We start from the raw sequence: 56894 nt of genomic DNA, 5'->3' as shown, positions 1-56894 counted from the left end.
GCGTGCTCTTGCCGTCGTCGACGGAGCCGGCGGTGATGAAACGGAGTAATTGTGTGGTATTGCTCATGATTGCCCCCTAAATCTTTTCCGTCTCGTCATTCCGGCGCAGGCCGGAATCCAGCGGGTGTATTTAACATGCATTTGGCTTTTGTCCCGCGTTGCGGGCGTTTGCCTTCCAACTGGATTCCGGCTTGCGCCGGAATGACGGCTTAGAAGTACCCTTCCTTCTTGCGCAGTTCCATCGAAGCGTCCGAAGTCTGGTCGTCCATGCGTGTCGCACCGCGTTCGGTGATGCGCGTGACCGCCGTCTCTTCGATGATCTCCTCTACCGAGCGTGCGTTCGACTCCACCGGTGCGGTACAGGTCATGTCGCCCACGGTGCGGAAGCGCACCGAGAGCACTTCCACCTTCTCGCCCGGCTTCGGCTGCACCAGGTGCGACACCGGGATTACATTTCCGCCGCGGCGGATCACTTCGCGTTCGTGCGCATAGTAGATGCTGGGAATATGCAGCTTCTCGCGCCCGATGTATTGCCAGATGTCCATCTCGGTCCAGTTGCTGATCGGGAACACGCGGATGTTCTCGCCCGCATGCACGCGGGCGTTGTAGGTGTCCCACAACTCGGGGCGCTGGTTCTTCGGGTCCCACTGGCCGAACTCGTCGCGGAACGAGAAGATGCGTTCCTTGGCGCGCGCCTTTTCCTCGTCGCGGCGCGCGCCGCCCATGCAGGCGTCGAAGCCGAACTCGGCGATGGTCTCCAGCAGTGTCACCGACTGGAACGGGTTGCGCGGCTTGTCGGGATCCGTGATGACGATGGAGCCGCGCCTGATCGAGTCCTCCAGCGAACGCACGATGAGCCGCTCGCCCAGGTCGGCCGCGAGCTTGTCGCGGCACGCGATCACCTCGGGAAAATTGTGCTCGGTATCGATGTGCACCAGCGGGAAGGGGAATTTCGCCGGCCGGAACGCCTTTTCCGCCAACCTCAGCATGACGATGGAATCCTTGCCGCCGGAGAACAGCAGTGCCGGATTCCGGCATTCGGCCGCAACCTCGCGCATGATGTGGATGGACTCGCTCTCCAGCGCATCCAGATGAGTGAAGGTGTGTTTGTCCACGATGTTTTCAACCAGTTTCATGATCTTTCCCGTTCTGCCGATTCACGCAGAGGCTTCCAGCTTCGCGCCGACTTGCGACGCGATCTCGATGATGCGTTCGCGGCTCGCCTGCAACGAGGCGCTGCTCGCCCCATGTCCGGACTTGCGCGCATGGCCCACGTGCAGGCCGCACTCCTTGTTTGCCGGATCCTCCCACCACCACCGTCCGGCCCGGATATCCTCGCCCGGCGTGACCGAGCGCGTGCAGGGTGCACAGCCCAGGCTGGGGTAGAACTGGTCGTGCAGCTTGTTGTACGGCACGTCGTACAGCCGGATATACGCCCATACGTCCTTGTGCGACCAATCCAGCAACGGGTTGAATTTCTGCAAACCGTTGTCCGCGTCGAAAGCGGAGACCTCCAGCGTACCGCGCGTCACCGCCTGATCGCGGCGCATGCCGGTGATCCATGCTTTCTTGCCTGCCAGCGCACGACGCAACGGCTCCACCTTGCGTACGAAGCAGCAACCCTTGCGTTTTTCCACGCTGTCGTAGAAACCGTTGATGCCGTGATGAGCCACATAGCCTTCGACCAGCTTGCCATCCGGGAAATAGACGGTCAGCGGCAAGCTGTAGCGCGACCTCACCTCCTGCATCAGCGCGTAGGTCTCTTGCGGCAGGCGTCCGGTGTCCAGGCTGAATACCTGGATATCCGGCCGATGCCTGGCGATCAGGTCGGTCAGCACCATATCCTCCGCCCCCAGACTGCTGGCGAACGCTACCGGCGCGAATTCGCCCGCAGCCTGATGCAGTATTGCGACGCTTGCCTCGATTTTCCGTACCAGGTCGTGACTCATTTCGGCAATGCCTCCTTCAGGTCCAGTTGCCCATCCTTCTCGGTGGCGAATGCCGCCACCTTGACCGTCCATGCATCCACTTTCGCACTGGCCGCTGCGAGAGCCTCGTTGTCGATCTCCTCGCTGTTGGCCAGCTCAAGTGCGGCATGGGCGAACTCGGCAGCGATCTCATCCGGCGCCAGCAGGTTGAGCTGCGCCGAGAGTTGCGCCAGATCGTCCTGCCGTGCACCGCCCAGCAGCTGCGCCACGCCCGATCCCAGCAAACGCAGGATGGATTCGTTGCACTGTGCCGCCTCGACATACTTGCGCTGGAATACCAGCGCATTGCGGTACTCGCGTTCGTGCGCGGCTTCGAAAAAGTTCGCCCCGATCAGCACCTGCGATGCGCCAGCGCATTCGCCGCCGCCCAGTTGCAGCACGCGGAAATCGGCCTTGTCGCCGTAATCGCGCATCACGCTGTCCAGCTCTTCCGCCTTCACTTCCGCCAGATCGGCCAGCAGTTGCTTGAAGTAATCCGGCTGCTGCGCGCGCGCCCACACGAAGAAACTGCTTTCCCCGCTGGCCAGATGTGCCGACTGTACGCGCTCGATGGCCTGCTTGATGCGCGCCACCGGCAGCGACGGCCCCTTCAGCGCCAGCGCACCGCCCGCAGTACCCTTGCCGGCGAAATACATCTGGTAATGCGGCACCAGTTTGCCGTGCATGCGCTTGCCTTCGCCGTAGATGCCGATGTCGCCCGTCTCGGGCTGCGCGCAACCGTTATGGCAGCCGGACACGCGGATGTTCAGGTCGGCCGTGCCACCGGACAGCAGCGGGCCCAGCACGGTGCTGGAAGTGATGCCCAGGCGGCAGGTCGAGGTGCCGGGGCAGGCCACCACGTTGTCGCCGACCTTCGGCTCGGACAGGCCAAGCGCCGCAATGCCGCTGCGCAGCGCCGCCACCTTCTCCTGCGGCACGTTGAACACCGCGAAGTTCTGGTCCTGCGAAGTGTGTATCTCGCTCAGCCCCTGCGCCTGCAGCAAGGCAGCCAGGCCGCGCAGCTGGTCCGCCTTCACGTCACCGATGGGCAACGCGATGGGGAACACGAACAACCCGGCCTGGCGCTGCGCAAAAAGCTTGCGCGGCGCGCCTTGTCCCGGCGTCTCATGGCCGCTCGGCGTGCGCCATTCTCCTTGCGGATAGGGCTGGTCGGCCAAAGCCTGCCTGGTGCGTCCGAACTCCTCGCGGTACTTCTCCAGGAAGCCCTCGGTGCCGAAACGCTCGACCAGGAACTTGATGCGCGATTTTGCCCGCTTGGTGCGGTCGGAATACCTGTTGTGCAGCGACACCAAGGCTTCCATGGCGAACAGCAACTCGCTTTCGGGAATGAACTCCTCGACCACGATGGCTTCGCGCGGCTTGTGCCCGAGTCCGCCGCCGGCCCTGATCCTGAAACCGGGCTGGCCGTCCTTGCGCACCGCGATCACGCCGCAATCGTGCAGCAGCGATTGCGCGCAATCGGCTTCGCAGCCGGAAAACGATATCTTGAACTTGCGCGGCAGCTGCTGGTTGAGCGGATTGCGCAGGAAATGCACGGTCGCGCCATCGAGATGCTTGCTCACATCCACATGCTCTTTCGGGCACACGCCGGCCAGCGGGCAGGCCGTCATGTTGCGGATGGTGTTGCCGCATGCCTCGCGCGAGGTCATGCCGGCACTGGCCAGGCGACGCATCGCCGACGGCATCTTGATCAGGGGGACATAATGGATCTGGATGCTCTGGCGCGTGGTCACATGCGCGATCTGGTGCTGCGAGAACTCCTCGGCGATATCGGCCAGCACTTCCAGTTGCTCCGCGTTCAGCCGTCCGCCCGGCACCTTGATACGCAGCATGTTCACCCCCTGCTGGCGCTGCCCGTATACACCCTGCTGCAGACGTATCGCCGTGAAGCGGTCGGGGTCGATGCCGCCGGCATTGAAGATGGTGATTGCCTCTTCGAAGCGGTCGATCTCTTCCAGGTCGGACAGATTGCGTGTATTCAAGCTCATTCTCGTTCCTTTCAATTCAAAACCAGCCGGGTACCGATGAGCAACAGCATCGTCGCCAGGATCGGTCGCAATAACTTCTCCGGCACTTTTGCGCTCAAGTGGCTGCCGATGTAGATGCCCGGCAGGGAACCCAGCAACAGACTGCCCAGCAGTACGAAATCCACCGTCCCCAGCGCCATGTGTCCAAGACCCGCTATTGCGGTGAGCGGTACGGCATGGGCGATATCCGTCCCCACCACTTTGGCCGCCGCCATGCGCGGATACAGGAACAGCAGCGCCACCGTACCCAGCACGCCCGCACCGATGGAGGAGACCGTCACCAAGCCCCCGACGACGAAGCCGGTGGCCACGGTTGCTGCAGGCAGATGCCGGTGGTGCAGTTCGTATACCGCGCCGTCGTTGCGCCGGGCGATCCGCCTGATCCTGTCTTTCAACAGCAGCGCGGCGGCGGTCAGCAGCAGCGCAACGCTCAGCACACCGGTCACCAGACCGCGCAGCGCCCCCTCATCCAGCGCCAGCAGTTTCAGCCCGATGATGGTGAGCAATGCGGCCGGCAGGCTGCCCAGACTCAACAGCCCCACCACTTTCCAGTCGACCGTGCCGTTGCGGCCATGCACCCAGCCTCCCAGCGCCTTGGTCAGCGAGGCATACAGCAGGTCAGTACCGACCGCCGTCGCAGGCGCGATGCCGAAGAACAGCACCAGCAGCGGGGTCATCAACGACCCGCCGCCGACGCCGGTCACTCCGACGACCAACCCGACCAGAAAGCCGGAGACTGTGTATAGACCATCCATTTGCGCACCTCGATCACTGCCACGGGACGCATTCTAGGTCCGGCTCTTTATATACCTAAATACTTTTATGTTAATATCTTATAACCCATCGATATATAAGGAACGACACCATGAACCTGCAACAGTTGCGCTACCTGAACGAAATCGTGCGTTGCGGTCTGAACATCTCGGACGCAGCCAATGCGCTCTACACCTCGCAACCGGGAGTGAGCAAGCAGATCAGGCTGCTGGAAGAGGAATTGGGCATCGATATCTTCGTGCGCAACGGCAAGCGTATCGTCGCCATCACCGAACCCGGCAAGGCGGTACTGGAGATCGCCCGGCGCATGCTGCACGAAACGGAGAACCTGAAACAGGTCGGACAGGAATTCCACACCCAGGACAGCGGCTCACTCACCGTCGCCACCACCCACACGCAGGCGCGTTATGCGCTGCCGCGCGTGGTCAAGGAATTCACCCGGCACTATCCGGGGGTAAAGCTCGGCCTGCACCAGGGCAGCCCGACGCAGATCGCCGAGCAGGTGTTGAGCGGCGAGGTGGATATCGGCATCGCCACCGAAAGCCTTGCGCTGTACGACGAACTGGTGACGCTGCCCTGCTACGAATGGCATCACTGCGTGGTCGTACCACCCAAACATCCGCTGCTGCTGGAAAAGAAACTGACGCTAAAAAAGCTGGCGCAACACCCCATCATCACTTACGACTTCGCGTTCACTGGGCGCAACAAGATCAACCAGGCGTTCCGCGAAGCCGGCATCGAGCCCAACATCGCGCTGACCGCCATCGATGCGGATGTGATAAAGACCTACGTGGAACTGGGACTGGGCATCGGCATCGTGGCACAGATGGCCTTTATCCCGGAACGCGACCGCCAGCTGCGCATGATCGATGCCGGCCACCTGTTCCAGCCCAGCACCACGCGCATCGCCGTCCGCAAGAACCAGTACCTGCGCGGCTTCGGCTATCATTTCATCGAGCTGTTCGCCCCCCACCTGACGCGCGATGTGGTGTCGCAAGCGCTGCACCTGACCGCCTAGGCAAGATGCCCGGATGCCCCCATCCAGGGGATGTATGGCGCGTCATCCCGCATGGGATGCCGCAAGCCGGGCAGGCATGCGGACGGGATATCCCGGTCGGCCTGCGCCAGCCAACGGGGTCCCGCCCACGGATATTCAAGCGCCCTGGCGTTGCCTCGCCACGTCGCGGTAGAACCGGCAAGTGCACTTGCCGCTCTGCTTGGCCAAGTACATGGCCTCATCCGCCTGCTTGATGAGCCTCAAGGTCTCCCTTGAGTCGTCCGGATACATGGAGATGCCGATACTGCCGCCAATGCGGCATGCCTCTCCGGCCAGTTCGAACGGCTCCGCCAGGGCTCCGATGATCTTTCCCGCCACCTGCGCCGCATTCTCATTCGTTCCGATGTTATCCAGCACAAGAAGGAATTCGTCGCCGCCGACCCGGGCCACCGTATCCGAACCCCTGATGGTTTCCTTGAGCCTTCTGGCGACCCCCTTCAACAACTGGTCGCCTGCATCGTGCCCCAGGGTGTCGTTGACCTGCTTGAAACCGTCCAGATCGAGGAACAGGACGGCCGCCTTGTTCTTGTTGCGCTTCGCCAGCGCCACCGAATGATCGAGGATGTCCAGGAACAATGCGCGGTTTGGCAGATCGGTCAGATAGTCGTAGTGCGCCAGATGGGCGATCTTCTCCTCCGCCCGCTTGCGCTCGGTGATATCCCGCACGATACCAATGAAATAGCGATGTCCGCCAAGCACCATTTCCGATATGGAAATCTCCATGGGGAACTCCTCGCCATTCTTGCGCACAGCGACCAGTTCGCGTCCGCGCACGCCGAGTATGCGTGACTCGCCGCTCTGCAGATAACGGCCGATATACGCATCATGCGCACTGCGTTGCGGCTCGGGCACCAATATCCGTACATTCCTGCCCAAGGCTTCCTGCTGCGCATAGCCGAAGATATCCTCGGCTGCCGGGTTGAACCCCTGTATCTCGCCCGACTCGTTGATCGTGATGATGCCGTCCATCACGTTGCTGATGATGGACTGCAGCTGGTTCTGGCTCTTTTCAAGGTCTCCCTTGGTTTGCTTCAGGTTCGTCACCATCTGCCAGAACAGTTTGACTTCGAGACCGCTTGCCACCCGCCGGTCGCCGAAAACCCGGAATGCCTCCTCGGCGATCGTATCGTCGTGCGACAGGTTGTACACAATGCAATCAGGATAGCCCTTGCAGGCTTGCAGCGCCCGGATTGCATCGGTGTAGGTCGGGATCCCGTGCGCCCTCGCCAACTGGAGGCCGGGTGCATCCGAATTCATGTCCGCCATGGCCACGACACTGACCAGGCCATCCTCCATGAACATCTCGAGCAGTGCGCTACCTCCACGCCCGGCCCCGATGATCAGGACCGGATAACCCTTGATACCTTGTGCGTCCATCCTCCCCCCTCACCAGCTGGACCATGACTGACTGCGATTCTTGCATACATGGCCGACACCTGCTCCCCTCAGCCCCGGCACGCTTGCTTGATGACGACTTCGGCGGCTGCGCTACCGGCTCCAGGCCGATCAACTGGCTCCGCGTTTGGCAAAATCCTTGAGACGGAAGCCGAGCGCGAACAGTACGGCGAAGTACACCGCCATCCCCAGCGCCACCAGCCAGGTCAGGTGGATGATGCGCGTCCAGCCGTGCGTGGCAAGCCAGTGCTGCTCGCTGCCCATGCCGAACCACAGCGTCAGCGCCAGTGCCAGCAGGGCGACGCACAGCTTGAGGAAGAACTTGCCCCAGCCCGGCTCGGGCCGGTAAATGCCGCGCTTGCGCAGGAAATAGAACAGGATGGCCGAATTGAAACAGGCACCGAGGCCGATGGCCAGCGCCAGCCCGGCATGGTGCAAGTGCATGCCGAACACGAACAGCAGGTTCATCAGTTGCGTGGCCAGCAAGGTGGCGATGCCGATCTTGACCGGCGTCCTGATGTCCTGCCGTGCATAGAAGCCGGGCGCCAGCACCTTCACCGCGATCAGGCCGATGAGGCCGACGCTATAGCCGGCCAGCGCATTGCGCGTCATCAGCACGTCGGCGGCGGCGAAGGCGCCATGCTGGAAGAAAGTCGCCAGCAAGGGAACGGCGATCATGCCCAGCGCCAGCGCCGCCGGTAGCGTGAGCATGCAGACCAGGCGCAGGCCCCAGTCCAGCAACCTGGAGTATTCCTCCGTGCTGTTATCGGCATGGTGCTTGGAAAGCGAGGGCAACAGGATGGTGCCGAGCGCGGCACCCAGCAGGCCGGACGGGAATTCCATCAGGCGGTCGGCGTAATACAGCCAGGAGACGCTGCCCGCCACCAGGAACGAGGCGAAGATGGTGTTGATGATGAGGCTGATCTGGGAGATGGAGACGCCGAACAGTGCCGGCCCCATCTGCCTGATGATGCGCCAGACGCCGGAGTCTTTCAGGTTCAGACTCCATGTCGGCAGCATGCCGATCTTTTTCAGGAACGGGATCTGGAAAGCGAGCTGTACCACGCCACCGATGAACACCGCCCAGCCCATCGCCAGGATGGGCGGATCGCAGTACGGGGCCAGCCACAACGCCGCACCGATGAAACACAGGTTGAGCAGGATGGGCGCGAAAGCCGGCACCCAGAACTTGTTGTAGGTATTGAGAATGCCCGCCGCCACCGCCACCAGCGAAATGAAGAAGATATATGGCGAGGTGATGCGCAGCAGTTGCACGGTGAGCGCGAACTTGTCCGGCTCCTTCACAAAGCCCGGCGCGCTGATATAGACAAGGATGGGCGCGGCAACGATGCCGATCAGGGTGACGAGGAAAAGGATGATCGCCAGCAGCGTCACCACATGATCCACCAGCAGCTTGGTTTCGTCGTGCCCCTTGCGGTTCTTGTATTCGCCGAAGATCGGCACGAAAGCCTGCGAGAACGCGCCTTCGGCGAACATGCGGCGCAGCAGGTTGGGCAGCTTGAAGGCGACGAAGAATGCGTCGGTCGCCATGCCTGCCCCGAAGATGCGGGCGATCAGCACATCGCGCACGAACGCCAGAATACGCGACACCAGGGTCAGGCTGCTGACCGCAGCAAGGGCCTTAAGCAGGTTCATGGATATTCAGGGGCGGACGAAACCGGGCAGGGACGAAGTTACCAGCCATTGTTTTTCGGCGAACGGCGTTCCATGCTGAGTGTCGGGAACATGCCTGTCGCACCGGCATCCGCCCGGCGGCGTCCGGCGCGGACGGTCAGTTGGTTGGTCACCACAAACTGCCTGACCAGTTCGAACGCATGGGGGTCGGCCGTTTCCAGGGAAAAACGTACGACCACCGAAGGTATGCCCTGGATCACCATCGGCCGCAGATAAGAAGAATACAGTATCCGCCCGTCATGCCCGGTGGTCGACAGCATGTCGCTGAGGCGCTCGCCCCAGTTGGATGGGCGAAAGCTCGTCCCGTCTTTTGTGATGCCCTGGATGACGAATTCGGCGAGGTCAGGAGATCGGTCTTTTTTGTCTAGCAATTTGGATTCCCGCAAATCTTTGGTCACTGGAACCGATTGTAACATCGCCCCGGTGCCCGGATAGCAGCCCCGGGCGTCGGGTTACCAGCCGTTATCCGGCGAGCGGCGCTCCTGCCCGGCCGCCAGGTATGCCTCCATGGCCTCGGCATCGCGGCTTCCGCGTCCGGCGCGGACTTGCAGCCGGTGCTCGGCGACGAAGCGCTTGATCATCTCGAACGCCGGCTCGTCGACCAGTTGCAAGGAGAGGCGCACCACCAATGCAGGCACCCCGTCGATCTGCACCGGCCGCAGATGGGAAGAATACCGGGATTGCCCGTTCGCATCGGCAGCCCCAAGCTTGCCGCACAACTGTTCGGCCCATTGCGGCTGCTGGAATACCTGGCCATCAACAGTTTTCCCGTAAACCACGAATTCGGCGGCACCTGGCAGCATTCCCGTCTCCCGACATCATCCCGTTCAAACGAACAACGACATCCATCACTTGCGCCGCCATCATACCATCCCGGCCCCAGCCGGGCCGCGCATACGAGCCAAGCTGTGCCGCATGCGCATGGCAATCCCGGCGGACCGGAAGCCGCCCGCCGCCCGCGACCTGTCCGTATACATATTTTAAAGTTATCCCCGGCGGCCGGAACCTCCCCGGAAAAAAGCGTTTGCCAAACTGCGATTCAGCCTCTAGAATGCGCCCCTTTCTGAAAAGCCGAATTCTCAAGGAGCAGTGTCATGGCAAATAGCGCACAAGCCAGAAAACGTGCAAGACAAGCAGTCAAGCAGAGCCAGCATAACGCCAGCCTGCGTTCCGAACTGCGTACCGCGATCAAGAAGGTCACCAAGGCGATCGAAGCTGGCGACAAGGCCGCTGCACAGGCCGTATTCCAGGCATCGACCAGCGTGGTGGACTCCATCGCTGACAAGAAGATCGTGCACAAGAACAAGGCTGCCCGCCACAAGAGCCGATTGTCCGCCGCAATCAAGGCGATGGCCTGATTTATTGCAGACGGTAAGTCTGCGACAGAAGGCCGACGAAACTGTCGGCCTTTTTTGTTTATAGTTGCACCCATCAGAGAAACAACAAGACCGGAAAGCTTGCCATGTCACATTTGATGAACACCTATGCTCGGCAACCCGTCACCTTCACCCACGGGGAAGGCGTATGGCTATGGGACGTTAACGGCAAGCGCTATCTGGACGCCCTCTCGGGCATCGCAGTCAACACCCTGGGACACGCCCATCCGCGCCTCACTGCCGCGCTCAGCGCGCAGATCGGCAGGCTGATCCATACCTCCAACCTCTATCAGGTCCGCGAACAGGAACTGGTCGCCGACAAACTGTGCGAACTCTCCGGCATGCAGGAGGTGTTCCTGTGCAACTCCGGCTGCGAGGCGAACGAGGCTGCCATCAAGCTGGCCCGGCTGTACGGCAACCAGCGCGGCATCGACACCCCCACCATCATCGTGATGGAGAAAGCCTTCCACGGCCGTACCCTGGCCACCCTTTCCGCCACCGGCAACCGCAAGGTGCAGGCCGGCTTCGAGCCGCTGGTCAAAGGCTTCGTGCGCGTCCCCTACGACGACCTTGATGCCATCCGGCAGGTCGCGGCACACACACCCAATATCGTCGCCGTGCTGGTCGAGCCGATCCAGGGCGAAGGCGGCATCCGCACCCCCGACATCAGCTATCTGCAGGGTTTGCGCAAGATCTGCGACGAGCACGAATGGCTGCTGATGCTGGACGAAGTGCAGTGCGGCCTGGGCCGGACCGGCAAGTGGTTCGCCTTCCAGCACACCAGCATCATGCCGGACGTGATGACCCTGGCCAAAGGCCTGGGTTCAGGCGTCCCCGTGGGCGCCTGTCTGGCAGCCGGCAGGGCAACCGGCACATTCAAGCCGGGCAATCACGGTTCGACTTTCGGCGGCAATCCGCTGGCCTCGACCGCCGCGCTGGTCACACTGGACATCATGGAACAGGACCAGTTGCTGGCCCACGCCGCCAAGCTGGGTACCTGGCTCAAGCAGCAATTCCAGACCAAGTTGGGCGGCGTGAAAGGCGTCGTCGCCGTGCGCGGCCAGGGACTGATGTTGGGCATAGAGCTCGACAAGCCGTGCGGCGAGATCGTCGGCAAGGCGCGGGAGAATGGCCTGCTGGTCAACGTCACCGCGGACAACGTGATCCGCTTGCTGCCGTCGCTCATCTTCTCTGAAACCGAAGCGCAACAGTTGCTGGATATATTGTGCCCGCTGGTAGTGGACTTCTTGGCGCAGGAGTGAACATGAGCGGCAAACCGATCAAGCATTTCCTGCAATTCAAGGACCTGAGCCGCGACGAACTGGAATACCTGTTCGAGCGCACCCGCATCATCAAGGAGCGTTTCAAGCGCTACGAGAAATACTGGCCGCTGACCGACCGCACGCTGGTGATGATCTTCGAAAAAGCCAGTACGCGCACCCGCCTCTCGTTCGAGGCAGGCATGCAACAGCTCGGCGGTTCGGCTATCTACCTGAACACCCGCGATTCGCAACTGGGCCGCGGCGAACCGGTGGAAGACGCCGGACAGGTCATTTCGCGCATGAGCGACATCGTGATGATCCGCACGTTCGAACAAAGCATCATCGAGCGCTTTGCCGCTCACTCGCGCGTGCCGGTCATCAACGGCCTGACCAACGAATACCACCCCTGCCAGGTGCTGGCGGACATCTACACTTACGTCGAACATCGCGGCAGCATCAAGGGCAAGACCGTGGCGTGGATCGGCGACTCCAACAACATGTGCAACACCTGGCTGCAGGCGGCCGAGATACTGGATTTCAACGTGCATGTGTCCACGCCACCGGGGTACGAGGTGGAGCCGGAGCGCGCCGGCCTGTTCGGCGAGGACCATTACGAGGAGTTCACCGATCCGATGGAAGCGGCTCGCGGCGCAGACCTGGTCACCACCGACGTATGGACCTCGATGGGTTTCGAAGCCGAAAACGAAGAGCGCATGAAGGACTTCGCCGACTGGCAGGTGGATGGCGACATGATGCGTGTCGCAGCCAGGGACGCGATTTTCATGCACTGCCTGCCCGCGCACCGCGGCGAGGAAGTCTCGGCAGAGGTCATCGACGGCACGCAGTCCGTCGTGTGGGACGAGGCCGAGAACCGCCTGCATGTGCAGAAGGCCTTGATGGAGTACCTGCTGCTGGGAAAAATATCGGCATGAGCGATCGCTCAACAAAACAATCTTCTCCTATCCACAACCAGAAAAGCCGGCTGGCCGACCACATCTTGCCGTCGTCGGCCACCATGATCGGGGTCTGCATGACGGTCATCAGCGTGTCCCAGCTCATCCCGAAACACAGCATCAGCAAGCATGTCGATGAACTGCTGGCCTTCGACAGCCTGCTCTTCCTGGCCAGCGCCATGCTGTCCTATTTTTCCATCCGTCATCCGGACGGTGCGGAGAAACTGGAGCAAAGCGCCGATATCATTTTCCTTGTGGCCATCGCGCTCATGGTCATCATTGGATTTGTCGTTTCTTTTGAACTCATGATTGATTAACCCGGTTGATAAATATGTCAGACATCAAAAAAGCCGTCCTCGCCTACTCCGGCGGACTCGACACCTCGGTCATCCTGAAGTGGCTGCAAGACACCTACCAATGCGAAGTCGTGACCTTCACCGCCGATCTCGGCCAGGGCGAAGAACTGGAACCGGCGCGCCAGAAAGCGCTGAAGTTCGGCATCAAGCCGGAGAACATCTTCATCGACGACCTGCGCGAGGAGTTCGTGCGCGATTTCGTGTTCCCGATGTTCCGCGCCAACACGGTTTACGAAGGCGAGTACCTGCTCGGCACCTCGATCGCACGTCCGCTGATCGCCAAGCGCCTGATCGACATCGTCAACCAGACCGGTGCGCAGGCCATCTCGCACGGGGCGACCGGCAAGGGTAACGACCAGGTGCGCTTCGAACTCGGTGCCTATGCGCTCAAGCCGGGCATCAGGATCATCGCCCCCTGGCGCGAATGGGACCTGCTTTCCCGCGAGAAACTGCTGGCCTACGCCGAAAAGCACGGCATCCCGATCGAGATGAAGCACCGGCAAGGCGGCTCCCCCTACTCCATGGACGCCAACCTGCTGCACATCTCGTATGAAGGCCGTCACCTTGAGGATCCCTCTGCCGAAGCCGAAGAGAGCATGTGGCGCTGGACCGTATCGCCGGAAAAGGCACCCGATGCCGCCGAATACCTCGACCTCGAATTCAGGAACGGCGATATCGTGGCATTGAACGGAACCGCCATGTCCCCCGCCCAGATACTGACCAAACTGAACGAACTGGGCGGCAAGCACGGCATCGGCCGCCTCGATCTGGTGGAGAACCGCTACGTCGGCATGAAGTCGCGCGGCTGCTACGAGACCCCCGGCGGCACCATCATGCTGAAGGCGCACCGCGCCATCGAATCCATCACGCTGGATCGCGAAGTGGCGCACCTGAAGGACGACCTGATGCCGCGCTACGCCAGCATGATCTACAACGGCTACTGGTGGAGCCCGGAGCGCAAGGCGCTGCAGGTGCTGATCGACCATACCCAAACCTGCGTCAACGGCTGGGTGCGCGTCAAACTGTACAAGGGCAACGTGATCGTCGTCGGCCGCGACTCCAAGACCGATTCGCTGTTCGATCCGACCATCGCCACCTTCGAGGACGACAAGGGCGCATACGACCAGAAGGATGCGGGCGGTTTCATCAAGCTGAACGCGCTGCGCATGCGCATCGCGGCAAACCTGAAGAACCGGAAGTAAGGCCACGCGACTGGGAGGCATCATGCTTCACGATCTGAGCGGTGACATCCTGTTGAGCGGCGCCAAGGCCATCGTGCAAGGCGTCGCACCCAACGACGATTTCATGCACGGCCTCGCGCTGCAGCTGCGCGAGCGCATGCCGGCGATGTACAAGGACTTCCGTCATCACTGCCAGACCAGCCACCCGAAATCCGGCGAACTGTGGGCCTGGATGAGTGCCGACGGGCGTTATCTGATCAACCTGTTTACCCAGGATGCCGCTTACGAACACGGCAGCAAGCCAGGGCATGCCTCGTTGCATCACATCAACCGCAGCCTGCACGCATTGCGCAGCTTTGTGCAGAAGGAGAAAGTGGCCAGCATCGCCATGCCGCGCCTCTCCTGCGGCATCAACGGACTGGACTGGGGCGATGTGCTGCCCCTGATCGAGAAACACCTCGGCGATCTGGATCTCCCGGTCTACGTTTATACGACTTACCAAAAAGGCGTCAAAGCCAGCGAACCCAAGTAACGTTCTATAGGAAACCCCAGCATGTCAGACAAAATCGATAACGTTTCAGTGATCACCAAGGCCAATGTCTACTTCGACGGCAAGTGCGTGTCGCACACCGTGCAATTCGCCGATGGCGTCAAAAAGTCGGTCGGCGTCGTGCTGCCGGCGACACTCACCTTCAACACCGGCGTGCCGGAGATCATGGAAACCGTGGCCGGCTCCTGCCGCTACAAGATCAAGGGGGAAGACTGGAAGACCAGCCAGCCCGGCCAATCTTTTTCCGTTCCCGGCAATTCCAGCTTCGACATCGAAGTAACAGGCGAGCCATACCACTACATTTGCCACTTTGGCTGACCAGCTGGCCCTAAGCTGCCGCGCAACCCGATTGCAGCGTGGCAAGCTGGCTTCGAGCAACCTAAAGGTAAGTCTTCGCCGCAACTGCGTTGTCACTCACCGTTATTCTTGGTTTGCTCGCAACGCTTCTGACCAGTTTGTAGAATAGAATCAACTCAAATAGGGAGAGACCATGCCATCCTTCGACATCGTTTCCGAAGTAGAAAAGACCGAAGTCAAGAACGCGGTCGAACAGACCAACAAGGAAGTCAGCACGCGCTTCGACTTCAAAGGTTCAGACGCCCGCATCGAGCAGGCCGAACTGGTGCTCACCGTGTTCGCCGACAACGAATTCCAGCTGAACCAGGTGCAGGACATCCTCAACGGCAAGCTGACCAAGCGCGGTGTCGACATCAAGTGCCTCGACATCAGCGACAAGATCGAAAAGATCAGCGGCAACAAGGTCAAGCGCAATTGCACGGTGAAGGTCGGCGTGGAGATCGAGCTGGCGAAGAAGATCGTCAAGCTGATCAAGGACAGCAAGATGAAGGTCCAAGCCAGCATCCAGGGCGATACCGTGCGCGTCACCGGCAAGAACCGCGACGACCTGCAAGCCGCCATCGCCTTCATCAAGAAATCGATCACCGATTTCCCTTTGCAGTACCAGAATTTCCGCGATTGAAGCGAGTCTTCCGCTTATTGCTTGCCGCGCTGCCGGCCTTGTGCGCGATGCACAAAGCCGGTGCCGATGAGCTTTCCTATCCCGAAATCGTCCTGGACGACGTCAAGCATGTCGTCACCGCTCCGGCGCGCTGGGACGAAACGGATTGGCGTACAGCCGGCTGGGCATCGCTGGCCGTGGCCGGCACCGCCTTGATCGTCGACCGCCCGCTGCGCGACGAGATGAGACGCCATTCGGGCAACGACAGCTTCATCACGCAAGTGGAACGTTTCGGCTCGCAATATGCGGCCGGCGTCGTCGGCGGTTTCTATGTCGCAGGGGCGCTGGCCGACAACCAGACCTCCCTGCAGGTGGCCCAGGACGGGCTTGCCGCCAGCCTCATCGCCAGCGGCATCGTCACCCCCACCATCAAGCTGGTCGCCGGCCGCAGCCGCCCCCGCGCCGGCGAGGCGATTTACAACTTCAGGCCGTTCAGCGATGCCAACTCCTCCTTCCCTTCCGGCCATACCACCGAGGCCTTCGCGCTGGCCGCAGTCATCGCCAACCATTACGACGAAACCTGGGTGACCTGCGCCTCCTATTCCTTTGCCGGCCTGGTCGGCCTCGCCCGCAGCTATCATCAGGCGCATTTCGCTTCCGATATCGTGGCTGGCGCGATGATCGGCACGCTGGTCGGCAAGAGCGTCGTCGCGCACAATGCCGCGTTACGTTCCAAAAAGGTAGTCTTGCTTCCCGAGCTTGCACCGGGTCTAATTGGCGTACGCATAGCAGGGAGTTTCTGACATGAAATCCGTACTCGTCCCCTTGGCCAGCGGCAGCGAAGAACTCGAAGCCGTGACCGTTCTCAACATCCTGCGCCGCGCCGGCATCGAGGCCGTCAGCGCCAGTCTCGATGGCCATCCGATACGCGGCAGCCGCGGCACCAAGCTGATCCCCGATACCTCGCTGGATGAGGCGCTGAAGCGCCGTTTCGACATGGTGGTGCTGCCCGGCGGCCAGCCCGGCACCAACAACCTCAAGGCCGATGCGCGCATCATCCGGCTGGTACAACGCATGGCGGCAGATGATCTCTTTGTCTGCGCCGTCTGCGCTGCGCCTTCCGTGCTGGCAGCGGCAGGATTGCTCGACGGCAAGCATGCCACCAGCTTTCCCGGCTCGCTCGATGCATTCCCCAAAGTCCTGCGCCAGCCGCAAGCAGTGGTCGAAGACGGCAAACTCATCACTTCGCGCGGCCCCGGCACGGCAATGGATTTTGCGCTGACGCTGGTGGAACGCCTGGCAGGCAAGGCCAAGCGGGACGAGGTCGAAGCCGGCCTGGTGCGCACGTGATTTCGCCCCTGCAGAAGCTTCCCCCCTCGCTCATCGCACTGTTGCTGCAATTCGCAGCGTTCATGCTGGTCGTATCGGCCATGCGTCAACTCGGCTTGCACCCGGCACCGCTGGTCACCGCCCTGCTCTGCGGCACGCTGTCAGCCGCCCTCAGCCGTATTGCAGGCATGGCACGCTGGTGGCTGTTCATCCAGTTCATCTTTGCCCCTGCGCTGGTACTGATGCTGGCACTCGACATCCCGCCCGGCTTCTTCCTCGCCGCTTTCTTCGTCATGCTGGTGGTGTACTGGAGCACCTTCCGCACCCAGGTTCCGCTGTATCTGTCCAGCGACAAGGTATGGCAGGCATTGGCTTGCAGGCTGCCGACGGGGCCATTCACCTTCATCGATCTCGGTTGCGGCATCGGCGGCGTGCTTGCGCATCTTTCCCGCATCCACCCGCAAGGGAGCTACCACGGCGTGGAAGCCGCACCGCTGCCTTTCCTGTGGAGCTGGCTGCGTACCCGGTTCGGCGGTTACCGCGATTGCACGGTACGTTGGGGCAGCCTGTGGAACAGCGACCTGTCCCGCTACGATGTGGTGTTCGCCTATCTCTCGCCGGTACCGATGGCGCAGCTGTGGCACAAGGCACAGCAGGAGATGCGCCCCGGCAGCCTGTTCATCAGCAACACTTTCGCCGTGCCCGACCACCCGCCGCATGAAACCATCAATGTCGAAGACCTGCATCGCTCGACGCTTTATATCTGGCGCATGTAAACCCGCCAAATCCCGGACTGCCACCTGCGGCACTGCCTGAACGTTCCGGACGGGACGCGCCGGTACACATGCCTGCACTTAAGCGCCCCTTAAGCTTGGCCTCCTAATCTGCGCTCCGTGCAATACGTCACATAAGGAGATGAAGATGATTCGTACATTCCATGTGCTGCTCTTGGTGTTTGTTGCCGTCGCCGGTTTGATGTCGCTGTCTGCCGCGGCACAGACGCCCGATGAGGCACTGGCCTCGATCAGGAATGAAGCGCAGCATTCCATTCCGGCTTTCCGGGGATTCTCGGCCGATACCGGCGAGCGTTTCTTCAAGCAGACTCACGGCAACGAGCTGAGTTGCGCCTCCTGCCATACCGAAAATCCTGCCGCAGCGGGAAAACACGCCAGGACCGGCAAGTCCATCCAGGCACTGGCGCCCGCCGCGAATCCGGAACGTTTTGCCGATGCCGCCAAGATGGAAAAATGGTTCAGACGCAATTGCAACGATGTGCTGGGACGGATTTGCACGCCGCAGGAAAAAGGCGATGTACTCGCCTATCTGCTCACCATCAGGAATTAAGGAGATCGACATGATGCCCGGAACCTCAAGATATTTACACGCCATCGCTGTCGCCATGCTGCTGATGGGAACCATGATGTCCTTTGCCCATGCCGACGACGATGACGATGACGGCGAACGCATGCCCGCCGCCAGGAATGCCCTGTGGCAGGCAGAATGCGGCGCCTGCCACGTCGCTTACCCGCCGCGCCTGCTGCCTGCGGAGTCATGGCATGCACTGATGTCCGGGCTGGACCGGCACTTCGGCAGCGATGCCAGCCTGGCTCCTGCAGCCGAACGGGAGATCGGCGCTTTTCTGGAAAAGAATGCAGGCAGCAACCGCCATGCGGCCGGCAAGCCGATCCTGCGTATCACCGAGACGCGCTGGTTCCAGCGCGAACACGATGAAGTGCCGGAGCGCACCTGGAAGAATCCCAAGGTAAAAAGCCCGGCCAATTGCGCCGCCTGCCATACCCAGGCAGAAAGCGGCAATTACGGCGAGCACGGTATTAGAATACCCAGATGAACCCGCCTGATGGGGAGCCTGGCCGTGAACAGGCTGCCAACGCCGGATCAGGCCCCCTGCAGCACCACGCAACCAGGGGAAGGAAACCTGCAGTGACTTTTCGGATAGGAAAATGCGCATACTGGTGATCGAAGACGATGCCCTGCTGGGCGATGCGATCCAGGCCGGCCTCAGGCAAGCTGGCTATGCCGTGGACTGGATGAAAGACGGCGTCTCGGCCGACCAGGCACTCGCCACCGAAGCCTACGCTGCAGCGGTGCTGGATCTGGGCCTGCCGCGGATGTCCGGACTGGAGGTATTGCGGCGACTGCGCAGCCGTCGGCTCAGCATCCCCGTGCTGGTCCTCACCGCGATGGACACGGTAGAAGACAGGATCAGGGGCCTCGATGCCGGTGCCGACGATTATCTGGCCAAACCGTTCGACATGGGTGAACTGTCCGCACGCGTACGGGCACTCATCCGCCGCGCCAGCGGCAAACCCGCGCCGTCCCTGCAGATCGCCGGCGTGGAGCTGGAACCCGCTGCGCATCAGGTACGCTATCTCGACCGGAGCATCGACCTGCCCGCCAAGGAATTCGCCGTGCTGCATGCCCTGATGCTGAATGCCGGCCGGGTGCTGTCGCGCACCCAGCTCGAAGAACAGCTGTATGCCTGGGGGGAGGAAGTCGAGAGCAACGCAGTCGAAGTGTATATCCACCATCTGCGCCGCAAACTGTTTCCCGAACTGATAGAAACCATCCGTGGCGTGGGTTACCTGATCCCCGATGAAAAGAAGGTCTGAAATGCGCAGGCTGAGCTCCTTGAAACAGCGGCTGCTGTTACTGTCGATAACCACCGTTGTCGCGGTCTGGACCGCTGCGGCCGTCTTTACCTATTTCGATGCACGCGAGGAATTCGACGAGATCCTCGATGCGCATCTCGCACAGTCCGCCGCACTGCTGGTGACCCAGGCTTCGCATGAACTGGAAGAGGTCGAAACGGAGCATGTCCCGTTGCTGCACAAATACTCCCGTCGCGTCGCATTCCAGATATGGGAACAAGGGCGCGTACTGCGCCTGCACTCTGCCAACGCTCCCCGGCAACCGCTGGCGAACCGCGAACAGGGCTTCAGCGACAGCATCATCGACGGCCAGCGCTGGCGGGTCTTCAGCACCTGGGATGATTCGGGCAGGAACCTGATCCACGTGGCGGAACGTGCCGAGGCACGCGACGACCTGGCGCAGGACATCGCGGGCAACCTGCTCAAGCCGCTGTGGTTCTCCTTGCCTTTGCTGACCCTGTTGCTATGGCTGGCGGTGGCGCGCGGCCTGCGTCCGCTGGTGAGACTGACCGCCGACGTGGCGCAGCGCGAACCGGACAATCTGGCCCCGCTGGATGCGGGCAGCGCACCGAGCGAAGCGTTGCCGCTGATCGGGCGGCTCAACGAACTGTTCGTCCGCATCGATGCCTCTTTGCAAAAAGAGCGGCGTTTCACCGCGGACGCCGCGCACGAATTGCGCACTCCGGTGGCGGCAATCAAGGCGCAAGCGCAGGTTGCCCGGGCTGCCGTTTCGGAAGATGAACGCAGCCACGCACTGGACAGCGTGATCCTCGGCTGCGATCGTGCCGCACATCTGATCGATCAACTGCTGACCCTTGCCCGCATCGATTCCCTGAGCGCCGAGACGAGCGCGCCGTGCCATCTCGAAGCCATCGCCGCCGAGGCGATTGCCTCCATCGCGCCGACCGCCCTGGGACAGGATGTGCGGCTCGAGCTGACTGCCGTCGACCAGGCAGTGGTGCGCGGCAATCCGGTATTGCTGCAGATCCTGATACGCAACCTGATCGACAATGCCGTCCGTCATACCCGGCCCGGAACAACCGTGCGTATCGACATCGCCCATGAACCTGGAAAGACATTATTGTCGGTCAGCGACAACGGCCCCGGCATTCCCGCAGCGGAACTGGACAGGGTGGCGGAACGTTTCTATCGCCCCGCGGGGACCAGCGGCAGCGGCAGCGGACTGGGGCTGTCGATCGTCAAACGCATCGCCGAGATCCATGCCGCATCCCTGCAACTTGCGCCAAACATGAAGGGCAGCGGATTGAACGTCGTCGTGGCGTTCCAACCATGACAATCCGGCCGATTGCCCTGAGATCGCGCGATTCGGAGCGTGCGGACTGATGCAAAACCAACTCGCCAGGCATACGCAACGCACGCCAAAACAATTAAAACACGCCTCATCTCAATGAGTTATAAAACGCCTTCGGAAACTCTTCCCAACCCTGATTTTTTTAGATAGGATGCCTCCCCAATCCAGTTGTACATCCAAGCGGCATAGACTGCATCCCAAAAAATCTAACCCACAGCGAGAAACAAACATGAGCGAACATATCCGTTATGTCACCGATGCCACTTTCACTGCCGAGGTGCTGCAATCGCCGCTGCCCGTGCTGGTCGACTACTGGGCCGAATGGTGCGGCCCCTGCCGCATGATCGCCCCGATCCTGGACGAGGTCTCCAAGGAATACTCCGGACGGCTGAACATCGCAAAGCTGAACGTGGACGAGAACCAGCAGACCCCGCAGAAGTATGGTGTGCGCGGCATTCCGACGCTGATGTTGTTCAAGAACGGCAACATCGAAGCAACCAAGGTCGGCGCATTGTCCAAATCGCAACTCACCGCTTTCATTGACAGCCACATCTGAACCCTTTAATCTCCCGCCCGCGACTGCCCTGTTTCGTCCTGAAACTCAGCCTTACAAAACAAACCAACGACACTCAAGGCAGTACGGCGCGGGAACACCCGCAAACCCAGTAACACTTCCCATGTAACTCATCACAACCCAGCGCAATCGCGCCTCATCCATATATGCATTTATCCGACCTCAAGACCAAACACATCACCGAGCTGGTGGAAATCGCCACCACCAATCAAATCGATAACGCCAACCGCATGCGCAAGCAGGATTTGATCTTCGCGCTGCTGAAGAACCAGGCGAAAAAAGGCGAAAGCATTTTTGGCGAAGGTACCCTGGAGGTGCTGCCAGACGGCTTCGGTTTCCTGAGGTCGCCTGACACCTCCTATCTGGCCGGTCCCGATGACATCTACGTCAGCCCCAGCCAGGTGCGCCGCTTCAACCTGCATACCGGCGATTCGATCGAGGGCGAAATCCGCACCCCCAAGGAAGGCGAGCGTTATGTTGCACTGGTCAAGGTGGACAAGGTCAACGGCGAACCGCCGGAGAACGCCAAGAACAAGATCCTGTTCGAGAACCTGACACCGCTGTTTCCAACCCAGCAGATCTGCCTGGAACGCGACATCCGCGCGGACGAGAACCTCACCGGACGCGTCATCGACATCATCGCCCCCATCGGCAAGGGCCAGCGCGGCCTGCTGGTCGCCTCGCCCAAGTCCGGCAAGACGGTGATGCTGCAGCATATCGCCCACTCCATCGCCTCCAACAACCCGGAAGCGATATTGATCGTACTGCTGATCGACGAGCGCCCCGAAGAAGTCACCGAGATGAGCCGCACCGTGCGTGGCGAAGTGGTCGCCTCCACCTTCGACGAACCGGCCACCCGACACGTGCAGGTCGCCGAGATGGTGCTGGAAAAGGCCAAACGCCTGGTCGAACACAAGAAGGACGTGGTCATCCTGCTCGACTCGATCACCCGTCTGGCACGTGCCTACAACACCGTAATCCCCTCCTCCGGCAAGGTACTGACCGGCGGTGTCGACGCCAATGCCCTGCAACGCCCCAAGCGCTTCTTCGGCGCGGCGCGCAACGTCGAGGAAGGCGGCTCGCTGACCATCATCGCCACCGCGCTGGTGGATACCGGCAGCCGCATGGACGACGTCATCTACGAAGAATTCAAGGGTACCGGCAACATGGAGATTCACCTGGATCGCCGCATGGCCGAGAAACGCATCTACCCGGCCATCAACGTCAACCGCTCCGGCACCCGCAAGGAAGAACTGCTGATCAAGCAGGATCTGCTGCAGCGCATCTGGGTGCTGCGCAAGCTGCTCTACCCCATGGACGAGCTGGAAGCGATGGAATTCCTGCTGGACAAGGTCAAGGCAACCAAAAACAACGCGGAATTCTTCGATTCAATGAAGCGTTGATCCCTGAAAAAAGGGTTTTGACGGTCGGTCATGTTTATGTATAATGCGCGGCTCTGAAAATCCACAATTTCAGTGGAGGCTAACCTTAAGGTTATGCCGTAACTAAAAAACAACCGCATCAAGCGAGGTCGTTATGTACGCAGTAATCAAAACCGGTGGCAAGCAATATCGCGTTGTCCAAGGTGAAACCCTGAAGATCGAATCCATCGACGGCGACGTCGGCGGCGCGATCGTATTGGACAAAGTGCTGATGGTCGGCAACGGCGACAAGGTCTCCGTCGGCAAGCCCCTGCTGAGTGGTGCAACCGTCAAGGCGACCATCATCGCCAACGGCCGCCACGACAAAGTGACTATCTTCAAGATGCGTCGTCGCAAGCACTATCAAAAGCATCAAGGTCATCGTCAAAACTACACCGAGATCCGCATCGACGGCATCTCGGCTTAATTCTGAAGGAGCTGCAACATGGCATCGAAAAAAGGCGGGGGTAGTACCAGTAACGGCCGCGACTCGCACTCGAAACGACTGGGTGTAAAGAGCTACGGCGGCGAACTGATTAGCGCAGGCAGCATCATCGTGCGTCAGCGTGGCACCCAGGTGCACGCAGGCGACAACGTCGGCATGGGCAAAGATCACACCTTGTTCGCCAAGATCACCGGCAAGGTGGTATTTGCGGTCAAGGGCGCTATGAAGCGCAAGACGGTCAGCATCGTCGCTGCTTAAGCATTCAAGCAGTTAGAATGAGCCCTATCGCGAGGTAGGGCTTTTTTATTTTCCGGTCACTCCATCATGAAATTCATCGACGAATCAAAAATTGAAGTCATTGCAGGCAACGGCGGAAACGGCGCAGCCAGCTTTCGTCATGAAAAATATATCGAAAAGGGCGGGCCGGACGGCGGCGACGGCGGGCGTGGCGGCAGCGTGATCGCCGTCGCCGACCGCAACATCAATACCCTGGTGGATTATCGCTTCGCCCGCATGCACCGGGCCAAGAACGGCGAATCCGGTCGCGGGGCAGATTGTTATGGCAAAGGCGCGGACGATGTCATCCTGCGCATGCCGGTAGGCACGGTCATCACCGACATCAATACCGGCCAGGTCATCGCCGACCTGACTCACGACGGGGAACGGGTCCAGCTCGCCAAAGGCGGCGCCGGCGGCCTGGGCAACCTGCACTTCAAGTCCAGCACCAACCGCGCGCCGCGCCAGTGCACCCCCGGCGAAGAAGGGGAACGCCGCGAGCTGCGACTGGAGCTGAAGGTATTGGCCGATGTCGGCCTGCTCGGCATGCCCAATGCAGGCAAGTCCACCTTCATCCGCGCGGTCTCGGCAGCACGCCCCAAAGTGGCCGATTACCCGTTCACCACCCTGCATCCCAATCTGGGCGTGGTGCGCGTCTCGGAAGAAAAGAGCTTCGTCATCGCCGATATCCCGGGCCTGATCGAAGGGGCGGCAGAAGGCGCCGGCCTGGGGCACCAGTTCCTGCGCCATCTGGCGCGCACCCGCCTGCTGCTGCATCTGGTGGATCTTGCGCCGATGTATGAGGGTATAGACCCGGTGCACGAAGCCCATGCCATCCTGAACGAGCTGAAAAAATACGACGAGGCCCTGTACAACAAGCCGCGCTGGCTGGTGCTGAACAAGCTGGATCTGCTGGAAGACCGGGACGAGAGGATCGCCGCCTTTCTCAAGGCCTTCGGCGACAACACTCGCTACTTCGCGATCTCGGCCATCAATGGCGAAGGCTGCAAGGAATTGACTTACGCTATCATGGAACATATCGACCAGATCACGGCCCGGGAACGCGACGCCGTGTCCGAGAGTGCTCAAGAAACCGAGATCGACGTTCACGACCCGCTAGTATGAAAACCGTTCTGACCCAATCCAGACGCATCGTCGTCAAAGTCGGCAGCAGCCTTGTCACCAACCAGGGTACCGGCCTGGATATGGACGCCTTGGGCAACTGGGCGCAGCAGATCGCCACATTGCGCACCCAAGGCTGCGAAGTGGTACTGGTCTCCTCCGGCGCCATCGCCGAAGGCATGCAACGCCTGGGCTGGAAGCAACGCCCCAGCGCCGTGCATGAATTGCAGGCTGCCGCGGCGGTCGGCCAAATGGGGCTGGTGCAGGCATATGAAAGCTGCTTCCGGCGGCATCGGTTAAATGCCGCACAAGTATTGCTGACCCATGCCGACCTCGCCGACCGCGAACGTTACCTCAATGCCCGTTCCACCCTGCGCACGCTGCTCAATCTGGGCGTCATCCCGATCATCAACGAGAACGACACCGTCGTTACCGACGAGATCAAGTTTGGCGACAACGACACGCTGGGGGCGCTGGTCGCCAACCTGATCGAAGCCGATGCGCTCGTCATTCTCACCGACCAGGACGGCCTCTACACTGCCGATCCGCGCAAGGATCCGGGCGCCACGCTCATCAGTGTAGCGCGGGCGGGCGACGCCACATTAGAGGCGATGGCCGGCGGCGCCGGCAGCCACATCGGCCGCGGCGGCATGATCACCAAAGTACTGGCCGCCAAACGCGCAGCCCGCAGCGGTGCCCACACGGTCATCGCATCCGGCCACGAACGCGATGTGTTGCCACGCCTGCTGCAGGGCGAATCCATCGGCAGCCTGCTGACGGCCACCTCGCTCTCGCTCGATGCGCGCAAGCAGTGGCTCGCCGATCATCTGCAAGTGAGCGGCAAGGTCATGCTGGATGCGGGTGCTGTGCGGGTACTGCGCAACGAGGGAAAGAGCCTGCTGCCTATCGGCGTGACCCAGGTCAGCGGGGAATTCCAGCGTGGCGCGGTCGTCGCCGTGCTCGATACCGAAGGCCAGGACATCGCGCGCGGCCTCATCAACTACAGCTCCGCTGAGGCGCGTCGCATCGCCGGCAAGGCGAGCGGCGAGATCGAAATCATTCTCGGCTACGTCGACGAACCGGAATTGATTCACCGCGACAATTTAGTGCTGCTATAACGCCAAGAAACGGGAGGCCGCCATCGTATCGAACGGCCACCCCAGCTCAGCTCCGGTATCCACGCGCAACAGTACGGGGATACGCACGCCATATTTTTCCAGCAGTTCATCGTCATCGGCAATATCGATGTAACTCGCTTCGATGCCAGCTTCCCGGAGGATCGCCTTCGCCTCGTCGCACAGATGACAGAACTCCGTACCGTAAAGCCTGATAGCCGACATCGCGCTAACTCCTTTCATACCAGAGCTGGCTGCGCTTGACGATATACACCACACTCAACATCACCGGCACTTCGATCAACACCCCCACCACGGTTGCAAGCGCCGCACCCGACTCGAAACCGAACAGGCTGATCGCCGCCGCCACGGCCAGTTCGAAGAAATTGGAAGCCCCGATCAGCGCAGACGGGCCGGCCACGCAGTGCGCCTCGCCGAAACGCCGGTTGAGCCAGTATGCAAAGCCGGAAGTAAAGTACACCTGGATGGTGATGGGCACGGCCAGCATCAGTATGACGAGCGGCTGCTCGACGATGGCCTTGCCCTGGAAGGCGAACAGCAGCACCAGCGTCAGCAGCAGCGCGGAAATGGAGATCGGGCCGAGCGCCGCCAGGGTGCGCTGCAATACCTCCTCGCCGCGCACCAGCAGCAGCTTGCGCCATACCTGTGCCAGCAGCACCGGCAGCACGATGTAGAGCACCACCGACACCAGCAACGTATCCCACGGCACGATGATGGCCGACAGGCCCAGCAGCAAGGCAACCAGCGGGGCGAAGGCGAACACCATGATGGTGTCGTTGAGTGCAACCTGGCTCAAGGTGAACAGCGGTTCGCCGTTCACCAGGCGGCTCCACACGAACACCATCGCGGTGCAGGGAGCGGCGGCGAGCAGCACCAGTCCGGCGATGTAGCTGTCGAGCTGTTCCGCCGGCAGATACGGCGCGAACAGGTGGCGGATGAACAGCCAGCCCAGCAGCGCCATGGAAAACGGCTTGACCGCCCAGTTGATGAACAGCGTGACACCGATGCCGCGCCAGTGTTTTCGCACCTCGTGCAGCGCGCTAAAGTCGATGCGCAACAGCATGGGGATGATCATCACCCAGATCAGCAGTCCGACCGGAATATTGACCCTGGCAACCTCCAGGCCACCCAGCCAGTGGAACGGAGCGGGTATGGCCTGCCCCAGCACCACGCCGACGACGATGCACAGGAAGACCCACAGGGTCAGGTAGCGTTCGAAGATGCTCATGCTGTCAATCCTTGATGCGACCGATCTCGGCGAGTTTATCTTTCAGCACCAGCCTGTCCAGTTTGTCGATCGGCAAGCTCAGGAACAACTGGATACGGCGCGCCAACTGTTCGGAAGCCCTCTTGAATGCCACTCGCCGCGCTTCATCGCCTTCGACATGCGCCGGGTCGGGAATGCCCCAATGCGCCGTCGCCGGATGCCCCAGCCACACCGGGCAGGCTTCGCCCGCAGCGTTGTCGCAGACGGTGAAGATGAAATCGAATTCGGGCGCTCCTGGCACAGCGAACTCGTCCCAGCTTTTGCTGCGCAGGCCTTCGATGCTGTAGCCTTGCTGTTGCAGCAGTTCCAGCGCGCCCGGATTGACGCACCCGGCCGGCTTGCTGCCCGCACTCCAGGCTTTGAACCTGCCCTTGCCCAGGTTGTTGAACAGCACCTCGCCCAGGATGCTGCGTGCCGAATTGCCGGTGCACAGCACCAGTACGTTGTATTGCTTTTCACTCATGTCATCATCCTTGTCTCAACACTTATTGATAGGGGCGCACTGTGCCGCATCGCCTGCACAGCAATGTTCGGTGAGATAGGCAATCAGCTTGTCCATCTCGGTGAAATTGGCGCTGTAGATGACAAAACGCCCCTCCGTCCGCGCTTTGATCAGCCCGGCATGTGCCAGCGTTTTCAAGTGGAACGACAGCGTTGCCGGGGGAATGCCCAGTTCCTCCCCCACCGCGCCGGCCGCAACGCCCTGCTTCCCAGCCTGCACCAGCAAACGAAAGATCGACAAACGCGATTCCTGCGCCAGTGCCGCCAACGCTCCTACCGCCACTTCAATATCCATCCTCACCTCTGCCACATATTCTATATTTCCAATATTATAGAAACGTTACACCTGCCACAACCATGGCCGGCAACAAATCCATGAATTGCATACGTGCTAGCATAGCTTCCGGCTTCAAACTTTCGCCTTGATCGTCAGCGAGTATTTGCATGTTTCTGGAACTGTTCATCCTCATAGTATTGGTTGCCATCGTCGTCATCGCACTACGACCGCCGCGCCGTTGAACGAGCCGTCCGCAAAGGCGGTCCCCATTTTCATTTGAAGCGGAGCCTCCACAGGCAATCACAACGCAGGGAAAATAAACTCGCCAGATCCACACTGGAGCGGGAGGTTATCGCGCCCCACTTTGGACACAATGTCTGCCGTCCACGCTCAAAAACGGGGCGTTTGCATGCAAGATTGCCGGGTCACCTTTCCCCGTGCATTTAAACGAATCCCCCCGTCAATAAACATTTCCAGTTTAACTTTGACTCAACAATCGCTTATCAAATACATTTCCCGGAAACCTGTTTCTGGCACGCTACATGCAATCTCCCGAAGTGCTTTCCCATCACTCTGGAGACGTTCATGAAACCTATCAGCAAGCACTTGGCCAAATGGCTGGCAGTATTGCCGCTGGCTTTTTCCCTCAACGGCAGCCTGCATGCAGAGACTGTCGCCCGCTACGGAATCTCGATGGCGGATATCCCCCTCACCACCGGCCAGCCGGATCGCGGCGCTGGCGCCTATCAATTCACCGGCCACACCCTCTACGATCCGCTGATCGCCTGGGAGGCCAATATCAGCGACCGTCCGGGCAAACTGGTCCCCGGTCTGGCCACCAACTGGAAGGTGGATCCCAAGGACAACAAGAAGTGGCTGTTCACCCTGCGCAAGGGCGTGAAATTCCATGACGGTTCGGAATTCAATGCCGATGCGGTGATCTGGAACCTGGACAAGGTGCTGGCCGACAAATCGCCCCAGTTCGATGCCAAGCAAAGTGCGCAGGTACGTCCCCGCATCCCTTCCATCGCTTCCTATCGCAAGGTGAATGACTACGCCGTGGAGATCACCACCAAGGAAGTGGATGCCTTGTTCCCGTACCAGCTGCCCTGGTTCCTGATCTCCAGCCCGGCGCAATGGGAAAAGATGGGCAAGGACTGGAGCCAGGTAGCCATGCATCCATCCGGCACCGGTCCGTTCAAGCTCGACAAGCTGGTGCCCAGGGAGCGGGCCGACCTGGTGAAGAACAACGACTACTGGGACAAGAAGCGCCTGGCCAAGACAGACCGCATCGTGCTCGTGCCGATCCCGGACGCGATGACCCGGGTCAATGCCTTGCTGAACGGCCAGGTGGATCTCATCGAGACCCCGCCGCCCGATGTCGTGCCGCAACTCAAGAGCGCAGGCTTCAAGCTGGTGCAGAACGTGACCCCGCACGTGTGGCCCTATCACTTCTCCACGCTGCCCGGCTCGCCCTGGACCGATATCCGCGTGAGGAAGGCAGCCAATCTGGCCATCGACCGCGACGCCGTCGTCAAATTGATGAACGGCCTGGCAACGCCTGCCGTCGGTCAGATGGATGTCACCAGCCCCTGGTTCGGCAAACCCGCTTTCAAGATCCGCTATGACCTCGCCGCTGCACGTGCGCTGATGGCCCAGGCCGGCTATACCAAGGAGCACCCGCTGGTGGCCAAGGTGATCATCGCTCAGGGCGGCACCGGACAGATGCTCTCCCTGCCCATGAACGAGTTCATCCAGCAGAGTCTGGCCGAGATCAACATCCAAGTGAGCTTCGAGGTGGTCGAGCTGGAGAATCTCTACCTGCACTGGCGCAGCGGGGCCGCGGCTGACATGAATGCCGGCAAGGGAATCACCGCCATCAATCTGGGTTACGTCACCGCCGACCCGTTCTACGGCATCACCCGCTTTGTGGACAGCCGTTATGTGGCGCCCAATGGCGTGAACTGGGGAGGCTACAACAATCCCAAAGTCGATGCGCTGGTGGACAAGATCCGCACCACGTTCAACACCAGGACGCAGGACGGCCTGCTGTCCAAGGTCCACGAGATCATGGTGGACGATGCGCTGATGTTGTGGGTCGTCCATGACGTGAATCCGCACGCCCTCTCGCCTAAGGTCAAGGAATTCGTCCAGGCCCAGCACTGGTTCCAGGACCTGACGACTCTCCGTATGTAAACCGTCGTGCCGGAGCGGGTGAAGGTCGTAGCAACTGCCACCGCCCTCACCCGATTCGGACCGATTCAACAGAGCGCCCCATGCTTATCTATATCTTCAAACGTGTGCTGTACGCCATCCCCATCGCCCTGAGCGTGACGGTGGTGTCCTTCATACTGGTCTATCTTGCTCCCGGCGATCCCCTCAACGCCATCGCCCCCGCCGATGCACCGGCAGAAGTGATCCAGGCATTGAAGAGTGCCTACGGCCTGGACCGGCCCGTTCCCGTCCAGTACGGCATGTGGCTGCTGCGGGCTGTGCAGGGAGACCTGGGCACGTCCATCGCTTCGGGCCGTGCGGTTGCCGGAGAAGTCATGAGTGCTGTCGGCAACACGCTCTTGCTCGCGGGCTTTGCCGCCTTCGCCGGCGTGCTGGCGGGCTGCATCCTCGGCGCACTGGCCGGTTACCACCGCGGTACCTGGATGGACCGAGCCGCCACGGTAGTCTCAGTGATCGGCGTCAGCATTCCCCATTACTGGCTGGGACTGGTGCTGACCATCGTCTTCTCCATCTGGCTGGGCTGGTTCCCGGCCATGGGTGCCGGTCCCGACGGATCGGGTGCATGGCTGTGGGATCTCGCGCATCTGCGCTATCTGGTGTTGCCGGCACTCACCCTGTCGGTCATTCCGATGGGCATCATCACCCGCACCGTCCGCGCGCTGGTGGCCGACATGCTGGAACAGGAATTCGTGGTCGCCCTGCGGGCCAAGGGTTTGTCCGGCCGCGCCGTCTTCCGCCATATCGCCAAAAACACCGCCCCCACCGTGCTGGCCGTGGCCGGCCTGCAGATCGGCTACCTGATGGGCGGCTCGATCCTGGTGGAGACTGTCTTCGCCTGGCCGGGCACCGGCTACCTGCTGAACACCGCCATCTTCCAGCGGGACATCCCCTTGTTGCAGGGAACCCTGCTGGTGCTGTGCATGTTCTTCGTGGTCCTGAACCTGGTGGTGGACATCCTGCAACCCCTGATCGATCCCCGCATGGGACGCGGCTGAAAGGAATCTGAATATGCCTGTTTCTCTTGTCATACCCGTGCACGCCGTGGTGGCGACACCCAGCCGCAGCTACTGGGCCATGGTGTGGCACCAGCTGCGCCGGGACCCGATGGCCTTGTTCATCTCTGCCATCCTGCTGCTGATCATCCTTTCCGCCGTGTTCGCGCCGTGGCTGGCACCGGATGACGCCTACAAGGGCAGCATGCTGCACCGACTGCTGCCCTTGGGCAGCGAGGGCCATCTGCTCGGCACCGATGAACTGGGCCGCGACATGGTCTCCCGCCTGATGTACGGCGGACGCATCTCCCTGCTGATGGGCGTGGTCCCGGTGCTGGCGGCATTCGTCATCGGTACCGCGATCGGCCTGTTCGCGGGTTATGTCGGCGGCACGGTGAACATGGCCATCATGCGCGTGCTGGACGTGTTCTATGCCTTCCCCTCGGTGCTCCTGGCGGTGGCCATCTCCGGCGCACTCGGTCCCGGCATGAGCAACAGCCTGATCGCGTTGAGCCTGATCTTCATCCCACAGGTAGTGCGGGTGGCGGAGAGCGTCACGACCCAGGTGCGCAAACTGGACTACATCGAGGCAGCCCGCATGAGCGGCGCCGGCGCATTCTCCATCATCCGCGTCCATGTGCTGGGCAACGTGCTGGGGCCGGTGTTCGTCTATGCCACGGGCCTGCTCAGCGTCAGCATGATCCTGGCCTCGGGGCTGTCCTTCCTCGGCCTCGGCGTCAAACCGCCGGAACCGGAATGGGGGCTCATGCTCAACACGCTGCGCTCGGCCATCTATACCAACCCGTGGGTGGCGGCCTTGCCCGGCGCCCTGATCTTTATCACCTCGATCGCATTCAATCTGCTGGCAGACAGCGTGCGTTCGGCCATGGATATCCGTCGATGAATACCCGCCCTCCAACCCATAGCCAGGATCGCGGTGGCCCCTCCCAGCCGCTGCTGATCGTGCGCGACCTGAAAAAATATTTCCCCGTGCGCGGCGGCCTGCTCGATCGCAAGCGCAAATTCGTGCATGCCGTGGACGGCGTGAGTTTTTCCGTACCCAAGGGCAAGACGCTGGGCATCGTCGGCGAATCCGGCTGCGGCAAATCGACGACGGCCCGACTCATCGCCCACCTGATGGCGCCGGACGACGGCAGCATGATCTTCGACGGCGAAGGCGTGGCGGAACTGGGCGGCATCGAACTCAAGGAATTCCGCCGCAACCTGCAGATGGTGTTCCAGGATTCATATGCTTCCCTCAATCCGCGGCTCAGCATCGCCGAGACCATCGCCTACGGTCCCCGTATCCACGGCGTTACAACCACGGAGGCCGGCCGGCTGACGCAGGATCTGCTCTTCCGCGTCGGCCTGGAGCCCGATCAGTTCGGCAGCCGCTATCCCCATGAACTTTCCGGCGGGCAGCGGCAGCGCGTGAACATCGCACGGGCGCTGGCATTTGACCCGAGGATGGTGATACTCGACGAAGCGGTGGCCGCGCTGGACAAATCGGTGCAGGCGCAGGTACTGAATCTGCTGCAGGAGCTGAAGGCCGAACGGCAGCTCACTTACCTGTTCATCTCCCACGATCTGCATGTGGTGCATTACCTGAGCGACCATGTGATGGTGATGTACCTGGGCGAAGTGGTGGAGACCGGGCCGGTAGAAGATATCTACGGCCACGCTGCCCATCCCTATACCCGCGCATTGCTGTCCGCCGTGCCCTCCATGGACCCCGATCACCGTACCGAGGTGCCGCCCCTCAACGGCGACCCGCCCAATCCGATCGATCCGCCGGACGGATGCCGCTTCCGCGACCGCTGCCCCCATGCGCATGCGGTCTGCGCGGCGCAGGCGCCGGTCCTTGCGGCAGTGGGCGAAAACGTCGCCCACAGTGTGGCCTGTCACATGAACGACAGACTGTCCGGCCATCCGGAAGCAAAACAGGAGAATCACGCATGAACGCCCCTCTGGTTTCCGTGCAGGATCTCAGCGTGCAGTTCCACGGCCATCGCAACGCGAGCGCGCTCAACCGGGTCAGTTTCGAACTGGGGGAAGGCGAAGTACTCGGGCTGCTGGGCGAGTCCGGGTCGGGCAAGAGCGTCACCTTGCGCACCCTGTTGCGCCTGTACCCGGAGCACAACACACGCATCAGCGGGCACATCCGGATCGACGGCAAGGATGTGCTGGCGCTCAAGGGGCACGAGCTGGAGCTGTACCGGGGCGGGACGGTCTCGATGGTGTTCCAGGAGCCGGGACTGGCTTTCGACCCGGTCTACACCATCGGCCGGCAGATCACCGAGGCCATACGCGTCCACGAAGCCGTAGACGAAAACGCTGCCCGTCTGCAGGCATTGCAGATGCTCGACAGGGTGCAGATCCCGCAGGCAAAACAGCGCTTCGACACCTATCCCGGCGAGCTTTCCGGCGGCATGCGGCAGCGGGCCATGATTGCCCTGGCCTTGGCCTGCAAGCCGAAACTGCTGCTGGCAGACGAACCGACCACCGCGCTGGACGCATCGGTGCAGATCCAGATCCTGCTGCTGCTGCGCGAGTTGCAGAAGGAGACCGGCATGTCGGTGATCTTCGTCACCCACGACATCGGCGCCGCCGTGGAAGTGGCGGACCGCATCGCCGTCATGTACGCCGGCCGCATCGTCGAACAGGGGCCGGTGGCCGGTATCGTGCGCCGGCCGCGGCATCCTTATACCGCCGACCTGCTGGCCTCCAGCGTGGGAATGGAGAATCGCGGCAAGGCCCTGGTGGCCATCCCCGGCTCGCCTCCAGACCTGGCATGCCTGCCGCCGGGCTGCAGTTTCGCGCCCCGTTGCGCCCATGCCGGCGACCAGTGCCGCCATGAGGTCCCGCCTGTCATTGGCATCGGGAACGAGTCCCTGGCCTGCTTTCATCCCATCCTGCCGTTCACGGAGGCCGCATGAATTCCGGCGAAGAACTGGAAGCCACCCGCAGCAGGGGTGGCCTGGCGAACGAGGTCTGCCGCAAGGTCGCCGAAGAGATCGTGCTGGGCAATTTCGCACCGAGCACCCGCCTGGATGAAGCGAGCCTGGCCGATCGTTTCAACGTCTCGCGCACGCCGGTGCGCGAGGCCCTGAAGCAGCTATCCATCATGGGACTGGTGGAGTACCGACCCAACCGCGGTTCTGTAGTCGCGACCATGACCCCCGAGAAGCTGGACCAGATGTTCGAGGCCATCGGCGAACTGGAGGCTGCCTGCGCACGCCACGCTGCCCTGCGCATGACCGAGGCCGACCGGGCCCAATTGCGGGAGTTGCATGCCCGTGGGCGAGCAGCCATGCAGGCGGGGGATATGGACCGTTATGATGCGGCAAATCTTGAACTGCATACCACGATCATCCAAGGCTGTCATAATCCGGTACTGATCGATATCGCCATGAACTTGCGGCACCGCATGTCCCCTTTTCGGCGCACCCAGTTTCGCAACATGGAACGCATGGGAGAATCGTTTGCGGAACACACAGTGATCGTGGAAGCGATCCTGTCGCACGATGTGATCACCACTTACCGGGCCATGCGAACCCACCTGCTGTCCGCACGTAGCGCCACTACCCGGGCCGCACCGGTATGGGCGAGTCAGGCTGCCGACAACAAGACAGATAAATGAAACGGAGATGCAGTACATCATGAATCCCATCCTTGGCAGCCGGGGCGCTGTCGTCGCCCCCCACTCCCTCGCCTCCCAGGCTGGCCTCGATATCCTGCGCGAAGGCGGCAACGCGATCGAAGCCACCATCGCCGTGGCCTCCACCCTGGCGGTTGTCTATCCCCACATGACCGGCATCGGCGGCGACGCTTTCTGGCTGCTGCACGCGCCAGGACAAGGCATGAACTCCATCGACGCCTGCGGCGCGGCGGGCGCAAAAGCCACCCGGGAGCTGTACAGCGGGCTGGACAGCATTCCATGGCGCGGTCCGCTGGCCGCCAATACGGTCGCCGGCACGGTCTCCGGCTGGGGCGCAGCCTATGACTACAGCCGCACACGCTGGGGCGGCCGCCTGCCGTTCGCACGCCTGCTGGAAAGCGCGATCCGCTATGCACGGGAAGGCTTTCCCGTGACCCGCAGCCAGGAGGAAAATACCCGCGCCAAACTGGCCGAGCTCGTCAACCAGCCCGGGTTTGCCTCGACCTTCCTGGATCGGGGACAAATCCCCGCATATGGCCAGCCTCATCGCTTCCCCGTGTTGGCGGACACCTTTGAGCAACTGGCCCGGGCGGGTGCCGAGGATTTCTACCGCGGGGAGCTGGCCCGTCAGATCGGCGCCGACCTGGCCGCCATCGGCAGCCCCGTCACCGCTGCCGACCTGGCCAGTCACCAGGCCAGGATCAAACCGCCGCTGCAACTGCGCCTGAGCAATGCCACGGTGTACAACATGGCGCCGCCAACCCAGGGCCTGGCTTCGCTGCAGATCCTCGGCATCTACGACCGCATCCGCCAAAGCGGCTGGAACCCGGACAACGCGGAGGGTGTCCATGCGCTGGTGGAAGCCACCAAGCAGGCCTTCCTGTTGCGCGACAGGCATGTAACCGACCCCGCACACATGACCGTCGATCCGTCCGCGCTGTTAAGCAACAAGACACTGGATGCCTCAGCTGCAGCCATACCCCTGCACCACGCCAGCCCGTGGCCGGCCCCCGTCTCCGACGGCGACACCACCTGGATGGGCGTGGTGGACGCCGAGGGGCGGGCAGTGAGCATGATCCAGAGCATCTATTTCGAATTCGGCAGCGGTGTCGTGCTGCTGGGCAGCGGCATCTGGTGGCAGAACCGCGGCTGCTCCTTCGACCTCAAGCCGGGCCGCCTGCGCAGCCTGGAACCTGGGCGCAAACCTTTCCATACGCTCAATCCGGCCATGGCCGCGCTGGACGACGGACGCCTGCTGGTCTACGGCACCATGGGCGGCGAAGGCCAGCCGCAAACCCAGGCGGCGGTGTTTTCCCGATACGTATGGGGCGGCCACAACGTGCGCTCTGCCGTGGCAGCGCCTCGCTGGCTGCTGGGCCGTACCTGGGCGGAACAGAGTACAACGCTGAAGCTGGAGTCCCGCTATCCGCCGCACGTCATCCAGTCCTTGCGCAAGCTGGGACACCCGGTGGAGATGGTGGCCGATTTCGACGAGCGCATGGGCCATGCCGGTGCGCTGGTGCTGCACCCGCAAGGCTGGATCGAGGGTGGAGAAGACCCGCGCAGCGACGGCTGCGTGGCTGCATGGTGATGCCGTCCATTATCGATCCCGAGAAAAGACATCCGGCATGAAATTCAAGTTCGATTGGTTCCTCAAGGGCATGCTGGTGGCCGTCGGGCTGGCTTTTCTGTGGCCCGCCCCCGGTGCCCACGGCGGTTTCCTGCATCCGGAACTGCTCAACAAGGCAGGCATCGCCCTGATATTTTTTCTCAACGGCCTGGGATTGAGTTTCCTGGCGCTACGCGACGGGGCGCTGCGCTGGCAGGTGCATCTCCTCATCCAGGCCAGTACTTTCCTGATATTCCCGCTACTTGGATGGGGATTTCTCAAACTCACCGGCGACTGGATGTCAGTGGATCTGCAAGACGGTTTCTTCTACCTCTGCGCCCTGCCATCCACAGTCTCCTCCTCCGTCGCGCTCACCGTGGCGGCCCGCGGAAACGTGCCGGCAGCGGTGTTCAATGCCACCCTCTCCAGCCTTATCGGCGTGGTGCTGACCCCGCTGTGGATGGCCTGGATACTGGGTCGCAGTGGCACCGCTTTCGCCGTCGCGCCAGTGGTGATGGATTTGTTGCTATGGCTGGTGCTGCCACTTGTGCTGGGACAACTCACCCGCCCATTGCTGAGTGCGTGGGCCAGCCGCAACAAAGCCCGGATCCAGATGGCAGACCGACTGACCATCCTTGTGCTGGTCTATACCTCCTTCAGCGATTCGGTGCAGCAGGGCATATGGTCACACTATGGTCCCATCATGCTGGCAGAAACCATCGCTGGCACCGGAGTGTTGTTCTCCCTGGTGTTATTTTTGACCCGAGCCCTGTCTAATCTGCTTGGGCTATCCACGGAAGATCGCATCGCGGCCATCTTCTGCGGCTCCAAGAAGACTCTGGCCTCCGGGGTACCCATGGCCCATCTGATATTCGGCGCCAATCCCGCCTTGGGGCTCATCCTCATGCCCATCATGATCTATCACCCCTTGCAACTGGCAGTGGGTGGCATCATCGCGCAGCACTGGGCCCATCGGACAGAGAAATAACGGGCTGCAAAGAAACAGGGGGCTTGCGCCCCCGTTTCCTTCGTCACTTTGCTGGAAAAACCTGGCTTCAGCGGTTATACCTGCGGTAGCTGACATGCCGCATGTTCCCGGCAACCGCGCTCTCCATCCAGTGCTTGACACGGACGGCATCGCCGACGCGGGTACGCTTGCCCCAGGAATCCAGCAGCACGATCACCACCGGCCGGTCGGTAATCCTGGCCTGCATCACCAGACAACGGCCAGCCTCGCTGATATAACCGGTCTTGCTGACACCGATCTCCCATTGCGAGTTTCTTACCAGCGGGTTGGTATTGCTGTAACGCAATGTCCGGCGGCCCTCCACTTGCACGATATGCGATTGTGTCGTGGTATAGCGCTGGATATCGGGATAGCCCTGTGCCGCCATTACCATCTTGACCAGGTCCTGCGCGGTCGAGACGTTCGCGCTGTTCAGTCCGGTGGGATCGTAGAAGTGCGTCGAATTCATGCCCAATTCGCGCGCCTTGGCGTTCATCATCGCCAGCATCACGGGTGTGCCGCCCGGATAGGTGCGCGCCAGTGCGGCGGCAGCCCGATTCTCGGAAGCCATCAAGGCCACTTTGATCAATTCGTCGCGCGTCAGTGTCATGCCGTTGCGCATGCGCGAGCGGGTTCCCTTCAGGTGATCGCGATCCTCCGCGCTGATGCTGATCGGTTCATCCATGGGCAGTTTTGCGTCGAGAACCACCATCGCCGTCATCAACTTGGTGATGGAAGCGATCGGGACGACGTTATCGGCATTCTTGGCATAGATCGGACGCTGGTCCTGTTCATCGTAGATCATGGCGATGGCGGATTGCAGCCTCGGCGCCGGCATGCGGCTGAAAGCCTGCACGGACGCCTGGTCGTTGCGCACCGCCTGGCTTGCCTCCTCGTCGCCTGCCGCATAGGCCTGCAACAGATGGCCGAACAATGCCAGCATGATGATTTTCTTATGCATGATTCCCCTCTGAATCCCTTTGAATCCAATGACGGCCGGCAGGATACCTTATAAAAACAATAAAATTCAACGCATGTCGCAAAATAGCTAATGTTCTTCCTGCAGTTGCAGCGCCCACATCTGGGCATATATTCCCTGTATTTCCAGAAGGTTACGATGCGTCCCCCGTTCGACGATGCGTCCTTTGTCCATCACCAGAATCTGATGAGCGTCAATGACGGTCGACAAACGGTGAGCAATCACCAGTGTGGTGCGGTTTTGGGCGATGTTGCGCAATTCGTCCTGTATGGCCTTCTCGGACTTGGAATCCAGCGCCGAGGTCGCCTCGTCGAAGATCAGTATCGCGGGATTTTTCAGGATCGCCCGGGCGATAGCGACGCGCTGTTTCTCGCCACCGGACAGCTTCAAGCCGCGCTCGCCCACCATCGAATCGTAACCTTGCGGCAGGGATTCGATGAAAGTATGGATATGCGCCGATTGGGCGGCTGCGATCACTTCATCGCGCGTGGCTTCGGGACGACCGTAGGCGATGTTGTAATAGATCGTGTCGTTGAACAGCACCGTATCCTGCGGCACGATGCCGATGGCCGCACGCAGGCTCGTCTGCGTGACCGAGCGGATATCCTGCCCGTCGATGGAAATGACGCCTGCATTCACATCGTAGAAGCGGAACAGCAGACGCGAGAGGGTGGATTTGCCTGCCCCGCTTGCCCCCACCACCGCTACCGTATGCCCGGAAGGGATATCGAAACTGACATCATGCAATATCTCGCGCGCCGGATCGTAGGAGAAACGGACATTTTCGAAACGCACGGCGGCATGCTCCAGTTTGAGCGGTTGCGCACCCGGTGCATCGGCGATTTCCTTGTTCACATCCAGCAGGCGGAACATCTTCTCCATGTCGGCCAGGGCATTCTTGATCTCCCGATAGACGAAGCCGAGAAAATGCAGCGGCATGTAGAGCTGCAACATGTAGACGTTGACCAGCACCAGATCGCCTATGGTCATGGTGCCCTTCACCACTCCATCTGCCGCCAGCAGCATGAGCAACGTCACCCCGATGGCGATGATGATGCTTTGTCCTGCATTGAGTGTCGCCAGCGAGGTCTGGTTGCGTACCGCCGAGATTTCCCAGCGCTGCATCTGTTCGTCGTAACGCTCGACCTCGTATCGCTCGTTGCCGAAATATTTCACCGTCTCGTAATTGATCAGGCTGTCGATCGCCCGGGTGTTGGCCTTGGAGTCCATGTCGTTCATGGTGCGGCGGAACACCATGCGCCATTCGGTGATCGCCAGGGTGAAAGCGATGTAGAGCACCAGCGTCGCGAAGGTGATGATGGCGAACCACGGGTTGTATTTGACGAACAGGATCGCCGCCACCAGCCCGATCTCCAGCAGGGTCGGCAGAATGTTGAACAACAGGAAAGTGAGCAGGAAACTGATCCCGCGCGTACCGCGTTCAATATCGCGCGACACCCCGCCGGTCTGCCGTTCCAGATGGAAACGCAGGCTCAGGCTGTGCAGATGCTGGAACACCTGCAGGGCCACGCGGCGGATCGCGCGTTGCGTCACCTTGGCGAACAAAGCGTCGCGCAACTCCCCGAACAACGTGCTTAACAGACGCAGCACGCCGTAACCGACCACCAGGAACACCGGAATGGTGAGCATCGCCTGAGGTTTGCTCATCGCATCGACCACCGCCTTGAGTGCCAGCGGCACGACCACATTGGCGAGTTTTGCCAGTACCAGCAGCACGATCACGGCAACCAGGCGGACCTTGAATTCGAGCAGGTAGGGTAACAGGCTCCGGATGACCCGCCAGTCGGCACGAGTCTGGGCGGAAGGAGTGGTCGAATAGGGATTCATCTGGGCATCACAATAAGTTTCAGCATGCATTATAGCCTGCTGCACAACCCGCAAAAAAACGGGCATCCGCAAGGATGCCCAAAACAGGAGGAGATACATAAAAGCGGCGAGGCTGGGAACCCCGGAGCCGCTTTCATTCAATACTGAGCAAACGCCATGCCAGTTGTCTCACCATTGATTAATAATGGATTTACACGAAGCCGACAGGATACTCCGAGCGGAGTCGCACACCAATGTCGCATAGCGCACAGCTTGTGTGCATCAGCCCGCTTCGGCGGCACGGGCAGCGTGGAGCGCCGGGCCATAGAGCGCAACCCGTTCGTTCAGTATCACCCGCACCGGCATGGACTCCAGTAAAGGGCGCATCCGTCCCTTGGCCAAGAACGCTTCGACGAACGCGCCGCGCAGCAGCAGGGGTAATATCCTGGGGGCAATGCCGCCGCCTACATACAGCCCCCCCCGGCTCATCGTTTTCAAGGCAAGGTTGCCCGCTTCCGCCCCATACAATTGAACGAAGCGTTCCAGCGTCTCGCTACAGATGTCGTCGCTGCCGTCCAGTGCCGCACGCGAAATGGCAGCCGCGGCATCGCCTGCGCGCATGCCCTCCTCCAGCCACCGGGGCAGCGCGGCGCGGCGATAATTACGCAAGAACCCGTGCAGATCGACCAGCCCCATACCCGAGACGACGCGCTCCCAGCTGACATGTCCATGGATTTTCTGCAAATGCAGCAACAGTTCCACTTCCACATCGTCCCGCGGACAGAAACTGGCATGCCCCCCTTCCGTGGCATAGGGATGATGCCGCCGCCCATCCCAGAACAGGCCCGCCTCACCCAGCCCGGTGCCGGCGGCGATAACCGCAGCGTTGCCGCGCGCATCCGCCGCGCCCTGCTGCAAAGTCAGCCAGTCTTCGCTGCCCAATGCGGGCAATCCGCAGGCAGCCGCTTCCAGGTCGTTCAGCAAATCGCAGTTCCTGAAACCGAAACGCCGCTGCAAGGCATCGGCATCGATATACCAAGGCAGGTTCGTGGTCTGCACCGTTCTGCCCTGCACCGGGCCGGCAACGCCGAACGCCGCACAGTCAGGCACCGCCGCATCCCCGAGAAAATCCGCCAGCAATATCTCGAAACTCCCGAAATCCCGGCTCGGATAGCTGAGTTCCCGCACCACCTCCACCGCGCTACCGGACACCTCGACGACCGCCAGCCGCGTCTTGGTGCCGCCGATGTCGCCAGCAATCACCGTAGCCATCGCATCATTCATCCATTCGCCTTGCCCTGCTCGGTTTGCGTATCGATCGGTGCGACATGCCAGATGCGCTCCGCATATTCGCGCACCGTACGGTCGCTGGAAAACTTGCCCATCCCCGCCACGTTGAGTATGGCGCGTTTCGTCCATTCTTGCGGATCGCGGTACAGCTCGCCGACCTTGTCCTGGCAGGCGACATAGGATGCATAGTCTGCCAGCAACATGAAACCGTCGCCGTGCTTGAGCAAGGCGTCGGCAATCTCCGCATAGCGGCCCGGTTCGTCCGGGCAGAAATAGCCGCTCGCGATCATGTCCAGCGCCTGTTTCAATTCGGCGTTGCCATGGTAAAAGGCAAGCGGGTCATATCGCGGACGCAGCGCCTTGACCTCCTCTGCAGCCAGGCCGAACAGGAAGAAGTTCTCCGCCCCCACCTCCTCGCGTATTTCGATGTTGGCACCGTCCAGCGTCCCGATAGTGAGTGCGCCGTTGAGCGCCAGTTTCATGTTGCCGGTGCCCGAAGCTTCCGTCCCGGCAGTGGATATCTGTTCAGAAAGGTCGGCAGCCGGGACGATGCGCTCGGCATTGGAGACATCGTAGTTGGGGATGAACACCATCTTGAGCTTGCCGCCGATCTGGTGGTCGTTGTTGACGATCTCGGCAACGTCGTTGATGAGACGGATGATGAGCTTGGCCATCGCATAGCCGGGCGCCGCCTTGCCTGCGATGATGACCGTGCGCGACACGATATCTGGATGGGTCCCTGCGCGAATCCGGTTGTACAACGTGATCACGTGCAACACGTTGAGCAACTGCCGCTTGTATTCGTGGATGCGCTTGATCTGGATATCGAATAGCGAAGCCGGGTCAACCTCGATCGACAACTGCCGGCCGATCAACCCGGCGAGACGCTCCTTGTTCGCCTGCTTGGCTGCATGGAACTGCTGCCAGAAACCCTCGTCTTCGGCATAGCCGCGCAATCTCTGCAACTGGTCCAGGTCGGTCAGCCAGCCCTTGCCGATACGTTCGGTGATGATCCTGGCCAATCCCGGGTTGGCCTGATTGAGCCAGCGGCGCGGCGTGACGCCATTGGTCATGTTGATGATCTTGCCCGGCATGACATATTCGAAATCGGCAAAGATGGTGCTCTTCATCAGTTCGGTATGCAGTGCGGCAACGCCGTTCACCGTATGGCTGCCGACGATCGCAAGGTGCGACATGCGCACGCGGCGCACGCCGCCCTCGTCGATGAGGGACAGGCGCTGCAGCAGCTCCCCGTCACCTGGGAACTGGTGCATCACCTGCTGCAGGAAGCGGTGATTGATCTCATAGATGATCTGCAGGTGGCGCGGCAGCATGAGCTCGAACATGGCCACCGGCCAGCTCTCCAGCGCTTCGGGCATCAGCGTGTGGTTGGTATAGGAGAAGATGCGGGACGTCATCCCCCAGGCATCGTCCCACGCCAGCTTGTGCACATCCACCAGCAAACGCATCATCTCGGGGATGGCGATGGAGGGATGCGTGTCGTTCAATTGCACCGCGACCTTGTCGGGCAGCTGTGCCCAGCCTGTGTGGTTCTTCTTGTAACGGTACAGCATGTCCTGCAGCGAGGCGCTGACGAAGAAATACTGCTGCTTCAGGCGCAATTCGCGCCCCATCTCGGTCGAGTCATCCGGATACAGCACCTTGGACAGGTTTTCCGATTCGTTCTTGTCGGCCACGGCCTGGATGTAGTTGCCCTGGTTGAAATAGCGCAACTCGAAATCGCGCGAGGATTTCGCCGCCCACAGCCGCATGTTATTGACCGTCTTGCCGCCGTAACCCGGCACAGGCGTATCGTAGGCCATCGCCATCACATCGTCGGTCTCCACCCAGTGGTGCCTAAGCAAGCCGTCCTCATGCCGGTATTCCACCACTCGACCGTAGAACTTCACCGGATACAGCAACTCCGGCCGCGGGAATTCCCACGGGTTGCCGTAACGCAGCCAGTTGTCCGGATGCTCCATCTGCATGCCGTTCTCGATGCTCTGGCGGAACATGCCGTATTCATAACGAATGCCGTAGCCATAGCAGGGCAGATCGAGCGTCGCCATGGAATCGAGGAAACATGCCGCCAGGCGTCCCAGCCCGCCGTTGCCGAGGGCGGCATCGGCCTCCATCTCGGCGATCGCTTCGAATTCCTGCCCCAGCTCGTAGAGCGCAGACTTGCACTGTTCGTTGATTTCGAGGTTCAGGGTTGCGTTGCTGAGCGTGCGGCCTACCAGGAATTCGAGCGACAGATAATAGGCCCGCCGCGCATCTTTTTCGTAATAACGCTGCATGGTTTTCATCCAGCGCTCGACCAGGCGGTCGCGCACGGCATACGCAGTGGTCTGGAACCAGTCGTGCATGGTCGCATCGGTGTGGTATTTGCTGCTGGAATAGAACAGGTGATCGCCCAGGGATACCTGGATCTCTTCCTTGCTCATGCCTGCGTTCCGATGCTGCGGTGATGCCTTGCTGCTCATCGCTCCCCCATGTGATACGCCTGCATCCATTGCCGTGGTAGCTCCGTCACCGATTCTCCGCGCCGTACCGGGCACTGTCAATTCGTGCGGGACGACCGCATGCCTGGCCTCCCAATCTGGCCGCGCCTCAGTGTCGCTTGGCGATGCCCAGCACGCCGATGATGAAGCGCACCAGCCCGTAACTCACGCGCGCAAACAAACGCGTGAGCAGGCTGGAACGGGCGAACTTCACGCGCCGCCCATCGCGGTCGATCGCATCCAGCAGGCTGCCGCGCAGGGCCCCGGCAAAGCCGGTGTCGTCCACGACCAGGTTCGCCTCGCGCGCCAGCAACAGGCTGAAAGGATCGATATTGAAAGATCCCACCGTCGCCCATTCGCCATCGACCACGGCCACCTTGGCATGCAGGTAGCTGGCGTGATACTCGTAGATCTCCACCCCCGCAGCCAGCAGTCGCCCGTACAGTGCGAGCGTAGCGTAATGCTGCAAGCGATATTCGACCTTGCCCTGCACCACCAGCATCACACGCACCCCCCGCCTCGCCGCATGCACCAGCGCCCGGAGGAACAGGCGGCCGGGGAGAAAATAGGCATTGGCGACGATGACCTCGCGCTGCGCACCGGCGATGGCCTTGAGATAGGCGCGTTCGATGTCGCGCCGGTGCCGCACGTTGTCGCGCAACACCAGCTGTACCCTGGCATCGGGATGCCGCCTGATCCGGTACAGGCGCCAGCCTTGCTCCCTGACGCGCTTGCGAAAAGACGCCCAGGACACCATCTCCCACAAACGCTGCATCACCGCCTGCACCTCGCCGGCGAGTTCGCCGCGCACCCGCACCGCATAATCCAGGCGCGGCGCATCGAAACCCAGTTTCGCCGGTATATCGTGGATGATATTGATGCCCCCCACGAACGCCACCTCACCGTCCATCGCCGCCAACTTGCGGTGCATGCGACGCAGCCGTCGCATGCGGCTGCGCCTGAAGGTAAAAGGCGAGATCTCGCGCCTGAACCAGTGCACCTCGACCCCCGATTTGCGCAATTCGTCTTCGAACGAAGCCGGCAGCTCCGCCGAGCCGAACCCGTCCAGCAGCACCCGCACCGTCACTCCCCGCTCTGCCGCCCGCCGCAACGCCTGGCCGACCAGATGACCGCTCTCGTCGGCGGCAAAGATGTAGCTTTCAAGATAGACGGAATGTTTTGCCGCATCGATATCGGCACATAGCTGGGGAAACAGCGCCACGCCGTTCTGCAACAGCGTCAGTTCGTTGCCAGAAACCAGATGGGCTGGACTCATGAACGCGCCAGTTGTGCAGAGAGGGCAGCATGATCGGACAGGCGCTTCCATTTGCCGCCGATATGCACATCGCAATACTGCACCCTGAAGCCGCGCACATAGATGCGGTCCAGCCGGAAAAGCGGGATGCGCGAGGGAAAACTGCGCGCCGGCTTGCCCTCAAGCTGGTCGAACACGTCCTGCACGCCCAGTTCCGCGGCCAGCGTGCGACTCAAGCGATTGCGCCAATCGTTGAAGTCGCCGGCGATCAGCAGCGGCGCCTGCGGCGATATCTCGCTCTGCACATACTCGACCAGCGCATGCGTCTGCGCACGCCGCCCCCTGGCAAACAGGCCGAAATGCGCGCACAGGCAATGTATTCGTTGCCCACCCACCTCCACTTCGCAGTGCAGCAGGCCACGGCTTTCGAAACGGTGCGCGGACACATCCTTGTTGACAGCCTGCACGATGGGAAAACGGCTGAGGATGGCATTGCCGTGATGTCCTTCGTCGTACACCGCATTCATGCCGTATGCATGGTGCGCCCAGAAATGATCGGCTAGGAATTCGTACTGCGGCTCAACGGGATAATCGGTATGGCGCTGTACATGGCCCGCGTGTTCGCCCTGTACTTCCTGCAGGAACACGATGTCGGCATCCAGTTCGCGCAGGCGCTCGCGCAATTCATGCAATACCACGCGCCGGTTGAACTGCGAAAAGCCTTTATGGATGTTGTAGGTGGCGATCTTGAGGGGGGTCATGGGTGGCATTCTACCCAATCGGCGATGAGGAATGATGTGTCAATCGGAGTGCACGGGCTTCTTCTTAAAGAACTGCCAGTTCAACCGATCCAGGCAACGCGTGCATTAATTTCCCCCTCGGCTGGCGCACAGCATTTCGATTGGAGATCAGCTAGCGCCTCTGTGGATTCCTGCGCTTTGCCAGCCTCACCACATCATTGGGTTGCCCACGCATGAGTTTAAGCAGTTCGCCTCGTATTGTTTCTTCCGTGTAGCCTTTCGCAACCAGCTTGTTGACCATGTCCTCAAATCGCATACGACGCTTGACGCCGTATTCGCCAAGGTCACGCCGGTTTCCGATGCTTTCGTGCAAGGTCGAGCCGCAAACGCAATTGCGGAACAGCTCCACGATCATTTTGGCATCATCGTCGCCGTGTCGCTCCAGCCCGCTGGCATCGGGGGACGCAGGCCGGGTGGCCGCAAGGAATTCGGCGGCGTTACGATATTCCCGGCCGCAACTTTCACAGCGCCGGGGGAAGGTAGAGTCGGCTAATTCTTGCAGCCCAACATAGAGCTCTTCGCTAGCTTTCGAGAACAGCTTGTCGACGCTGAAGTATTCGTCGGTCACGTCGAGTTCGGAAACGACCCCATGCCTGTTACACCACTCTTTCCAGACTTGCGCTCCCCCACGAGAATGACCTGGTGCGCCCAGCAGCTTGTATATGCTGCCTCTGTGGGTGGTAACGGTCATTGTTTCCCGGTTGAACTCCTTGATGCTGGTAGATGCGCGGTCTGTGTCATTCGTTATGTCATGACCATAAACATGACGGCTGGACACTCCATTTTGCGTTGTAATCTCCACCACTCGCCAGCGTCGGAGCGAAGGGATTGTGTAACTGGCGGAGTCAGCTTTAATAGGGTTCATACGTTTCCCGACTACCCGGTACGGTGCCTTGCAATCACCGGCAAACTTACCTCAGACACAAGAAAAGTACCATATGCCAAACGGCCTGGATAGTCACGGCCAGGGAGTCTTGCCGGGAAACGATTGATCCGGATGGGATGCTGCCGCGACGGTCTGTCTGTGGCCCGGAAGCGCCCGGGTTTTCACGCGTTACCTATCCCGCGCGTCGGCAGGTTGATCTGCCTGGCAAAATCCAGCATGCGTTTGATGGGCATCACTGCGCGCGGGATGATGGCGGGATCGACGTGGATCTCGTTGTTGCCCGTTTCCAGCACCTCGGCCAGATTCAGCAAGCCGTTCATCGCCATCCACGGGCAGTGGCTGCAGCTGGTGCAGTTCGCGCCGACTCCGGCAGTGGGCGCTTCGAGGAAAACCTTATCCGGGCACAGGGTGCGCATCTTGTGCAGGATACCGTTGTCGGTGGCAACGATGAATTCCTTGTTGGGAGAAGTCTGTGCGGCCTTGATCAGCTGTGTGGTGGAGCCGACCACATCGGCCAGCTTAACCACGGCGCGCGGTGACTCGGGATGCACCAGTACCAGCGCACCCGGGTGTTGCGCCTTGAGCTCATGCAGTTCCTTTGCCTTGTATTCGTCGTGCACGATGCACGAACCCTGCCATAGCAGCATGTCGGCGCCCGTCTGCTCCTGCACATAGCTGCCCAGATGTCGATCGGGCGCCCACAATACCTTCCGGCCCTGCTCCTTGAGATGCTTCACCACCGGCAAGGCGATGGAGCTGGTCACCATCCAGTCGGCGCGCGCCTTCACTGCGGCGCTGGTATTGGCATACACCACCACGGTCCGGTCCGGATGCGCATCGCAGAAGGCCGTGAACTCATCGGCAGGGCAGCCCAAGTCAAGCGAACACTCCGCCTCGAGGTCCGGCATCAGCACTCGTTTTTCCGGGTTCAATATCTTCGCGGTCTCGCCCATGAAGCGCACACCTGCCACGACAATGGTCCGGGCCGGATGCTGATGGCCGAAATTGGCCATGTCGAGCGAATCGGACACGATACCGCCGGTCTGTTCCGCCAGGTCCTGCAGGTCAGGGTGCACGTAGTAATGTGCGACCAGCACGGCATCCTGCTCCTTCAACAGGCGCTTGATACGCGCGATCAGTTCGACCTTCTCGCCGGGCTCCGGCTCGCGCGGTTTCTTCGCCCAGGCATGTGCCGTGCTGCAACCGGTCTGCGCCGCATCGGGATGTTCATAGGCGATGGAAATGACGTTATCGGACACGCTTTACCCTTTCCGGCAATTGCAGGATCGCCGCACGGTTGCTCGGCGAAAACACCTTGTCTGCCGCCTCATCCCAAGGCAACCATTGATAGCTGAGGTGTTCGCGCGGCGCAAGTTGGACTGCGAGCGGCTGCGGGAGTTGCAGCCCGAACACATGTTCGGTGTTGCGGGTGGCACCGGGCGGATAGCGGTGCTGCCACTGTGGATAGATATCGTACACGTTCTGCATCTGCCAGTCCGTCAACACATAGCGTGTCGCATCCAGGCCGGTTTCCTCACCCACTTCGCGGATGGCGGTTTCGCGCAAGGACTCCTCCCCGTCTCGACTGCCCGTCACGGATTGCCAGTAGCCGGGGGAATCGGCACGCTCCAGCAGCAGCACCTCGAGCGCGCGGGTATGGATGACGATAAGCGCGGAGATCGGCTGTTTGTATTGCGGCATCAGGCGAAGAATACCCAGAATGGCTTGTCCTGCAGCTTCCAGAACGACACCGTCGCGTCGAGGATATCGTTCAGCATCTCTTCGCCCGTTGCCTCGCCATGCAAGACCAGCACGTAGCCCGGCGCAGCCTTCCAGGAAAGATCTCCCAGCGCGTCGGCCAGCGCATCCCAGTTATGGCCGAACCAGTCCGGCGCTGCGATCACTCGCGCCAGTTCGGCCAGCACCTCGCCCTTGCCGCGAGCATCGGCCAGATTCGCCTCGAACACGACATAGCCGCACTCTGCCGCACTCTTGCGCAGATCGTCCGGCGCACAGTTGAGCCGATACACACCGGCCTCGCCCACATTCTGCAATCGTTTGCACAAATCGCTCATATTCACTCCTCGATACGGCGGAAAGTGCGGTAATGATCGCTGGTGTAATAGCATTCGGGCACCACACCGCACACGATGCGCCGCGCGCCGCGATCATGCGCTCCCGGCGTCTTCACGGTGTATTCGTGGTAATAACCGCGCGGCTGCTGCGGCAGCACATGCTCGTAGTTGCCGAACACCACGCCGTCGCGGCGATATGGGAACTCGCCTCCCTGCTGGATGAGTTGCAAGGTGGTGCGCGCCTCCGGCGGCAGTTCGGCGACGGGGATGGCCGGAGTGGTTGCGGCAACATGCGAGTGATGGCTGTGTGCCTGGACCAGCGGCAAACACAGCAGCAAGCCGACGAACAGCCACCACCGTGCTTGTACTGCGTACCGCATGCTATTCCTTGGCTGCCTCGGTCGGCGCAGGCTGCCGCAGGCGGATGTGCAGTTCGCGCAATTGCTTCTCGTCCACCGCGGACGGCGCCTGCGTCAGCAGACATTGCGCGCGCTGCGTCTTGGGGAAGGCGATCACGTCGCGGATCGACTCGGCGCCGGTCATCATGGTGACGATGCGGTCCAGGCCGAAGGCCAGGCCGCCGTGCGGCGGCGCGCCGTATTGCAGCGCGTCGAGCAGGAAGCCGAACTTGAGCTGCGCTTCTTCCGCGTTGATGTTGAGCGCACGGAACACCTTGCTCTGCACTTCTTCCTTGTGGATACGCACCGAGCCGCCGCCGATCTCCCAGCCGTTCAGGGCGAGGTCGTAGGCCTTGGCCAGGCACTTGCCCGGATCGCTTTCGAGGAATTGCAGATGCTCGTCCTTGGGCGCGGTGAACGGGTGATGGCAGGCGTTCCAGCGCTTCGCTTCGTCGTCGTATTCGAACATCGGGAAGTCCACCACCCACAGCGGCTCCCATGCCTTGCCGTTGGTATAGCCTTTCTCGTGGCCGATCTTGCTGCGCAATGCCCCCAGCGCGTCGTTGACGATCTTGGCCTTGTCGGCGCCGAAGAAGATAATGTCGCCGTTCTGCGCGCAGGTACGCTCGATGATGGTCTTCAGGGCTGTGGCATGCAGGTTCTTCACGATGGGTGACTGCAGGCCGGTTTCGTTCAGTTGCGTGACGTCATTGACCTTGATGTAGGCCAGCCCCTTGGCGCCGTAGATGCCGACGAACTTGGTGTATTCGTCGATCTCGCCGCGCGAGAATGCGCCGCCGTTCGGCACACGCAACGCCGCCACGCGGCCGGTGTCGGAGTTCGCCACACCGGAGAATACCTTGAACGCCACATCCTTCACCGCATCGGTGACTTCGGTGATCTCCAGCGTCACGCGCATGTCAGGCTTGTCTGAACCGAAACGGCCCATCGCCTCCGCATAGGTCATGCGCGGAAACGGGTTGGGCAACGCGACGTTCAGCACTTCCTTGAACACGGTGCGGATCATCTCTTCCATCAGCACCATGATCTGCTCCTCCGTCAGGAAGGAGGTCTCGATATCCACCTGAGTAAATTCCGGCTGGCGGTCGGCGCGCAGGTCTTCGTCGCGGAAACACTTGGTGATCTGGTAGTAGCGGTCGAAGCCCGCCACCATCAGCATCTGCTTGAACAGCTGCGGCGACTGCGGCAGCGCGAAGAACTCGCCCGCATGCACGCGCGACGGCACCAGGTAGTCGCGCGCCCCTTCCGGCGTGGACTTGGTCAGCATCGGCGTCTCGATGTCGATGAAGCCCTTGTCGTCGAGGAAGCGGCGGAACGCACGCGCAGTCCTGTAGCGCAGCATCATGTTGTGCTGCATCTGCGGACGGCGCAGGTCGATCACGCGATGGGTCAGGCGCACGTTCTCGGACAGGTTCTCGTCGTCCAGCTGGAACGGAGGTGTAACGGAGACGTTCAGCACTTCGATCTCATGGCACAGGATCTCGATCTCGCCGCTGGGGATGTTCTTGTTGTCCGTGCCTTCGGGACGGCGGCGCACGCGGCCGGTGATCTTCAGCACATACTCGTTACGCACCGATTCGGCGACCTTGAACATGTCGGCCCGATCCGGATCGCACACCACTTGCGCCAGGCCTTCGCGGTCGCGCAGGTCGATGAAGATCACGCCGCCGTGGTCGCGGCGGCGATGTGCCCAGCCGCACAGAGTGACGGTCTGGCCGAGGTTGGTAACGTTGAGTTGTCCGCAGTAATGAGTTCGCATGATGAAATACAGTTAGGCAGGGAATTACAAATGAAAAACTAATTGGCGCCGGCGATCCTGGGCGCGGCATCGGGCGTGGTCACCACGCCCATCGAAATGATGGCCTTGAATGCCGCATCCACGCTGATATCCAGCTCGATGGTTTCGGATTTCCTGACGTAGAAGTAAAAACCATTGACCGGGCTGGGTGTGGTCGGCACGAAGACGCCGACGTATTCGTCGCCTTCCAGTACGCGCGTCACCTCGCCCGGCACGCTGGTCTGGAAAGCCAGCGACCAGGCTTCCGCATGCGGGTAACGGACCAGCAGCACTTTGCCGAACGCATTGCCGCTCTCGGACAACAGCGTATCGCTGACCTGCTTGACGCTGTTGTAGATGGCGTTGACGAAGGGAATGCGGCGCAGCAAGCCGTCCCAGTAGCGCAACAGCCGCTGTCCGAACACGTTGCGCACCAGCAAGCCGGTGATCAGCACCACCAGCGCCGTCAGGATGACGCCCAAGCCCGGGATATGCACGCCGAGCAACGCATCCGGACGCCAGTGCGACGGCAGCAAGCCCAGCGTCTGATCCAGGGTGCCGATGATGAGGTTCAATACCCACAGGGTGATCCCCAGGGGAACCCATACCAGCAACCCGGTCAACAGGTATTTTTTCACGAATGAGCACCCGCGGACGGGCAAGTCGCGCAAGGCGAGGTTTCACACTGACTCGGCTTGTTTTTGAAGTCGGTGACGTAATAACCGCTGCCTTTTAGCTGGAAACCGGCTGCGCTCAACTGCTTGGAGAACGTTTCCTGGCCACATTCCGGACATTTCGTCAGCGGCTCATCGCTGAACTTCTGCATGACATCTTTTTGCGCACCACAACTGCTGCAACGATATTCGTAAATAGGCATAACCAGCTCCTATATTTGAAAGGCGCGCATTATACCCTGTGCCCCCTCATTCCAAGAAGCTGCTTTATCGCAACAATGTCTCCACGATGCGCTGGCTGGCATGGCCGTCCCCGAACGGGTTCCGATGGGCGGAAAAGGCGCGGTAATAGGACGGATCGTCCAGGAACATGCCGCATTCCCGCTGGATGCGCTCCGCCTCGCATCCCACCAGCCGGATGGTACCTGCATCGACAGTCGCCGGGCGTTCCGAAATATCGCGCAGCACCAGCACCGGCTTGCCCAGCGACAGCGCCCCCCTCAGGGTATCGTCCAGGTCGGTCAGAATAAGGTAGGCCGCATGCAACAGGTAGGCGGAATGCAGGTAATCCTGCGGCTCAATGCAGACGATGCCGGGATGATTGGCAAAAATATCGCGCGCAAGATCGTTTGCCCTCGTATCGTGGCCTGCCTGATAGACCAGTTGCACATCGGTACGCACCGCCAGTCTCTTCAAAGCACGGCAGATGCTTTCCAGCCTGGCATCGGAATTGTCGTACCGCGGGGCGTTGACGAAGATCAGGCGCCTGCCCGGATCAAGGAAGGGGAAAGCAGCCGCCACCCCCGCCCTGAGGGCGTCGTCGCGGCGAATGCGCTCGACCACCAGCAACATGGCATCGACGGCGATACTGTCGGTCAGGAATATCTTTTCAGGCGCGATGCCCTTTGCCAGCAGTTCACCGCGCAACAGTTCCGTGGGAACAAAATGGTTGCTGGCGGCCAGCTCGACCGCGCCATCGCTCGCACCTTGCCGGACCGGATAGCGCAGTTCGTGCATGCACACTCCGGCATGTCTGCCTGCGGGCAACTGCAGGTAGCGCGACCCGGCTGCCATCATGGTATCGCCATGGAGTAACACACAGTCGGGCCTATGTTGTTCAAGCAGACGATCGAACGGATGCGATCCGCCAGCCTCCGGCGCCTGTTCGCACAGGATCGTATTGCCGGACTCGATGCCGAAACTGCCGAATGCCTCGAGCACCGCATGGCGATACTGCGCTGCAACGCAAACGATGGTCTGTATCGAAGGCAAGGATTGCAGATGCAGCACCAGCGGCGCCATGTGGAGGGCCTCGGAATGCGTACCTGCCGCAACGATTATCTTGCGCATCTATCGGCCCTGGCCGGGTACGCTCCAGCAAACGCCGTTCATGCCGCAAACAGCGCCCTTGACCGGGACACTCTCCGCCGCCCTGCTCTTCATGGAGAACAGGCCGTATATGATGAAAAAAACAATGCCGAGCCAAACTGGTTTCATGCGTCATCCTTGAAAACGTTCCCGCAGCTCCGGGAACTTCACCGGCATTCATCGCAACAACCGTGCCATGAAATCCAGCCGGCCCGGGATGCGCATAAGCACTTGTTTTCAGGGGAATGACTGCATTCGTACAAAACGCGCCACTTCGACGACAGCCGGACAGCAACTGACGACAGGCTGACATTCATAATCCATATCGAAAGAATGGATTTAGATATCCAGACTCAACCACTTTCCGGGCGCCACCCGCTCCAGCGACCAGTCGCCAATCGAATACCGGATCAGTCTGAGGGTGGGAAATCCGGCCGCGGCCGTCATGCGCCGCACCTGGCGGTTACGACCTTCGCGAATGGTGAGCGCAAGCCAGCCGGTAGGAACGTTCTTGCGAAAACGCACGGGCGGATCGCGCTGCCACAAGCCGGCGGGTTCAGCCATCGCCCGCACCTCCGCAGGCAAGGTCATCCCGTCATTGAGCTGCACGCCGCGCCGCAAGCGCTCCAATGCTACCTCGCCGGGAATGCCTTCCACCTGCACCCAATAGGTCTTGGGCAGCTTGTGCTTCGGATCGGTGATGCGATGCTGCAATTTCCCGTCGTCGGTAAGCAGCAGCAGGCCTTCGCTGTCGGTATCCAGCCGTCCGGCGGGATAAACATCGGGAACGGCGATATAATCGGCCAGCGTCGGGTGCATCCCGTCACGGCTGAATTGGCAGATCACGCCATAGGGTTTATTGAACAACAGGATGCGACTCATTTAATAATTTCTTACCCATTTCCAAGAACATCATGACGACCCCAAAGATCATCTACACCCTGACCGACGAAGCGCCGAGACTGGCAACCTACTCCCTGCTGCCCATCATACAGGCCTTCACCAAGGCGGCCGGGGTCACCGTCGAGACCAGCGACATCTCGCTGGCCGGGCGCATCCTCGCCAGCTTCCCCGAGCATCTGACCGCCGCCCAGAAGGTCGCGGACGGGCTGGGCGAACTGGGCGCACTGACAATGAAGCCGGAAGCGAACATCATCAAGCTGCCGAATATTAGCGCATCGGTTCCGCAATTGAAGGCCGCGATCAAGGAACTGCAGTCACAGGGCTTCAAGGTGCCCGACTATCCAGAAGACCCGAAGACGGATGCAGAGAAGGAGATCAGGGTGCGCTACGGCAAGGTGCTGGGCAGCGCGGTGAACCCGGTACTGCGTGAAGGCAACTCCGACCGCCGAGCAGCCGCATCGGTCAAACAATACGCGCGCAAGCATCCACACCGCATGGGCAAGTGGCTCCCCAGTTCCAAGACCCGCGTGGCGCACATGAACAACGGCGATTTCTACGGCAGCGAAAAATCCGTAACCGTGCCGGAGGCCGTCACCACCCGCATCGAATTCTCGGGCAAGGATGGCAAAATCACCCTCCTCAAGGACAAACTTGCACTCAAGGCTGGCGAAGTGATCGACGCCGCCGTGATGAACCGCCGTGCGCTACGCCAGTTCTACGCCGAACAGATCGCTGCCGCGAAGAAGGAGGACGTGCTGCTGTCATTGCACCTGAAAGCCACCATGATGAAAGTGTCCGACCCCATCATGTTCGGCCATGCCGTCTCCGTGTTCTTCCAGAAAGTGTTCGACAAGCATGGAGTGCAACTGCGGGAGATGGGCATCAACGTCAACAACGGTTTCGGCGATATGGAGGCGAAGGTATTCGCCTTGCCGGAAGCCCAACGCTCCGCGCTCGTGGCCGACATCGCCGATTGCTTCCGCAACGGGCCGGCGTTGGCAATGGTGAACTCCGACAAGGGCATCACCAACCTGCACGTGCCTTCCGACGTGATCATCGATGCGTCCATGCCGCCGATGATCCGCGATGGCGGCAAGATGTGGGGAGCCGACGGCAAGCCTTATGACACGCTGGCGATGATCCCCGACCGCTGTTACGCGGGCATCTATGCCGCCGCCATCGAAGACTGTAAAAAAAATGGGGCACTCGACCCCGCCACCATGGGTAGCGTACCCAATGTCGGGTTGATGGCGCAGAAAGCCGAAGAATACGGTTCGCACGACAAGACCTTCGAAATCGCCAACGATGGCGTGATACGCATCGTTGACGAGAACGGCAAGGTGTTGCTGGAGCAGAACGTCGAACAAGGCGACATTTTCCGTGCCTGCCAGACCAAGGATGCCCCCATCCAGGACTGGGTGAAGCTCGCCGTCACACGCGCGCGCCTGTCCGGCACGCCTGCCATCTTCTGGCTGGACAAGAACCGCGCGCACGATGCGCAGATCATCGCCAAGGTCGAGCGCTACTTGAAAGATCACGACACCGGCGGACTCGACATCCAGATCATGGAACCGGCAGATGCCTGCCGCGCCACACTGGCACGTGCCCGCAAGGGACTGGACACCATCTCCGTCACCGGCAACGTGCTGCGCGACTACCTCACCGACCTGTTCCCCATCCTGGAACTCAACACCAGCGCCAAGATGCTTTCCATCGTGCCGCTGATGAACGGCGGCGGCATGTTCGAGACCGGCGCGGGCGGTTCTGCGCCGAAGCACGTGCAACAGTTCCTGCAGGAAGGCTACCTGCGCTGGGATTCGCTGGGCGAATTCCTTGCACTGGGCGTGTCGCTGGAACATCTGGCGCAGACGTTCAAGAATCCCAAGGCGCAGGTGCTGGCCAATACGCTGGACCAGGCAATCGGCAAAATCCTCGACAACGACAAGTCGCCAGCCCGCAAGGTCGGCGAGATTGACAACCGTGGCAGCCATTTTTACCTCGCCCTGTACTGGGCGCAGGCATTGGCCGCGCAGGCCGGCGACAGGGAGTTGCAGCAGAGGTTTGCGCCGCTGGCGCAGACTTTGACCGACAACGAGACCAAGATCAACCAGGAACTGTTGGCGGTGCAGGGCAAGCCGGTCGATATGGGCGGCTACTACCATCCGGACTTTGGCAAAACCTCGCAGGCAATGCGGCCAAGCACAACGTTCAATACGGCCTTGAACGCCCTTTGATCAGGACAGGCAGCACCTTCCTCCTGCCCCGGACCACACAAAAAAAGCCCGCCGCTTGCGCGGCAGGCTTTTTACGGCAACAAAAAAACCGCTAATTAGGCGGCTTGAATGTTGGAAGCTTGCTTACCCTTCGGGCCTTGCACCACTTCGAAAGAGACCTTCTGGCCTTCTTTGAGGGACTTGAAGCCGCTCATGTTGATTGCGGAGAAATGTGCGAACAAGTCTTCGCTGCCATCATCGGGAGTAATGAAACCGAAACCCTTTGCGTCGTTGAACCACTTAACAGTACCGTTTGCCATGCTTTGCTTCCTTACAAAAAACGACGGGTGGAAATCCCGTCAAATTGTTTGAATTCCAAGATCGCAAATGGGACCGCACATGGCAAAACCAGCACTGCAGATACTTTGATTCAAACACCCGAGCGCTTTTTACCCCACTTGAACTTATAACGTCAAGGGCTAAATACAAAATATTGTCGAATTGACTTGAAAAACCCGAGCTAATC

Annotated in this window: 61 protein-coding genes (1 of these 61 only partly in view); 31 read left to right on the top strand and 30 right to left on the bottom strand. The window is 60.9% G+C overall.

Annotated elements, in window-relative coordinates:
- The 5 genes from cysN to L6418_RS04735 form a co-directional block, all read right to left on the bottom strand.
- Positions 1 to 67: the start of a sulfate adenylyltransferase subunit CysN gene (cysN, locus tag L6418_RS04755; RefSeq protein ID WP_237248328.1), read on the bottom strand. It extends 1232 nt beyond the left edge of the window; only the first 67 of its 1299 coding nucleotides appear in the window; its start codon is at positions 65 to 67; its stop codon lies off the left edge, out of view.
- Between the two features lie 142 nt (positions 68 to 209).
- Complete coding sequence (gene cysD / locus L6418_RS04750) at positions 210 to 1136, bottom strand: sulfate adenylyltransferase subunit CysD (RefSeq protein ID WP_237248327.1); 927 nt, start codon at positions 1134 to 1136, stop codon at positions 210 to 212.
- A gap of 21 nt (positions 1137 to 1157) precedes the next feature.
- On the bottom strand, positions 1158 to 1949 hold the full coding sequence (locus L6418_RS04745) for a phosphoadenylyl-sulfate reductase (RefSeq protein ID WP_237248326.1): 792 nt from the start codon (positions 1947 to 1949) through the stop codon (positions 1158 to 1160).
- Positions 1946 to 3976 carry a nitrite/sulfite reductase gene (locus tag L6418_RS04740; RefSeq protein ID WP_237248325.1) on the bottom strand — a complete coding sequence of 677 codons (2031 nt, stop codon included), beginning with the start codon at positions 3974 to 3976 and terminating at the stop codon, positions 1946 to 1948. Before L6418_RS04740 ends, L6418_RS04745 begins: the two co-directional genes overlap by 4 nt.
- 11 nt (positions 3977 to 3987) lie before the next feature.
- Complete coding sequence (locus L6418_RS04735) at positions 3988 to 4770, bottom strand: sulfite exporter TauE/SafE family protein (protein ID WP_237248324.1); 783 nt, start codon at positions 4768 to 4770, stop codon at positions 3988 to 3990.
- Positions 4771 to 4880: 110 nt separating this feature from the next.
- Here L6418_RS04735 and cysB point away from each other — a divergent pair, with 110 nt between their 5' ends.
- Positions 4881 to 5807, top strand: coding sequence for an HTH-type transcriptional regulator CysB (gene cysB, locus L6418_RS04730; protein WP_237248323.1), 927 nt, complete (start codon positions 4881 to 4883; stop codon positions 5805 to 5807).
- A gap of 135 nt (positions 5808 to 5942) precedes the next feature.
- Here cysB and L6418_RS04725 read toward each other — a convergent pair whose 3' ends face one another.
- The 4 genes from L6418_RS04725 to L6418_RS04710 form a co-directional block, all read right to left on the bottom strand.
- A complete protein-coding gene (locus L6418_RS04725; RefSeq protein WP_237248322.1) occupies positions 5943 to 7223 on the bottom strand; it encodes a sensor domain-containing diguanylate cyclase in 1281 nt (426 codons plus the stop codon).
- 129 nt (positions 7224 to 7352) lie between these two features.
- Positions 7353 to 8897 (bottom strand): murein biosynthesis integral membrane protein MurJ, encoded by a 1545-nt coding sequence (gene murJ / locus L6418_RS04720; RefSeq protein ID WP_237248321.1) that lies wholly within the window; start codon positions 8895 to 8897, stop codon positions 7353 to 7355.
- A gap of 38 nt (positions 8898 to 8935) precedes the next feature.
- Positions 8936 to 9307, bottom strand: coding sequence for a DUF3579 domain-containing protein (locus L6418_RS04715; protein WP_237248320.1), 372 nt, complete (start codon positions 9305 to 9307; stop codon positions 8936 to 8938).
- Between the two features lie 81 nt (positions 9308 to 9388).
- Positions 9389 to 9739, bottom strand: a complete 351-nt coding sequence (locus tag L6418_RS04710) for a DUF3579 domain-containing protein (protein ID WP_237248319.1) — start codon at positions 9737 to 9739, stop codon at positions 9389 to 9391.
- Positions 9740 to 10030: 291 nt separating this feature from the next.
- Here L6418_RS04710 and rpsT point away from each other — a divergent pair, with 291 nt between their 5' ends.
- The 21 genes from rpsT to proB all read left to right on the top strand — a co-directional run bounded on the left by rpsT (position 10031) and on the right by proB (position 25838).
- Positions 10031 to 10294, top strand: coding sequence for a 30S ribosomal protein S20 (rpsT, locus tag L6418_RS04705; RefSeq protein WP_237248318.1), 264 nt, complete (start codon positions 10031 to 10033; stop codon positions 10292 to 10294).
- Positions 10295 to 10398: 104 nt separating this feature from the next.
- Complete coding sequence (locus tag L6418_RS04700; RefSeq protein ID WP_237248317.1) at positions 10399 to 11574, top strand: aspartate aminotransferase family protein; 1176 nt, start codon at positions 10399 to 10401, stop codon at positions 11572 to 11574.
- A 2-nt stretch (positions 11575 to 11576) separates the two neighbouring features.
- Positions 11577 to 12506 carry an ornithine carbamoyltransferase gene (argF, locus tag L6418_RS04695; RefSeq protein WP_237248316.1) on the top strand — a complete coding sequence of 310 codons (930 nt, stop codon included), beginning with the start codon at positions 11577 to 11579 and terminating at the stop codon, positions 12504 to 12506.
- The gene (locus L6418_RS04690; RefSeq protein WP_237248315.1) at positions 12503 to 12844 is read left to right on the top strand and encodes a hypothetical protein; all 342 of its coding nucleotides are present in this window, start codon (positions 12503 to 12505) and stop codon (positions 12842 to 12844) included. The genes argF and L6418_RS04690 overlap by 4 nt, the downstream gene beginning before the upstream one ends.
- Before the next feature lie 14 nt (positions 12845 to 12858).
- Positions 12859 to 14085: an argininosuccinate synthase gene (locus tag L6418_RS04685; protein WP_237248314.1), complete on the top strand. Its 1227-nt coding sequence runs from the start codon at positions 12859 to 12861 to the stop codon at positions 14083 to 14085.
- Positions 14086 to 14107: 22 nt separating this feature from the next.
- Positions 14108 to 14596 (top strand): macro domain-containing protein, encoded by a 489-nt coding sequence (locus L6418_RS04680; protein WP_237248313.1) that lies wholly within the window; start codon positions 14108 to 14110, stop codon positions 14594 to 14596.
- 21 nt (positions 14597 to 14617) lie between these two features.
- Entirely contained in the window at positions 14618 to 14932 is a 315-nt protein-coding gene (locus L6418_RS04675; RefSeq protein ID WP_237248312.1) for a pyrimidine/purine nucleoside phosphorylase, read from the top strand.
- A 172-nt stretch (positions 14933 to 15104) separates the two neighbouring features.
- Positions 15105 to 15593, top strand: a complete 489-nt coding sequence (locus L6418_RS04670; RefSeq protein WP_237248311.1) for a YajQ family cyclic di-GMP-binding protein — start codon at positions 15105 to 15107, stop codon at positions 15591 to 15593.
- Positions 15590 to 16375, top strand: a complete 786-nt coding sequence (locus L6418_RS04665) for a phosphatase PAP2 family protein (protein ID WP_237248310.1) — start codon at positions 15590 to 15592, stop codon at positions 16373 to 16375. Before L6418_RS04670 ends, L6418_RS04665 begins: the two co-directional genes overlap by 4 nt.
- A 1-nt stretch (position 16376) precedes the next feature.
- A complete protein-coding gene (locus L6418_RS04660) occupies positions 16377 to 16922 on the top strand; it encodes a DJ-1 family glyoxalase III (RefSeq protein ID WP_237248309.1) in 546 nt (181 codons plus the stop codon).
- A complete protein-coding gene (locus L6418_RS04655; protein WP_237248308.1) occupies positions 16919 to 17677 on the top strand; it encodes a class I SAM-dependent methyltransferase in 759 nt (252 codons plus the stop codon). The genes L6418_RS04660 and L6418_RS04655 overlap by 4 nt, the downstream gene beginning before the upstream one ends.
- 145 nt (positions 17678 to 17822) lie before the next feature.
- Positions 17823 to 18245, top strand: coding sequence for a DUF1924 domain-containing protein (locus tag L6418_RS04650; RefSeq protein WP_237248306.1), 423 nt, complete (start codon positions 17823 to 17825; stop codon positions 18243 to 18245).
- A 10-nt stretch (positions 18246 to 18255) separates the two neighbouring features.
- Positions 18256 to 18750, top strand: a complete 495-nt coding sequence (locus L6418_RS04645) for a diheme cytochrome c (RefSeq protein ID WP_237248305.1) — start codon at positions 18256 to 18258, stop codon at positions 18748 to 18750.
- A 112-nt stretch (positions 18751 to 18862) separates the two neighbouring features.
- Positions 18863 to 19531: a response regulator transcription factor gene (locus tag L6418_RS04640; protein ID WP_237248304.1), complete on the top strand. Its 669-nt coding sequence runs from the start codon at positions 18863 to 18865 to the stop codon at positions 19529 to 19531.
- A gap of 1 nt (position 19532) precedes the next feature.
- A complete protein-coding gene (locus L6418_RS04635) occupies positions 19533 to 20864 on the top strand; it encodes an ATP-binding protein (RefSeq protein WP_237248303.1) in 1332 nt (443 codons plus the stop codon).
- A gap of 247 nt (positions 20865 to 21111) precedes the next feature.
- A complete protein-coding gene (trxA, locus tag L6418_RS04630) occupies positions 21112 to 21438 on the top strand; it encodes a thioredoxin TrxA (protein ID WP_237248302.1) in 327 nt (108 codons plus the stop codon).
- Positions 21439 to 21602: 164 nt separating this feature from the next.
- On the top strand, positions 21603 to 22859 hold the full coding sequence (gene rho / locus L6418_RS04625; RefSeq protein ID WP_237248301.1) for a transcription termination factor Rho: 1257 nt from the start codon (positions 21603 to 21605) through the stop codon (positions 22857 to 22859).
- A 133-nt stretch (positions 22860 to 22992) separates the two neighbouring features.
- Entirely contained in the window at positions 22993 to 23304 is a 312-nt protein-coding gene (gene rplU, locus L6418_RS04620; RefSeq protein ID WP_237248300.1) for a 50S ribosomal protein L21, read from the top strand.
- Positions 23305 to 23322: 18 nt separating this feature from the next.
- Entirely contained in the window at positions 23323 to 23580 is a 258-nt protein-coding gene (rpmA, locus tag L6418_RS04615) for a 50S ribosomal protein L27 (RefSeq protein ID WP_013029144.1), read from the top strand.
- Positions 23581 to 23646: 66 nt separating this feature from the next.
- Complete coding sequence (obgE, locus tag L6418_RS04610; protein ID WP_237248299.1) at positions 23647 to 24723, top strand: GTPase ObgE; 1077 nt, start codon at positions 23647 to 23649, stop codon at positions 24721 to 24723.
- A complete protein-coding gene (gene proB, locus L6418_RS04605; protein ID WP_237248298.1) occupies positions 24720 to 25838 on the top strand; it encodes a glutamate 5-kinase in 1119 nt (372 codons plus the stop codon). Before obgE ends, proB begins: the two co-directional genes overlap by 4 nt.
- Here the strand turns inward: proB and L6418_RS04600 are convergent.
- Genes L6418_RS04600 through L6418_RS04585 form a run of 4 tightly spaced genes read right to left on the bottom strand, consistent with a single transcriptional unit; the run spans position 25833 to position 27919 of the window.
- Positions 25833 to 26060: a glutaredoxin family protein gene (locus L6418_RS04600; protein WP_237248297.1), complete on the bottom strand. Its 228-nt coding sequence runs from the start codon at positions 26058 to 26060 to the stop codon at positions 25833 to 25835. The genes proB and L6418_RS04600 overlap by 6 nt on opposite strands.
- A gap of 4 nt (positions 26061 to 26064) precedes the next feature.
- The gene (gene arsB, locus L6418_RS04595; protein ID WP_237248296.1) at positions 26065 to 27084 is read right to left on the bottom strand and encodes an ACR3 family arsenite efflux transporter; all 1020 of its coding nucleotides are present in this window, start codon (positions 27082 to 27084) and stop codon (positions 26065 to 26067) included.
- A 4-nt stretch (positions 27085 to 27088) separates the two neighbouring features.
- Positions 27089 to 27586 (bottom strand): arsenate reductase ArsC, encoded by a 498-nt coding sequence (locus L6418_RS04590; protein ID WP_237248295.1) that lies wholly within the window; start codon positions 27584 to 27586, stop codon positions 27089 to 27091.
- Positions 27587 to 27601: 15 nt separating this feature from the next.
- Entirely contained in the window at positions 27602 to 27919 is a 318-nt protein-coding gene (locus tag L6418_RS04585; RefSeq protein WP_237248294.1) for a helix-turn-helix transcriptional regulator, read from the bottom strand.
- Between the two features lie 567 nt (positions 27920 to 28486).
- On the opposite strand from L6418_RS04585, the gene L6418_RS04580 reads away from it, so the two are divergent.
- From L6418_RS04580 to L6418_RS04545, 8 genes are all read left to right on the top strand, one after another.
- Complete coding sequence (locus L6418_RS04580; RefSeq protein ID WP_237248293.1) at positions 28487 to 30097, top strand: ABC transporter substrate-binding protein; 1611 nt, start codon at positions 28487 to 28489, stop codon at positions 30095 to 30097.
- Positions 30098 to 30177: 80 nt separating this feature from the next.
- Positions 30178 to 31131, top strand: a complete 954-nt coding sequence (locus L6418_RS04575) for an ABC transporter permease (RefSeq protein WP_237248292.1) — start codon at positions 30178 to 30180, stop codon at positions 31129 to 31131.
- A 13-nt stretch (positions 31132 to 31144) separates the two neighbouring features.
- Positions 31145 to 32032 (top strand): ABC transporter permease, encoded by an 888-nt coding sequence (locus L6418_RS04570; protein WP_237248291.1) that lies wholly within the window; start codon positions 31145 to 31147, stop codon positions 32030 to 32032.
- The gene (locus L6418_RS04565) at positions 32029 to 33087 is read left to right on the top strand and encodes an ABC transporter ATP-binding protein (protein WP_237248290.1); all 1059 of its coding nucleotides are present in this window, start codon (positions 32029 to 32031) and stop codon (positions 33085 to 33087) included. The genes L6418_RS04570 and L6418_RS04565 overlap by 4 nt, the downstream gene beginning before the upstream one ends.
- Positions 33084 to 34064 (top strand): ABC transporter ATP-binding protein, encoded by a 981-nt coding sequence (locus L6418_RS04560; RefSeq protein ID WP_237248289.1) that lies wholly within the window; start codon positions 33084 to 33086, stop codon positions 34062 to 34064. Before L6418_RS04565 ends, L6418_RS04560 begins: the two co-directional genes overlap by 4 nt.
- On the top strand, positions 34061 to 34768 hold the full coding sequence (locus tag L6418_RS04555; protein WP_237248288.1) for a GntR family transcriptional regulator: 708 nt from the start codon (positions 34061 to 34063) through the stop codon (positions 34766 to 34768). The genes L6418_RS04560 and L6418_RS04555 overlap by 4 nt, the downstream gene beginning before the upstream one ends.
- Before the next feature lie 19 nt (positions 34769 to 34787).
- A complete protein-coding gene (locus L6418_RS04550) occupies positions 34788 to 36377 on the top strand; it encodes a gamma-glutamyltransferase family protein (protein ID WP_237248287.1) in 1590 nt (529 codons plus the stop codon).
- Between the two features lie 37 nt (positions 36378 to 36414).
- A complete protein-coding gene (locus tag L6418_RS04545) occupies positions 36415 to 37383 on the top strand; it encodes a bile acid:sodium symporter family protein (protein WP_237248286.1) in 969 nt (322 codons plus the stop codon).
- 67 nt (positions 37384 to 37450) lie between these two features.
- Here the strand turns inward: L6418_RS04545 and pbpG are convergent, their stop codons facing one another.
- The 16 genes from pbpG to L6418_RS04465 all read right to left on the bottom strand — a co-directional run bounded on the left by pbpG (position 37451) and on the right by L6418_RS04465 (position 54134).
- Positions 37451 to 38362, bottom strand: a complete 912-nt coding sequence (gene pbpG / locus L6418_RS04540) for a D-alanyl-D-alanine endopeptidase (protein WP_237248285.1) — start codon at positions 38360 to 38362, stop codon at positions 37451 to 37453.
- Positions 38363 to 38449: 87 nt separating this feature from the next.
- On the bottom strand, positions 38450 to 40228 hold the full coding sequence (locus L6418_RS04535; RefSeq protein WP_237248284.1) for an ABC transporter ATP-binding protein/permease: 1779 nt from the start codon (positions 40226 to 40228) through the stop codon (positions 38450 to 38452).
- Positions 40229 to 40489: 261 nt separating this feature from the next.
- Entirely contained in the window at positions 40490 to 41491 is a 1002-nt protein-coding gene (glk, locus tag L6418_RS04530; RefSeq protein WP_237248283.1) for a glucokinase, read from the bottom strand.
- Complete coding sequence (locus L6418_RS04525; protein WP_237248282.1) at positions 41488 to 43941, bottom strand: glycogen/starch/alpha-glucan phosphorylase; 2454 nt, start codon at positions 43939 to 43941, stop codon at positions 41488 to 41490. Before L6418_RS04525 ends, glk begins: the two co-directional genes overlap by 4 nt.
- 166 nt (positions 43942 to 44107) lie before the next feature.
- Entirely contained in the window at positions 44108 to 45274 is a 1167-nt protein-coding gene (gene clsB, locus L6418_RS04520) for a cardiolipin synthase ClsB (RefSeq protein WP_237248281.1), read from the bottom strand.
- A complete protein-coding gene (locus L6418_RS04515) occupies positions 45271 to 46014 on the bottom strand; it encodes an endonuclease/exonuclease/phosphatase family protein (protein WP_237248279.1) in 744 nt (247 codons plus the stop codon). Before L6418_RS04515 ends, clsB begins: the two co-directional genes overlap by 4 nt.
- Before the next feature lie 151 nt (positions 46015 to 46165).
- Positions 46166 to 46918: a hypothetical protein gene (locus L6418_RS04510; protein ID WP_237248278.1), complete on the bottom strand. Its 753-nt coding sequence runs from the start codon at positions 46916 to 46918 to the stop codon at positions 46166 to 46168.
- A gap of 182 nt (positions 46919 to 47100) precedes the next feature.
- Complete coding sequence (nadA, locus tag L6418_RS04505) at positions 47101 to 48198, bottom strand: quinolinate synthase NadA (RefSeq protein ID WP_237248277.1); 1098 nt, start codon at positions 48196 to 48198, stop codon at positions 47101 to 47103.
- Positions 48188 to 48640 (bottom strand): dihydroneopterin triphosphate diphosphatase, encoded by a 453-nt coding sequence (gene nudB, locus L6418_RS04500; RefSeq protein ID WP_237248276.1) that lies wholly within the window; start codon positions 48638 to 48640, stop codon positions 48188 to 48190. The genes nadA and nudB overlap by 11 nt, the downstream gene beginning before the upstream one ends.
- Positions 48640 to 49014: a barstar family protein gene (locus L6418_RS04495; protein ID WP_237248275.1), complete on the bottom strand. Its 375-nt coding sequence runs from the start codon at positions 49012 to 49014 to the stop codon at positions 48640 to 48642. Before L6418_RS04495 ends, nudB begins: the two co-directional genes overlap by 1 nt.
- A gap of 2 nt (positions 49015 to 49016) precedes the next feature.
- On the bottom strand, positions 49017 to 49394 hold the full coding sequence (locus L6418_RS04490) for a ribonuclease domain-containing protein (protein WP_237248274.1): 378 nt from the start codon (positions 49392 to 49394) through the stop codon (positions 49017 to 49019).
- Between the two features lies 1 nt (position 49395).
- Entirely contained in the window at positions 49396 to 51192 is a 1797-nt protein-coding gene (gene aspS, locus L6418_RS04485) for an aspartate--tRNA ligase (protein WP_237248273.1), read from the bottom strand.
- A gap of 38 nt (positions 51193 to 51230) precedes the next feature.
- A complete protein-coding gene (locus tag L6418_RS04480; RefSeq protein WP_237248272.1) occupies positions 51231 to 51848 on the bottom strand; it encodes a DUF502 domain-containing protein in 618 nt (205 codons plus the stop codon).
- On the bottom strand, positions 51845 to 52087 hold the full coding sequence (locus L6418_RS04475; RefSeq protein ID WP_332875552.1) for a zinc ribbon domain-containing protein: 243 nt from the start codon (positions 52085 to 52087) through the stop codon (positions 51845 to 51847). Before L6418_RS04475 ends, L6418_RS04480 begins: the two co-directional genes overlap by 4 nt.
- A 64-nt stretch (positions 52088 to 52151) precedes the next feature.
- Positions 52152 to 53234, bottom strand: a complete 1083-nt coding sequence (gene wecB / locus L6418_RS04470) for a non-hydrolyzing UDP-N-acetylglucosamine 2-epimerase (protein ID WP_237248271.1) — start codon at positions 53232 to 53234, stop codon at positions 52152 to 52154.
- A gap of 357 nt (positions 53235 to 53591) precedes the next feature.
- A complete protein-coding gene (locus tag L6418_RS04465) occupies positions 53592 to 54134 on the bottom strand; it encodes a pseudouridine synthase (RefSeq protein ID WP_237248270.1) in 543 nt (180 codons plus the stop codon).
- A 32-nt stretch (positions 54135 to 54166) separates the two neighbouring features.
- On the opposite strand from L6418_RS04465, the gene L6418_RS04460 reads away from it, so the two are divergent.
- Positions 54167 to 56389: an NADP-dependent isocitrate dehydrogenase gene (locus L6418_RS04460; RefSeq protein ID WP_237248269.1), complete on the top strand. Its 2223-nt coding sequence runs from the start codon at positions 54167 to 54169 to the stop codon at positions 56387 to 56389.
- A 95-nt stretch (positions 56390 to 56484) separates the two neighbouring features.
- On the opposite strand, the gene L6418_RS04455 is transcribed toward L6418_RS04460, so the two are convergent.
- Entirely contained in the window at positions 56485 to 56688 is a 204-nt protein-coding gene (locus L6418_RS04455; RefSeq protein WP_237248268.1) for a cold-shock protein, read from the bottom strand.
- Positions 56689 to 56894 lie beyond the last annotated feature (206 nt).

Origin of the sequence: Sideroxyarcus emersonii (assembly GCF_021654335.1) — a bacterium.
GTDB classification, from domain to species: Bacteria; Pseudomonadota; Gammaproteobacteria; order Burkholderiales; family Gallionellaceae; genus Sideroxyarcus; species Sideroxyarcus emersonii.
The sequence above is the reverse complement of the archived record's forward strand: the minus strand, read 5'-3'. Positions and strand labels throughout refer to the sequence as shown.

Coding starts and splice junctions, on each gene's coding strand:
- cysD (WP_237248327.1), bottom strand. CDS start 1,136: ATGAAACTGGTTGAAAACATCGTGGACAAACACACCTTCACTCATCTG.
- L6418_RS04745 (WP_237248326.1), bottom strand. CDS start 1,949: ATGAGTCACGACCTGGTACGGAAAATCGAGGCAAGCGTCGCAATACTG.
- L6418_RS04740 (WP_237248325.1), bottom strand. CDS start 3,976: ATGAGCTTGAATACACGCAATCTGTCCGACCTGGAAGAGATCGACCGC.
- L6418_RS04735 (WP_237248324.1), bottom strand. CDS start 4,770: ATGGATGGTCTATACACAGTCTCCGGCTTTCTGGTCGGGTTGGTCGTC.
- cysB (WP_237248323.1), top strand. CDS start 4,881: ATGAACCTGCAACAGTTGCGCTACCTGAACGAAATCGTGCGTTGCGGT.
- L6418_RS04725 (WP_237248322.1), bottom strand. CDS start 7,223: ATGGACGCACAAGGTATCAAGGGTTATCCGGTCCTGATCATCGGGGCC.
- murJ (WP_237248321.1), bottom strand. CDS start 8,897: ATGAACCTGCTTAAGGCCCTTGCTGCGGTCAGCAGCCTGACCCTGGTG.
- L6418_RS04710 (WP_237248319.1), bottom strand. CDS start 9,739: ATGCTGCCAGGTGCCGCCGAATTCGTGGTTTACGGGAAAACTGTTGAT.
- rpsT (WP_237248318.1), top strand. CDS start 10,031: ATGGCAAATAGCGCACAAGCCAGAAAACGTGCAAGACAAGCAGTCAAG.
- L6418_RS04700 (WP_237248317.1), top strand. CDS start 10,399: ATGTCACATTTGATGAACACCTATGCTCGGCAACCCGTCACCTTCACC.
- argF (WP_237248316.1), top strand. CDS start 11,577: ATGAGCGGCAAACCGATCAAGCATTTCCTGCAATTCAAGGACCTGAGC.
- L6418_RS04690 (WP_237248315.1), top strand. CDS start 12,503: ATGAGCGATCGCTCAACAAAACAATCTTCTCCTATCCACAACCAGAAA.
- L6418_RS04685 (WP_237248314.1), top strand. CDS start 12,859: ATGTCAGACATCAAAAAAGCCGTCCTCGCCTACTCCGGCGGACTCGAC.
- L6418_RS04680 (WP_237248313.1), top strand. CDS start 14,108: ATGCTTCACGATCTGAGCGGTGACATCCTGTTGAGCGGCGCCAAGGCC.
- L6418_RS04675 (WP_237248312.1), top strand. CDS start 14,618: ATGTCAGACAAAATCGATAACGTTTCAGTGATCACCAAGGCCAATGTC.
- L6418_RS04670 (WP_237248311.1), top strand. CDS start 15,105: ATGCCATCCTTCGACATCGTTTCCGAAGTAGAAAAGACCGAAGTCAAG.
- L6418_RS04660 (WP_237248309.1), top strand. CDS start 16,377: ATGAAATCCGTACTCGTCCCCTTGGCCAGCGGCAGCGAAGAACTCGAA.
- L6418_RS04650 (WP_237248306.1), top strand. CDS start 17,823: ATGATTCGTACATTCCATGTGCTGCTCTTGGTGTTTGTTGCCGTCGCC.
- L6418_RS04645 (WP_237248305.1), top strand. CDS start 18,256: ATGATGCCCGGAACCTCAAGATATTTACACGCCATCGCTGTCGCCATG.
- L6418_RS04640 (WP_237248304.1), top strand. CDS start 18,863: ATGCGCATACTGGTGATCGAAGACGATGCCCTGCTGGGCGATGCGATC.
- L6418_RS04635 (WP_237248303.1), top strand. CDS start 19,533: ATGCGCAGGCTGAGCTCCTTGAAACAGCGGCTGCTGTTACTGTCGATA.
- trxA (WP_237248302.1), top strand. CDS start 21,112: ATGAGCGAACATATCCGTTATGTCACCGATGCCACTTTCACTGCCGAG.
- rho (WP_237248301.1), top strand. CDS start 21,603: ATGCATTTATCCGACCTCAAGACCAAACACATCACCGAGCTGGTGGAA.
- rplU (WP_237248300.1), top strand. CDS start 22,993: ATGTACGCAGTAATCAAAACCGGTGGCAAGCAATATCGCGTTGTCCAA.
- rpmA (WP_013029144.1), top strand. CDS start 23,323: ATGGCATCGAAAAAAGGCGGGGGTAGTACCAGTAACGGCCGCGACTCG.
- obgE (WP_237248299.1), top strand. CDS start 23,647: ATGAAATTCATCGACGAATCAAAAATTGAAGTCATTGCAGGCAACGGC.
- proB (WP_237248298.1), top strand. CDS start 24,720: ATGAAAACCGTTCTGACCCAATCCAGACGCATCGTCGTCAAAGTCGGC.
- L6418_RS04600 (WP_237248297.1), bottom strand. CDS start 26,060: ATGTCGGCTATCAGGCTTTACGGTACGGAGTTCTGTCATCTGTGCGAC.
- arsB (WP_237248296.1), bottom strand. CDS start 27,084: ATGAGCATCTTCGAACGCTACCTGACCCTGTGGGTCTTCCTGTGCATC.
- L6418_RS04590 (WP_237248295.1), bottom strand. CDS start 27,586: ATGAGTGAAAAGCAATACAACGTACTGGTGCTGTGCACCGGCAATTCG.
- L6418_RS04585 (WP_237248294.1), bottom strand. CDS start 27,919: ATGGATATTGAAGTGGCGGTAGGAGCGTTGGCGGCACTGGCGCAGGAA.
- L6418_RS04580 (WP_237248293.1), top strand. CDS start 28,487: ATGAAACCTATCAGCAAGCACTTGGCCAAATGGCTGGCAGTATTGCCG.
- L6418_RS04575 (WP_237248292.1), top strand. CDS start 30,178: ATGCTTATCTATATCTTCAAACGTGTGCTGTACGCCATCCCCATCGCC.
- L6418_RS04570 (WP_237248291.1), top strand. CDS start 31,145: ATGCCTGTTTCTCTTGTCATACCCGTGCACGCCGTGGTGGCGACACCC.
- L6418_RS04565 (WP_237248290.1), top strand. CDS start 32,029: ATGAATACCCGCCCTCCAACCCATAGCCAGGATCGCGGTGGCCCCTCC.
- L6418_RS04560 (WP_237248289.1), top strand. CDS start 33,084: ATGAACGCCCCTCTGGTTTCCGTGCAGGATCTCAGCGTGCAGTTCCAC.
- L6418_RS04555 (WP_237248288.1), top strand. CDS start 34,061: ATGAATTCCGGCGAAGAACTGGAAGCCACCCGCAGCAGGGGTGGCCTG.
- L6418_RS04550 (WP_237248287.1), top strand. CDS start 34,788: ATGAATCCCATCCTTGGCAGCCGGGGCGCTGTCGTCGCCCCCCACTCC.
- L6418_RS04545 (WP_237248286.1), top strand. CDS start 36,415: ATGAAATTCAAGTTCGATTGGTTCCTCAAGGGCATGCTGGTGGCCGTC.
- pbpG (WP_237248285.1), bottom strand. CDS start 38,362: ATGCATAAGAAAATCATCATGCTGGCATTGTTCGGCCATCTGTTGCAG.
- L6418_RS04535 (WP_237248284.1), bottom strand. CDS start 40,228: ATGAATCCCTATTCGACCACTCCTTCCGCCCAGACTCGTGCCGACTGG.
- glk (WP_237248283.1), bottom strand. CDS start 41,491: ATGAATGATGCGATGGCTACGGTGATTGCTGGCGACATCGGCGGCACC.
- L6418_RS04525 (WP_237248282.1), bottom strand. CDS start 43,941: ATGAGCAAGGAAGAGATCCAGGTATCCCTGGGCGATCACCTGTTCTAT.
- clsB (WP_237248281.1), bottom strand. CDS start 45,274: ATGAGTCCAGCCCATCTGGTTTCTGGCAACGAACTGACGCTGTTGCAG.
- L6418_RS04515 (WP_237248279.1), bottom strand. CDS start 46,014: ATGACCCCCCTCAAGATCGCCACCTACAACATCCATAAAGGCTTTTCG.
- L6418_RS04510 (WP_237248278.1), bottom strand. CDS start 46,918: ATGAACCCTATTAAAGCTGACTCCGCCAGTTACACAATCCCTTCGCTC.
- nudB (WP_237248276.1), bottom strand. CDS start 48,640: ATGCCGCAATACAAACAGCCGATCTCCGCGCTTATCGTCATCCATACC.
- L6418_RS04495 (WP_237248275.1), bottom strand. CDS start 49,014: ATGAGCGATTTGTGCAAACGATTGCAGAATGTGGGCGAGGCCGGTGTG.
- L6418_RS04490 (WP_237248274.1), bottom strand. CDS start 49,394: ATGCGGTACGCAGTACAAGCACGGTGGTGGCTGTTCGTCGGCTTGCTG.
- aspS (WP_237248273.1), bottom strand. CDS start 51,192: ATGCGAACTCATTACTGCGGACAACTCAACGTTACCAACCTCGGCCAG.
- L6418_RS04475 (WP_332875552.1), bottom strand. CDS start 52,087: ATGCCTATTTACGAATATCGTTGCAGCAGTTGTGGTGCGCAAAAAGAT.
- wecB (WP_237248271.1), bottom strand. CDS start 53,234: ATGCGCAAGATAATCGTTGCGGCAGGTACGCATTCCGAGGCCCTCCAC.
- L6418_RS04465 (WP_237248270.1), bottom strand. CDS start 54,134: ATGAGTCGCATCCTGTTGTTCAATAAACCCTATGGCGTGATCTGCCAA.
- L6418_RS04460 (WP_237248269.1), top strand. CDS start 54,167: ATGACGACCCCAAAGATCATCTACACCCTGACCGACGAAGCGCCGAGA.
- L6418_RS04455 (WP_237248268.1), bottom strand. CDS start 56,688: ATGGCAAACGGTACTGTTAAGTGGTTCAACGACGCAAAGGGTTTCGGT.